A 51644-nucleotide genomic window follows, 5' to 3' on the forward strand; every position below is an offset into this window, starting at 1 on the left:
GACACTCGCCTGGGAAACCCCAGCCCAGCGACTCGCTAAGCTCCTGACCAAAGCCAGTTGATCAACCGGTGTTGCGACGACCCCTCGAATGCGCCACTGCCGGAGGGGCGTTTTTGTGCCGATCACCGAAGCCGCACCACCCTCTCCAGGCGACCTCAGCCCCGGCCGCAACCCCGCAACAACCTCCAGGCCGCGATCGCGTCCGAAGGCAGGTTCAAGCGAAGCGAGAACCTGATCGCGCAGCGAGCCGCCAGGCGAGCCGGAGCGATGCCAGCGATCGCCCGCATCGCACGACGATGGAGGGCCGCCAGGCCCGAAGGAGGAGTGCAATGCTGTAAGCATGTGCAGAAGTATTAAGACGCTTCGTCCGCCTTACTCTGATGACGTCACCGATGAGGATGTGCGGGCGGCGGCGCTCCAGTATGTGCGGAAGATCTCCGGGTTCCGGGCGCCCGCCTCGCACAACGCGGAGGCGTTCGACCGGGCCGTCGAGGAGATCGCGCGGAGCACCGCCGCCCTACTCGAGACGCTGGAGGTGCGGGGGCGCCGTTAGGCCTCGGCGGCGACCAGTTCGGCGATCTGGACGGTGTTGAGGGCCGCGCCCTTGCGGAGGTTGTCTCCGGAGCAGAAGAGGGCGAGGCCGTTCTCGACGGTCTCGTCGCGGCGGATGCGGCCCACGTAGGTGGGGTCCTGGCCGGCGGCCTGGAGCGGCGTCGGGACGTCCGAGAGGACGACGCCGGGCGCGCCCGCCAGCAGCTCGCTGGCGCGCTCGGGGCTGAGCGGGCGCTCGAAGCGGGCGTTGACCTGGAGGGAGTGCCCGGTGAAGACGGGGACGCGCACGCAGGTGCCCGACACCTTCAGGTCCGGCAGCTCCAGGATCTTGCGGCTCTCGTTGCGGAGCTTCTGCTCCTCGTCGGTCTCGGCGCGGCCGTCGTCGACGATCGAGCCCGCCATCGGGAGCACGTTGAACGCGATCGGGCTCACGTAGACCGACGGCTCGGGGAACTCCACGGCCGTCCCGGAGTGGGTGAGCCGGTCGGCGGTCTGGACGGTCTTGGCCGCCTGGTCGTGCAGCTCGGCGACGCCCGCGAGGCCGCTGCCGGAGACGGCCTGGTAGGTCGAGACGACGAGGGCGATCAGCCCGGCCTCGGCGTGCAGGGGGCGCAGCACCGGCATCGCGGCCATCGTGGTGCAGTTCGGGTTGGCGATGATGCCCTTGGGGCGCTGCGTCGCGGCGTGCGGGTTGACCTCGGCGACGACCAGCGGGACGTCCGGGTCCATGCGCCAGCCCGACGAGTTGTCGATCACGACGGCTCCGGCGGCGGCGACCTTCGGGGCCAGTTCCCTGGACGTGGTCTTGCCCGCGGAGAACAGCACGATGTCGAGGCCGGTGTAGTCGGCGGCCGTCGCGTCCTCGACGGTGATCTCGGTGCCGTTCCACGGGAGCCTGCGGCCCGCGGAGCGCGCCGAGGCGAAGAGCCGCAGCTCGTCGACCGGAAATCCCCGTTCGGCCAGGATCTCGAGCATCTTGGCCCCGACCTGTCCGGTGGCCCCGACGATGCCGACTCTCATGCCGCTCCCTTGTGTAGATCGCTTGACCGGGCGAGTCTGCCCAGGTCGGATGCAGGACGTCCAGTGAATAACCCTACGCGCAGGGTTCAAGCAACGCTTAACGGAAGGCGTCCAGCCCGGTGACGGCCTTCCCCAGGGTCAGCAGGTGAACCTCCTGGGTGCCCTCGTAGGTCAGGACGCTCTCCAGGTTGTTCATGTGCCGGATGACCGGATATTCGAGCGTGATCCCGTTGGCGCCGAGGACGGTCCGGGCCTCGCGGGCGACGTCCAGCGCGGCGCGGACGTTCGCGAGCTTGCCGAACGAGACCTGCTGCGGGGTCACGTTCCCCTCGTCCTTGAGCCGCCCGACGTGCAGGGCGACGAGGCCCGCCTGGCCGAGGGCGACCTCCATCCAGGCGAGCTTCTCCTGGGTGAGCTGGAACGACCCGATCGGCTTGCCGAACTGCTCGCGGGTCTTGGCGTAGTCGACGGCCGCCTCGTAGCAGGACCGTCCGGCGCCGACGGCGCCCCACAGGATCCCGTAGCGGGCCTCGGAGAGGCAGCCGAGCGGGCCCTTCAGGCCTTTCACGCCGGGCAGCATCGCCGACTCCGGGAGCCGCACGCCGTCCAGCACCAGCTCGGAGGTGACCGACGCCCGCAGGGACAGCTTCCGGTGGATGTCGCTCGCCGTGAACCCCGGGGTGCCCTTGGGGACGAGGAACCCGCGGATCCCGTCGTCGGTGCGCGCCCACACCACCGCGACGTCGGCGATCGACCCGTTGGTGATCCACATCTTGGTGCCGTCCAGCACCCAGCCGGAGCCGTCCCGGACGGCGCGGGTGAGCATGTCGCCGGGGTCGGAGCCGCGGTCGGGCTCGGTCAGCCCGAAGCAGCCGATCGCCTCCCCGGCGGCCATCCTCGGCAGCCACTCGTTCTTCTGGTCCTCCGACCCGTACTTGTGGATCGCCGCCATCGCCAGCGACCCCTGGACGGACACGAAGCTGCGCAGCCCTGAGTCGGCCGCCTCCAGCTCCCGGCACGCGACCCCGTAGGCGACGGCACTCGTCCCGGCACAGCCGTAGCCCTCCAGGTGCATGCCGAGCAACCCCAGTTTGCCCAGCTCGGGGGCCAGCTCGCGTGCGGGGAACGTCCCGTCCTCGAACCAGCCCGCCAGGTGCGGCGCCACCTTCTCCGCCACGAAGGCGCGCACGGTGTCGCGGACCATCCGCTCCTCGTCGGTGAGCCGGTCGTCCACGCGCAGCACGTCCATGCGGGGTCTCCTCCGTCGGGGGCCGTCCGCGACGAGGGTACGTCGGAGAGCCGACCCTGACCGGGCAGGGGTCCGATCAGGGATGAATCAGGGCGAATCCGGATGTCAGAGTTACCTTCGGGTGGGCATGATCGAGGCATGGACATGGACAAGACCACGGGCAAGCAGCTCCGCCGCACGCACGAGGGACGCATGATCGCCGGCGTGTGCTCCGGTGCCGGCCGGTTCCTCGGCGTCGACCCCAACCTCCTGCGGCTCGGCCTGGCCGTCTTCACGCTCTTCGGCGGGGCGGGCGTCGCGCTCTACGCGATCGCGTGGCTCCTCATCCCCGAGGAGGGCGCGCAGAAGTCGGTCGCCGAGGACCTGTTCAAGAAGGCGAGCGACTCGCCGACCGTCCAGGACGCGGTGCGGAAGGGCAAGGACGCGGTCAACAAGAACCGCACCCACGCTTAGGCTGTGTTTCAAAGCCCCGGCCCACTTCGCTCGCTACGTGACCGGGCCTTGGCGAACGCGGCATCGCTTCGCGATCTGCCCGGTTCCGCTCGCCTCCGGCCTCGCTCCACCGGCCAGTTCACGCGTTCGCGCGCTTGACCGGAGCCACTTCGAGACAGGCCCTAGGACGCCGGGATGCCGGATAGTTCGTCGCCGCCCCCGGAGGAGGGGGTGACGACGACGGGTTCGACGTGCTCGCGGGACCCGGCGATGACGCCTCCGCGAACCTGGTTCCAGCCCAGGGTCAGGATGGCGGCGGCCGACAGGCCGAGAACGCCGGAGAGCGCCACCACGGTCTCCGGCCCCAGCACCTGGGCCGCTGCGCCGCCGACGAGGATGCCGACGCCCTGCCCTGCGAGGATGCCGGACTGGGCGAGCCCGAACGCCTGCCCCCGCCCCGACGCCGGCACCGCGCCCACGAACGCGGTGTTGGCGGCGAGCTGGTAGGCGCCGCCGACGCCCGACAGCGCCCACAGCGCGACGACGCACCACAGCGGCGGATGCGCGCCCGCGCCGATCAGCGGCAGGCACGCCAGCATCGACATCCACCCCATGACGTGCAGCCGGCTCGCCGGGCGGACGAACCGGCTGAACAGCAGCGAGCCCACCACCATCCCCGCCGGCATCGCCGCCAGCAGCAGCCCGGCCGTCACCGCGCCGCCCCCGAACGTCGCCGCGTACGGGACGGCCAGGCCTTCGGGGATCACGTAGAACGCGCACAGCCACGCGAACAGCACCAGCGACCGCAGCACCGGATCGCCGAACACGAGCCGCACGCCGTCGCGCGTGCCGCGCCACAGCCCGAGCGACTGGAGCTCCCTGCGCCGCTGCGCGGGCCGCCGCCGCAGCCCGCCGATCAGCACGACGGCGGACGCGCCGAACGTCAGCGCGTCCAGCCCGAGCGCCTCGTAGGTCCCGACGACGGCGACGGCCGCGCCGCCCACGAGGAAGCCCAGCACCTGCGTGATCTGCTGGGTGACGTTCGCGATCGCCGACCCCGCCACATACCTGTCGCCTTCCAGCACGTCCGGCATGACGGCGGCGCGGGCGGCGGAGAACGGCGTCCCCAGGAGCACCGTGAGGAACACCAGCCCCGCGAGGCCCGCGACCGGCATCGGCACGAGCGCCATCACCGCCACCAGCCCCGCCCGCAGGACGTCGCAGACGACCATGACCGTGCGGCGCGGGAAGAGGTCGGCCAGCCCGGACAGCACGGGCCCGCCCACGATCGGCGGCAGGTAGGTCAGCGCGTACATCAGCGCCGTCAGCAGCGTCGACCTCGTGTGGTCGTACACGAGCACGGCGAGCGCGACCTGCGCGAGCTGGTCGCCGACGAACGACAGGGCCTGCGCGAGCCAGAGGGCGCGGAACTCACCCACCGCGAACACCTCGCGGTAGGTCGCCTGCTCATCCGGCGGTCGACGATGCCGGCCGGTCTGCCTTCCCGCCACGCACGCTCCAGTTCAGCCCGCCCGGTGCCGGGCGCCCTCCCCTATTAACTCACGCTGCGTGGCAGTCGCGTGACCTACAGTGCGCATTTCCCGGTTCAATATCCGAGTTCGTGCAGCCGCTCGTCGTCGATCCCGAAGTGGTGCGCGATCTCGTGTACGACTGTTATCCGGACTTCTTCCACCACGTCCTCCGCGGTGTCGCAGATACGAAGGATCTCGTGGCGGTAGATCGAAATGTGATCGGGCAGGACGGCCCCGTACCAGTCGCCCCGCTCGGTGAGGGGGATGCCCTGGTACAGGCCGAGAAGGCCGCGCTCCGGCGCATCGTCCTCCACGACGATGACGACATTGCGCATGTGGGCGGTGAGCTCGGGCGGCACACTGTCGAGAGCCTCCGCCACGAGGTCCTCGAACGCCTCTCGCGACAACTCCATCACACCGATCATTCTGCTCGACAGAAGGGGAACACGTGCCCAAGGTCCGCGCCGCGTCGACCCAGGCTCTCGCGGCCGTGCGCGCACAGGCCGCGCGCGTCCGCGCCGCCTGCTCGCCCGTCACCCGCCGCGCCCGGCCCGTCCTCGAAAGCCGCTGGACGCGGTTCTCCCTCGTCGTCATCGTCGGGCTCGCCGGAGGCTATCTCGGCCTCCTCGCCGGCGGCAGCTACGTCACCCCCGTCGGCCCCGCGGACGTCCAGCTCACCCTGCAACCGTCCCTGCACGGCGGGACGGTCCTGAAGCTGCCCCCGCTCGGCTCCCTCCGGCTCGACACCCACGGGGGACCCGTCTCCCTGGAGGCCCGCCTCACCGACCTGCGCCCCGACCAGGCCAAGAAGCTGATCGAGGACGACACCGAGCTCGACCGGCTCACCGACCAGATCGGCGGCCAGCTCCGGCACGGCCTCTCCGAGCTCCTCCTGCGCGCCGTCCTCATCGGCCTGGCCACGAGCTTCCTCGCGTCCCTCGTCCTGTTCCGCTCCTGGCGGCGCGCCCTGCTCGGGCTGGGCTCCGCGGCCGCGGGCCTCGTCGCCGTCACCCTCGTCACCTGGGGGACGTTCAACCCCCAGTCCATCGCCGAGCCCCGCTACACCGGCCTGCTCGCCAACGCCCCGCAGGTCGTCGGCGACGCCCGCAGCATCGTCGAGCGCTTCTCCGCCTACCGCGCCCAGCTCGCCCGCCTCGTCGGCAACATCTCCGAGCTGTACGCCACCACCTCCACCCTCCCCACCTACGAGCCCGACCCGTCCACCATCCGCGTCCTGCACGTCTCCGACATCCACCTCAACCCCGCCGCCTGGAACGTGATCAAGTCCGTCAGCACCCAGTTCAAGGTGGACGTCATCATCGACAGCGGCGACCTGATGGACCACGGCAGCAAGCCCGAGGACAAGTTCGCCGACGAGATCTCCGGCCTGAAGGTCCCCTACGTCTACGTCCGCGGCAACCACGACTCCAAGGAGACCCAGAAGGCGGTCGCGCGGGAGAAGAACGCCATCGTCCTGGACGGCGGCGGGACCCGCGAGGTCGCGGGCCTGCGCGTCTACGGCCTCGGCGACCCCCGCTTCACCCCCGACAAGAGCACCCGCGACGACTACGTCGGCGCCGACCAGCTCCGCGCCGAGGGCCTCCGGCACGCCGACGAACTCCGCAAGGCGGGCAAACTCCCCGACCTCGTCGTCACCCACGACCCCACCGAGGGCGAGGGCTTCTCCGGCGTCGCCCCCATGGTCCTCGCGGGCCACACCCACGCCCGCTCGACCAAGCTCCTGCCGACCGGCACCCGCCTCTTCGTCCAGGGCTCCACCGGCGGCGCCGGCCTGCGCGGCCTCGAACACGAGGAGCCCACCCCGATCGAGCTGTCCGTCCTCTACTTCAGCCGCGCCAGCCACCGCCTCCAGGGCTGGGACGACCTCCGGCTCGGCGGCCTCGGCCTCACCTCCGCGCAGATCGAACGCCACCTCGAACCCGCCCCGGACCGCGTCCTCAGGCCCCAGCCCCCGGCCGCGTCCCCGCCCGCGTCCCCGACGTCCCCGTTCCCCTCGGAGTTCCCGTCCGACTGGCCGTCCCGCACCCCGTCCCCGACCGTCACACCGTCCCGCACCCCCTCTCCGGGGTAACCGTTTGCACGCCGCCCCGCCACGTCCTCTAGACTTGGCGAGTCGAGTGGCGACCATCTCCGCCACCACGGGCCCCCTTCGTCTAGCGGCCTAGGACGCCGCCCTTTCAAGGCGGTAGCGCCGGTTCGAATCCGGTAGGGGGTACACGACCGAAAGACGGAGAGCGTTCTCGCTCGTCCGGCGGGTGCTCACTGAGATCTGCGATCTTCTCGCCGGCCGCGGCCTGACGTGCCGGTGACCGAGCCGAGCCAGAGCAGGTCGCGGGCGCGGGTCATGGCGACGAACAGCTGGCGGCGGGCGAGTTCGGCGCGTTCCTGGTCGGCGGCGGCCTCCCTGGCCGAGGCGGGCAGGTCGGCGTCATGGTGGGGCAGGAAGACGTACTTGAACTCCAGCCCTTTGGCGCGCCGGTAGGTACCGAGCTTGACGGCGTCGACCGGACGCCCGTCATAGTTCTCCAGCCGCAGGACCGGGATGCCCGCACGGGTCAGCAGCCGGTGGTGGTCGCCGATCTCCTTCAACGAGCGGCACAGGACCGCCATGTCGGCGAACGCGCCCGGGCCGTCGGCCAGCTCCTTGATCGCCTTCACCAGCCGCTGGTCGTGGTCGGCCCCGTCTGCGGCCTCCACGCGCAGCACCCTTCCATCGTGGTAGGTCAGGTCGACGCTGCGGCGGCCGTTGGGGCTCGGACCGTCCAGGTCGTCGAACGGGTCGTCGGAGACCAGTTCCATCGCGGTCCGCAGGATCTCGGCGGCGTTGCGGTAGTTGGTGCGCAGCACCGCGCCGCGGCCCTTGATCCCGATCCCCGCCTCGCCGAGCCGGAACCCGCCCGGATACACCGCCTGCTGCCCGTCCCCAATCAGCAGCAGGCCGTTCGGGCCGTCCCCGGCCAGGGCGTTCAGCAGTCTGACGCCGGTCAGGGTGAGGTCCTGGATCTCGTCGACGATCACCGCGGCGTACGGCGGATCGGCCGGGCGCTCGCCCAGCTCCGCCAGCGCCGCCAGCAGCACATCGCTGAAGTCGCAGACGCCGCGTTCGCCGCGCAGCATCTCGTACTCCTCGTAGAGCAGCCACGCCGCCTCCCGGTGCGCCGTCTGCAGCGCGGTGCGGCGGCCGTACCGTGCGACGGAGCGGTACTCGTCCAGGGTGGACAGGCCCCGGCCCTTGATGACGTAATGGATCTCCTCCTCCCAGTACCCGGGATTGGGGTCGATCTCGGTGAGCACGCTGTCGCGGCCCACGCTCACCCAGGCACGGGAGAACGCGTCCGCGGCCCGGTCGCGCTTCAGCGGTACGTGGACGCCCCGGTCGGCCAGGAACGCCTGCGCCCAGGCGTGCAGGCTGGTGAACTCCACCCGGTCGGCGAACGTCCCCGCCATCCGGCGGAACAACTGCCCTTGCACCCGCGGCAGGTTGTTGACGTAGGTGACGTACAGGATCCGACCCGCGCCGCGGGCCGCCAGGTGCGCGGCGCGGTGCAGACCCACGACGGTCTTCCCGGTTCCGGCCGGGCCGCTGATACGCGCCGGTCCGCTCCAGTCGCGACGCGCGAGAGCCACCTGGTCGGCGTGCAAGAACGTCATCCACTGCTCGATCGGCGCGTGCAGCAGCGACTTCATGGCCGCCTGCTCCACCTCCTCCACGGCGAACAAGGCCTCCCCCTCCGCGTCCGACGACGTCGAGGCACGCGGCCGCTCGTCCAGCACCGTGGTCTCGTAGGCGGGGAAGGCCTCCTCCAGATGCGCGGTGACCGCGCGCACCATGGCCGGAGTCAGCCGTTTCGGCTCGGCGACCAGCGCGTTGACCGCATCGGGGTCACCGAGCAGCCGGACGCGGCCGAGTTCGGTGTCCAGACGGTGGCCGGCGAACACCATCAGCGGACGCACCGCGACCGGGGACAGCCCCAGCGCCGCCACCTGCTCCTCGGCCGTACGGGTCATGGCCAGCAGCTTGCGGACCTCACCGTCGCGGTCCTGCGCACCGGCCGTCAGGCGACCGTCATCGACCCGGGGCACGTCCCGCCAGCGCTTGACGTCGATGACGAACACCCCGCCCGACCCCACGATGATCATGTCCACGTTCGCCGACCGTGAGCCCGGCCAGCGCCGGTCGACCAGCAACCGCCAGCCCAGGGCCGTCAGGCTCAGCAGCGTCGCCGCGACGCGGCGCTCCGCCTCGGCGCTCCGCCTCGGCCGCGGCCTCGAAGCGCCCGGCCAGCTCGTAGGCCTCCCGCGACCGCCGCGCCAGCTCCAGCGCGTCCTCGCGCGCCCGCCGCCCCCGTGCCCCCGCCGATCCGCCAGCCCCCATCGCGCGCCTCTCGACCCCGTCGGAAAGTTACGATCTTCAACAGATAGCAACAACGACCTTCGAGTCAACAGCGCATTGGCCACATTTGTCTCCACCCGCGCGGGCGGCGGCGCGACCACGGCGGGCGGCTCGGGCGGCGGCGCATGCCGAGCGGGTCATGGTCACCGGGCGGCCCGTTGACCCGCTCGATGCGGTCGGGCCGCGGCCGCACTCCGTCTTCAGAACGGCGCTGAGGCCCCCTTTCCGCAGTTCCCCCGGACCGGCCCGCGCGGCGGCTCCGCGGCCTCTCCGGCGGATTTGGCCCCCCTTTCCCCGGACACCCTCCTGATAAGATCGCCGCGCAATCAAAACTGAAAAGCCCCTGGCTCTTCAGTCGTCCGCGAAAGCGGGCGCACGAAGGGCCGGGGCAGACGTCACCGGAATCCCTTTGTGCGCCCCAACAAACAAAGGGGTTCCCGTGACAAAGAAAAGTTGGCGCCCGCGAGATCTCCTCGCAGGCGTCCGCAGGTATCTGGGGACGCTGTCAAGCGATCTCCGCGCCGCGGACAAGAGGGTGCTCGCGATGGTCATGACCGCGAACGCGGCGGGTGTCGCCAATGGCTTCGTCCTGGCGCTCACGGGCGTGACCAAGAACGTGGGACCGATGACGGCGGCCTGCGTCTCGGTGTTCTTCGGCACGCCGGTCCTGTGGCTGTTCTTCAGACCTTCGCTGCGAAGCCGCTGGTCCGTATGGATGCCGTCTCTCCTCCTGGGCATCAGCATGGGGGTGAACAACATGGCCTACCAGAACGGCTTGAGGTGGGTTCAGTTACAACTCCTGCAGCCCCTCTCGTTCCTGTTCAGCGCCATCTTCCTGGTCGGACCCAGGGTCGTGCGGGACGCCAGGAACGGGAGATACTCGACCGCCATGTGGCCGGTCCTCGCCGGGCTCGGCATCTGGACCCTGGCCGCCGACACGGCCGGCGGAGCGGGCGGCGCGGGCGGGCGGGCCTTCACTGACGCGATACCGCGGCTCCACGTCCTCGGCCGGCTCGTTCCGGATTGGGGGCTGGGCCTCGGAATCCTGTTCCTCACCGCGGCCACGTACGCCTACTACAGCAGGAAGATGGAGGTGTTCGGCACGGAGGTCAGCGGAAAGATCAACACTCTGGCCTCCATCCCCGCCTTCGTCATCCTCGCTTTGGGCGCGTGGGCGTTCGAGAGCGACTGGGCCGGCGTGACGGACGGCTACTGGCTGTATCTGCTGATCTGCGCGTGCAGCGGCATGTTCCTCTCGCTTCTCAACGGAGTCGTCATGGTGAAGGCCTACGCCAGAGGCCTTCTCGCGTCCACGACCGTGATGCTCTCCCCGCTGCGAACCCTCCTCGGGACCTTCCTGGGGATGCTCGCGGCGCACACCGCCCCCGGCCCGCTGGGGTCGGCGGCGATCGGCCTGATCCTCGTCGCCTCCTGCGGGGCGGCGGTGATCCAGAGTCGGAAGGCCGGCTCTGAGTGACCCGGCGGCGGGGAGGCTCTGCCTCCCCGCCGTTCGCGTGCTGCCAGGTGGCCGCCCGTCCGCGCGGCCGCCCGGAACGCATATTCGGTTGGCCGGGCTGCGCGGCCCGGCTACTGTTCGTCCCACCTCGCGGCTGCTGAACCTCGGGGAGTCCATCGCCTGCTGAGCGATGTCCCGTGCGTCCGTTCTGGACGACCACGTCCGTGACCCATGCCCGAAACACAGCAGCCACCAGGGAAGCTCATGACCGCGCTCCAGCAGGATTCTCGCCTCGTCCGTACCGACGACGACTGGCTCCATCTCCCCAACCGGTGGGACGTCCCCGTCGACATCTGCGCCGGCGCCGACGTGCCGATAGAGCCCGGCGCGGTCGAGGAGGTCCTCACCGTGCTCGAGACCGCCGGCACCCTGGCGCGGCTCGCCGACGCGACCGGGGGCGGGGAGGCGCGCATCGACCGCGTCGCGCTCACCCCGGACCTGCACAAGGGTGCCGGGATCCCGATCGGCACCGTGCTGCGGACCACCGGCGCGCTGATCCCGCAGGCGGTCGGCAACGACATCAACTGCGGCATGCGGCTGGAGACGACCTCGCTCACCGTCGACCAGGTCCGTCCCCGCCTGGACGCGCTGGAAGGGCGGCTGCGGCACCTGTTCTTCGAGGGCGGCCGGCGGATCGCGCTGTCGGGGGTCCAGCGGGAGGCCCTGCTGCGCGACGGGCTGCCCGGCCTGCTCGGCGTTCCGGGCGATCGCGCGGGCGGAGTCTGGTCGCAGCACCGGCCCGAGGACGGGCGGCCGGGCCGGATCCACGGCGAGCGGTACCCGACCACGACCGCCGAACCGTTCCGCGACTGGATCGACAGCGCGGGCGGCACCAGCTACGACAGCATCATCGGCAGCGTCGGTGGAGGCAATCACTTCGCCGAGCTCCAGTACGTCGCGTCGGTCCACGACCGGCACGCCGCCTACGCCTGGGGGTTCGAGCTCGGGCAGGTCGTCCTGATGGTGCACAGCGGCTCGCTCTCGCTGGGGCACCAGGCCAACGCCGACGGCCTGGAGCAGGCGAGGAGGGCCTGGCCCGCACGCGTCCCGAAGCCGGACAACAAGATCCTTCCGATCCTCCTCGGCGAGCGGAACGAGGCCGTCCTCCGGCGCTACCTCGACGCGTTCGGCAACGCCGCGAACTTCGCGGTCGGCAACCGGTTCTTCCTCTCGCTCATGCTGCGCCAGGGGCTCGCCGCCGAGTGCGGCGCCCTCTCCGCCGATCTGGTCTACGACGCCCCGCACAACCTGCTGTGGCGCGACGACGACGGGTCGGTGGTGCACCGCAAGGGCGCGACGCCCGCGGGCGGGTACGCCGACATGGCAGGCGGACCGTACGCGATGTGGGGCGAGCCGGTGATCGTGCCCGGGTCGATGGGGGCGGCCAGCTACGTGCTGCGCGGGCACGGCAACCCGCGGACGCTGGCGAGCGCGTGCCACGGCGCCGGACGCCGCGTTCCGCGCGGGGCGGCGTCCCGGGCCGGCGACGCCGGACTCGACGCGTTCCTCACCGAGTTCCGTGTGGTCACGCCCCTCGACCACCGCGATCCCGCGGTGGCGCGCCGCGCGGACGTCATGGCCGCCTGGCGGCGCGACCTCAAGCAGGAGGCGCCGTGGGTGTACAAGGACATCGGCCCCGTGGTGTCCAGCCTGGGACGGGCCCGCGTCGCGGACCCGGTGGTCGAGCTGCGGCCGCTGCTGACCGTCAAGGGGTGACCCGCCAGGCCCGGCCGTCCGGACGTCGCGGACGGCCGGGCCGTCGTTCCCTCGTTCTACTGTTCCAGGCCGAACGCCGCGGAGACTCGGCGTGCGAGGTCCTCCTCGGTGACCGTGGGGTCCACTCTGAGCCCGTTCAAGTCCAGGCCCCGGGTCTGCTCGGTGAGCCGGTCGGTGAACATGGCGTCGCGCTGGAGCAGGTTCCGTAGCGCGTGCGGCGGGTCGGCCGTCTTGGCGACGAACCCCCACGCGGGCCCGCCGCGGTCGTCGAACACCGCCTGGCGGAACCCGGGCGTGGGCAGCAGCCAGACGGCGTGGCCGATCTCGGTGAGCAGGGGCCGGACGAGGTCGGGCAGCAGCCGGAACCCCTCGGCCAGCACCGGGCGGTCGGCGGGGAGGGCGAGGAGGTCCTCGACGATCAGGTCGAATCCCTCACCCCGGTACCAGTGGAAGGTGTCGAGCATCTCGCGCGGGCTCCTGTCCACCCACCGCTCGTCCATGTTCATGGCCGCGAAGTCGCGCAGGTAGGGAGCCCGTTCGGCGGGCATGCGGCGGGCGTGGTCGGGCATGACCGCGTCGGTGTCGTACAGGCGCATCCCGTACCGGCCGGCGATGCGCCGGGCGATGGTCGACTTCCCGGCCCCGCTGCCGCCGCCGATCCAGTAGACGTGCCGCAACCTCTCCCGCGCGACACCGGGGTGAGCCCCTTCGTCCAGGGCTGAGTGCATTCGTCGGCTCCTCGCGCGCGCCTGTCGGCTTGGGCTCTCACCGCAACCGCCACCGCGGCCGGTCGTCGGTCCGGTAGTGCTCAGCGTACTGACGGGCCGTCCGGTTCCAGGCGTCCTCGCAGCCCGCACGCGCCGCCCGTTCTCGCGCTGGACGCGGTGGCGTTTTCCGGAAAGACTCATGCTGAGTACACGGAAGATCACTCACCGCAGCATCGGCCGACGGCGCGGCGCGGGTGACGGCGAAGGGCGGGAACGGGACGTGGTGCCGCGACCTGGGCTGGAGCTGAACCGGAGATACCGGCTCGTGGAGGTGCTCGGGCGGGGCGGTATGGGGCAGGTCTGGTCAGCCCTCGATCTGGAACTGGAACGCCGGGTGGCGATCAAACTCGTCCCCGTGGACGTGCCCTCGGACGCGGCACCGGAGCTGCTCGCGCGGCTGCGGCGGGAGGCCAGGACCGCGGGGAGGCTCCAGCATCCGGGGATCACCGCGGTCTACGACCTCGGCAGGCACGACGGGGCCCCGTACGTGGTGATGGAACTGCTCGACGGGCGGAGCTTCCGGGACCTCCTGGACGGCAGCCCCGGGGGCCTTCCCGTCGACCGGGTCGTGGACCTCGCGATCGAGGTGGCCGACGCGCTGGCCTACGCGCACGCCCAGGGTCTGGTGCACCGGGACATCAAGCCGGCCAACCTCATGGCGCTGGCCGGGGGCGGCGTGAAGATCTGCGATTTCGGCATCGCGCGCTTGCCCGAAACGACGTCGATCACCGGCCGGGGCGTTCCCGGGACCGCGGCGTACATGGCGCCCGAGCAGTCCCCCGGCACGATCGACGCTCGTGCCGACATGTACGCGCTGGGCCGCACCCTCTACGTGCTGCTGACGGGCGGACACGCCTCCAGCACGTCGCCGGACGGCATCTCCCGGGAACTCGGTGCGGCCCGATCCGACATCCCACCGCGACTGGAGCAGCTGCTCGTGCGACTGCTCGCGCTCGATCCGGCCGAGAGGCCCGACGCGGCCATGCTCCGCGACCGGCTCACCGCGCTTCGCGACGGCCGGGAGGGCCCCTCCGGCGCTTGGCACCTTAGGGCGCGTGCGCGGGAGACCCACTCGGACGGACGCCCCGGCGACGCGCCCTCTCCCCCGAGCACGCGCCCCCGCACGGCGACGAGAAGGCGGCCACCCGACCCGGACCTTTTCACGTGGCCCGAGGTACGCGAGCCGCGCGCGTGGGTCGCGCGGGCGGCGGTGGCGTCCGCTCCCGCATGGTTCCTGATCACCGCCGGTCTGACCTGGTACCAGTCGCCGGCGGATCGGATCGTGTTCCCGCTGTTCTGCCTTGTCGTCGGCACGTACGCGCTGGGGGCGATGGCGATCTCCAGCTGGGACTACCCGGATCGGTGGTCTTCGGCCCAGCGGGAGGATGAACTGCCGGACAGGCCGGGACTCTTCGGCGGGCTTCTCCTCGGGCTCGTGCTGCTCGTGGCCGTGGTGTTCTACGGCGTTCGCGTGGGGATCGGTGCCGGTGACGATCGGTGGCTGATGCTGGCCTGGACCCTGGCCTGCCTGGTCTCGTTCGCGACCGCCTTCGTCACCCGGTGGATCCACTCCTACGAGGCCGGGATGAAGTCCTCGTCACTGAGCGACTGGGCACGGTGTCGGGCGATCGCCGAGACCGCGGCGAAGACGATCTGGTTCGGCGAGCCCTACGAGGACCCCCGCCTGCCGGACCTCGGAGATCTGCCCTCCGAGCTTCCGGCCGCTCGCTTCTTTCGCTTGGAGAAGGGCCCCTTCTCCTTCGCCGTCGTGTGCGGGCCCAGAGTGCTGCTGGTCGCTACGACGACATGGCCGCCCGGGGTGTACCAGAGGATCAGTTACAAGGAACTGCTACGGGACGGGCGGTCCTTCGCCTCGGGCGCGCAGGAGGCCGAGCGAATCCGCAGAGCCGAGAGCGAATGGCTCTATCAGGTCAACAAGAGGTACCGGCACCGGCGGCCGGACTATTCGGACGTCGATGCCGTTCTCGTCGTCGGGCCGCCCTCCGGAGGCACGGGTGAAGTGGTACTGGGCGACCACTCGACCCTGTCGCTCTCTCTTGTCACATGCACGACACCGGCCGGTTTCGCCGAGGTCGTGCGCTCGCGCTTCCGGGAGCCCGACCGCATCGATCTGCCGACGGTCGCGCGGGTCCTCGACCACTACGACCGGACACAGGACCCGGCCCCGGACGAGACCTGACCGTGCTCCGGGCCGCCCATCGGCCCCCGAGGCAGGTTAGCGACACCGTGTTGGTATCTTGACGACATGATGTCGATAAGTGCCGGAGTGTGGGGCTGATGTTCCTCGCGCTTCGTGAGCTGCGGTTCGCCAAGGTCCGGTTCGGGCTGATGGGCGCCGTCGTGGGCCTGATCGCGGTTCTCATGGTCATGCTGTCCGGGCTGTCGGTGGGGCTGGTCAGGGACGGCGTGTCCGGGCTGCAGAACCTGCCGGTCACCTCCTTCGCGTTCGAGCGCGGCGTCCAGCACGACTCCGCCTTCTCCCGGAGCGTGGTGGACGTGTCCGCCGTGGAGACCTGGCGGGGGCGGCCGGGTGTGGCGGAGGCGGCGCCCTACGGGAACACGCTCGTCAACACCAAGAGCGACCGGGGCGTGGACATCGACCTCGCGCTGTTCGGGGTGGCGCCGGACTCGTTCCTGTCGCCCGGCGTGGGCGAGGGCTCGCGCCTGGGGAGCGCGGACGGTGTCGTCGTCAGCAGCACGGCCCTGGACGCCGGGCTGCGCATCGGCGACACGATCACCGTCGCCCGGCTCGGGACGAGGCTGCGCGTCGTCGGCGCCACGCCCCGGCAGAACACCTTCGGGCATGTCGACGTGGCCTACGTGCCCCTGCGGACCTGGCAGCTGATCAAGGCCGGAGCGGCCCCGGGCGACCCGGTGCCCGCGCACGCCACGCAGGAGATCACCGCCGTGGCGGTGCGCGCGAAGCCCGGCGCCTCGGTCGACCTCGCCGCGGGCGACGCCGCCGCCCGGACCGAGAGCCTCGCTCTGGAGGACTCCTACGGCGCCTCCCCCGGCTACTCGGCCGAGACGTCCACGCTCCAGCTCATCCAGGTGTTCCTGTACGCGATCTCCGCCCTCGTCGTCGGAGCGTTCTTCGCCGTCTGGGCGATCCAGCGCAAGCACGAGGTGGCCGTGCTGCGCGCCATGGGCGCGTCGAGAGGGTGGCTGCTCCGCGACGCGCTCACCCAGGCGTTCCTCCTGCTCGTCGCCGCCGTCGCGATCGGCGCCGGGATCGGCGTCGGCCTCGGCTCGCTCATCACCGGCGGCGGCATGCCGTTCGCCCTCAGCGCCCCGAGCGTCACGGCCGCCGCCGCGGGGCTCGTCCTTCTCGGGCTCGCCGGCGCCGGCGCCGCCGTCGCCCGGATCGCGTCCATCGACCCGGCCACCGCCCTTGGAGGCAACCGATGACCGGCCAGACCACGCCGACCGCCGGGCCGCCCGAGGCCGGCGCGACCGACCGCCCGGGCCTGGTCATGGAGGGCGTCTGCCTCCGCCACGGCGACGGCTCCGAGACCGTCCAGGCCCTCGACGACGTCGATCTCGCGGTGCGCCCCGGGGAGCTGGCCGCCATCGTCGGCCCGTCCGGCGCCGGGAAGTCGAGCCTGCTCGCGGTCGCGGGCGGGCTCGCCCGCCCGGACCGGGGCACGGTCACGCTCGCGGGGCTCGACATCACGGCCGCCGGCGCGCGGGCCAGGGCGAGGCTGCGGCGGGAGCATGTCGGGTTCGTCTTCCAGTCGGGCAACCTGGTCCCGGCGCTCACCGCCGCCGACCAGCTCCGGCTTCCGCTGCGGTTCCGCCCGCGCCGCGCCCGCTCGGGCCGCGACCCCCTCGGGCTGCTGGAGGACGTGGGAATGGCGGACAAGGCCGACCGGCGCCCCCACCAGCTGTCCGGCGGGGAGCGGCAGCGGGTCGGCATCGCCCGGGCCCTGGTGACGGGGCCGAGCGTGCTGCTCGTGGACGAGCCCACGGCCGCCCTGGACCGGGCGCGCAGCCACGAGATCGTCCGGCTGCTCGCCCGCGAGGCGGAGCAGCGCGGCGTGGCGGCCATCATGGTGACCCACGACCACGACGTTCTCGAACACTGTGACACCGTGTACGAGATGATCGACGGACGCCTGGCCGCGCTCGCCTGACGCCCCGGCCGGGCCGTCCGGCGAGTACGGCGGGACCGGTGGGAGGGGGCCGCGTGCCGAAGATCCAGGCGCCGACCGTGGCGGAGCACCGCGCCGCGCAGCGGGCGGCGCTGCTCGACGCCGCCCGCGCCCTGCTGTCCGAGGACGCCGAGCGGGCCCCCGGCCTGGCGGACGTCGCCCGCCGGGCCGGGCTGGCCCGCTCCAGCGTGTACGCCTACTTCAAGTCCCGCGACGATCTGCTCGACGCCCTCATCGTCGACACCTTCCCCCGCTGGTCCGCCTTCGTCGAGGCGCAGATGGGCAAGGCCAGGACGCCCGGCGACCGGGTCCTGGCCTACGTCTACGCCAACCTCCGCCTCGTCGCCCGCGGAGACCACGCGCTGGCCCGCGCCCTCGCGGCCACCGGACGCACCGACACGCTGGCCAACTCCGGCCGGCTGCTCCACGACGAACTCCAGACGCCGCTGCGTGCGGCCCTGACGGACCACGGCGCCCCCGACCCCGACCGGACGGCCGAACTCGTCCAGTCGATCGTCTACGCCCTGACGCGGATGATCGAGGACGGCCTCGCCGAACGCGCGGCCCGCCGCCTCGCCCACGAACTCCTCGCCCCGTATCTAGAGGCCCCGACGCCATAGGCAGGTCCCGGAGAGGTCCTAGTCAGGGGGCGGAGTCGTCAGGCGGTCCATGAGCAGGTGCATGCAGGAGCGGAACCAGGCCAGGGCCGTCGGGTCGGTGGCGCTCACCATCCCGTGGCCGCGGGCGAACACACCGGAACTGATGAAGCCGTACACGCACCAGACCATGGGCGACAGGACGAAGTAGGGGTCGACTTCGGGTGGTACCGCATCGCGGATTCTGCGGGTGCACATCCGCAGGAGCGGGCGCTGGTAGCGGTCCTCCAGATCGCGGACGTCGAGGGCGTCGGCTTCCCACCGGTGCATCCACACCGCGTGGATGAGCGGGTGCGAGACGTGGTAGTCCAGGTAGGCGTCCAGGATCCGGTGCAGGGCCGCGCGCGGGGAATCGGTCGTATCGACGGCCTCCCGGAGCGTCGCGTACTCGTCTTCGTAGGCGCTCTGCATGATGGCGACGTAGAGTTCGCGCTTCCCGCCGACCAGGCCGGTGACCTGCGCGGCCGGCACGCCTGCGGCGTCCGCGATCATCCGCAGGTTCGTCTCGTCGTATCCCAGCGCGGCGAAGAGCCTGGTGGCCGCTTCGTGGACCCGGTCGCGCGCCGCAGCGTCGTCCATACCTTCACGGTAGGGTCGCCGGCCCGGCGTCCTCCCACCCGAAGGTAAAGATCTCCGGAGGAGGATCCGGCCTGGCGATGGACGTGCCCGCGACACCGCGGACCCCGAGTTCCGGCGGCGGCGGGCACCCTCGTCGAGCGCGTCGTCGCCCTCGCGCTGCCGGCCGCAGCCGCGCGGCAGGCCCCGCTGTGGGACCGCGCTCTCCTGCCGGCGTGACCGCGGGACGGCGGGCGGCACGTCCCCCCTGGGTAGAGATCTCCCCATGAGCAAGGTCAAGCGGCTGCCCCGGAGCGTGTACGAGCCGGAGCTCGCCCGCCTCCAGGCGGAACTCGTCAATCTCCAGGAGTGGGTGCGCAGCGAGGGCGCCCGCGTCGTCGTGGTGTTCGAGGGACGGGACGCGGCCGGCAAGGGCAGCACGATCAAGCGGGTCACCGAGTACCTCAACCCCCGCGTCGCCCGCATCGTCGCGCTCCCCGTCCCGACCGACCGCGAGCGGACCCAGTGGTACTTCCAGCGCTACGTCGAGCACCTGCCCGCAGCCGGGGAGATCGTCCTGTTCGACCGCTCCTGGTACAACCGGGCGGGCGTCGAGCGCGTCATGGGCTTCTGCTCCAAGCAGGAGTACACGCGCTTCCTCCACCAGTGCCCCATCTTCGAACGGCTGCTGGTCGAGGACGGGCTCCTCCTGCGCAAGTACTGGTTCTCCGTGAGCGACGCCGAGCAGGAGCGCCGTTTCCGCAGCCGCCTCGCCGACCCGATGCGGCGGTGGAAGCTGTCGCCGATGGACATGGAGTCCATCACCCGCTGGGAGGACTACTCCCGCGCCAAGGACGAGATGTTCGTGCACACCGACATCCCCGAGGCGCCCTGGTACGTCGTGGAGAGCGAGGACAAGCGGCGCGCCCGGATCAACATGATCGCTCACCTGCTGTCGAGCATCCCCTACCGCACCGTCGAGCCGCCGGACCTGGCGCTTCCCGAGCGGCCGCCCCCCAAGGGCTACGAGCGCCCACCGCGCGACATGCAGACCTACGTCCCCGACCACTCCGCGTCCCTGCTCTGAGACCGGCGCCGCGACCGCGCCGAGCCGCCGCCGGTGCGGTTAGCATCGCCGCATGCCGCTGACCGTCGACGGCCGCTTCGCCCCGTACGGGCCCTCGCACTGGGCGGCGCTCGGCCTGTTCGCGATCGGCTGCGCCGGGCTCGTGCTCCTCGGACGCGCCCAGCGGGCGGGCGCGGAGCCGGGTGCGGAGTTCGGCGGCCAGGCGCGCGGCTTCGGCAGGGCGTACGCGCTGGCGATCGTGTACGTGATGATCGGCACGCAGGCGCACACCCTGCTCCCCGGGCAGTGGCGGCTCGGGGGTTCGCTGCCCCTGCAACTGTGCGACGTGGCCTGGGTGGCCTCGGTGGGAGCGCTGTGGACGCTCGGCCGCCGATGGTTCGCGCTGACGTACTACTGGGGCCTCACCCTGTCGGTCCAGGGCCTGCTCACCCCCGCGCTCAACGGCGCGGACTATCCCGGTATCGACTATCTGGGCTTCTTCGGGATGCACCTGATGATCGTGTGGTCCGCGGTGTACCTGACCTGGGGGCTCGGGATGCGGCCGGACCGGGGCGGCTACGGGTTCGCGGTCGCCGTCACCGTGGCGTGGGCCGTCGCCACGTTCGTCTTCAACCTGAGCGCGGGGACGAACTACGGGTACCTCAACGCCAAGCCCGGCACCGGCTCGGTCCTGGACCTGATGGGGCCCTGGCCCTGGTACGTGCTGGTCGAGGCGCTGGTCATCCTGCTCGGCTGGGCCCTGATCACCTGGCCCTGGACCCGCGCGAGCCGCAGGGACCGCACGAGCCCGCCGCCCGGGACGACCCGTCAGCGGCTGTAGTCCAGGAACAGCGTGCCGTTCTTGCCCCGCTCGACCTCGGTCAGCCTCCACGGCTGGACGCCGTCGCCGTCGAACACCCGCCTGCCGTTTCCGACCACCGACGGGGCCACGACCAGCCGCAACTCGTCGACGAGCCGGGCCCGCAGCAGCGAGCGGGCCAGTTCGATGCTGCCGTGGAGGCCGATGTCGCCGCCGGGCTCCCCCTTCATGGCGGTGACGTAGTCGTGGACGTCCGTGGTGACCCGCGTGGAGTTCGCCCATTCCTCGCTGAACGCGCTGGAGGTGACGACGTGCTTGTGGGTGCCGTTGATGAAGTCGGCGAACGGCTGGAAGTCCGACTTGGGCCAGTGCCCGACCCAGTAGTCGTACGTTCCGCGTCCCAGCAGGACGTCGTCCTGTGCGGCGATGACCCGGTTCAGGTAGTCGACCAACTGCGGACCGTCGTCCGCGAGCCAGTCACCGTCCTCGTAGGCGATCCCGTCCAGCGACATCAGGTGGTAGAGCACGACCTTGCGCATGTGGTTCCTCCAATGATCGATCGTGGGTTCGGCGCCGCTACTTCTTGGCGGGGTCGGCTCCGGCTCGCTTGACGATCTCGTCGCCGGGGCTCACCGCGTTCCAGAGGGAGCCTTCGACGCGGATCTTCTTGGTCTTGCCGTCGGTGAAGGTGACCTTGAGGTAGTGGTAGAGATTCGACCCGTCCGGCATGTTGCGGGACTTGCCGGCGACGACTCCTTCCCACTCTTCGTCCTCGTGCACCCGTCGTGACCTGAACATGGGATCGCCCGCCTCCGGTGATGGCCTATTCACTTCCTGTGATCAGGTTAGGACGCCGCGCATCCACCGGGCCTCGGTCGCGCGGGGGGTCTTGCGGATGCGACTTCAGAGTGAGGGGCGGGGGTGGACGAGACCGAGGTCGTAGGCCATCACCACGGCGTGCACGCGGTCGCGGGCGCCGAGTTTGCGCAGCACGGACGAGACGTGGGTCTTCACGGTCGCCTCGGCGAGGGACAGGTACCCGGCGATCTCGGAGTTGGAGGCGGCGCGGGCGACCAGCGTGAGCACCTCCACCTCGCGGTCCGTCAGCCGGGCCAGACTCGCGGGCCGGACGGGTTCGGCGGGCTGGACGGCCACGAACCGGTCGAGGAGCCGGCGCGTCACGGTCGGGGCCAGCAGCGCCTCGCCGCGGGAGACCACCCTGACCGCGTCGGCCAGTTCGGGCGGGCGCACGTCCTTGAGGAGGAAGCCGCTCGCCCCGGCCCGCAGCGCGGCGTAGAGCGGCTCGTCCAGGTCGAACGTGGTCAGGATGACGACCTTGGGCGGGTCGGCGGCGGCGGTGATCCGCCGGGTGGCGGCGATGCCGTCGGTACCGGGCATCCGCACGTCCATCAGGACGACGTCGGGGCGCAGGCGGGCGGCCTCCCGGACGGCCTCGTCGCCGTCGCCCGCCTCGCCGACGACCTCCAGATCGTCGCGGGCATCGATGATCATGCAGAATCCCGCCCGGACCAGATCCTGGTCGTCGGCGACGAGCACCTTGATCGTCATGGAGGCTCCCTCGGAGGCGGCCCGCCCATCATCGCAGCGCGCACGACCGGCGACGTCCCGCGACCGGGAGCCCCGCCGGGGTCACCGGGCCGTCGTCGCCCAGAACCCGCAGTCGTGCTCCGCGGCGGCGTCGACGGTCCGGATCGCGCCCGGCGCGAGGCTCAGCGGCGCGGTCCCGGGCCGCCAGCGCGGCGCGCCCCGGTGGTTCGGGTCGCCGGTGCGGGCGAAGGCGCTCCAGTAGCCGACCATGGTCCGGGCCAGTCCCTTGCGCTCGCGGTTCACCAGCAGGTCCCTGCCGCCCAGGTCGAAGAGGTAGGGCAGGTCGGTGGCGTGGGCGGCGCCCTGCGGGACGTCGGGGACGTGCAGGCCGTTGACGTTGGGCGCGTCCTCGTCGGCGAACTCGTAGGAGTAAACGGTCGTGCGCGCGGCGAGGTCGCGGGCTCCGGCCAGGGTCGAGCAGGCCCAGGACGCGTCGGTCAGGACCGTCGCCCAGGCCAGCCCGGCGGACGGGAACCGCGACAGCGGGTACCGGGCGGCGACCCTGCCCGCGTGGCGCCCGAACGCCTCCTCCAGCAGCCGCGGGTAGGTCCTGGCCGTGATCAGCTCCGGGTCGTACTGGATCGCGCCGGCGACGAAGGAGCGGGCCTCGTCGCGGGTGCCGCCGATGAGCACCGGAACACGGGCGAACGCGCCCGCGCGCAGCGCCACCGCGGGGTCCCGCGGCAGCAGCCGGGTCCCGTAGGCGAGGTGGTCGGCGAAGGACGGCGAGTGCGGGAGGAGTTCGGCGGTGGTCTTGCCGCGCAGGCAGGCCAGGGCGCCCGCAACGGTGCAGTCCAGTTCCTCGGCGGCGGCCAGGCCGTCGTCCTGCCCCTGGGCGACAGGGACGTAGGGCCGGTCGGCGGGCGCCCCGGGGAACAGGCCGCCGGCGGGCCAGCGCAGCCCGCACGACCCCGAGGAGATGACCGCCTTGTCGAAGAGTCCCCTGGCCGCGGGCGAGGTGAGCAGCGCGCAGGTCGACATCGCTCCCGCCGACTGGCCGAAGACGGTGACGTTCCGCGGGTCCCCACCGAACGCCGAGGCGTTGCGCCGCGCCCACCTCAGCGCCGCGATCTGGTCGGCGAACCCGAAGTCGCCCGACCCGGCCAGCCCGGGCAGTCCGAGGTAGCCGAACATCCCGAGCCGGTAGTTCACCGTGACGACCACGGCCTTGCCCTCGGTCGCCAGCCGGACGGCGTCGTAGTCCTTCCCGCTCCCCTGGGTGAAGCCGCCGCCGTGCAACCACACCATCACCGGCAGGGAACCGTGGTGCTCGCGCGGGGCCGTGACGTTGACGTAGAGGCAGTCCTCACTGGACGGGTTCTTGGGCCCCGGCGAGCCCTGCGCGCAGTCCTTCCCCGGCTTTCCCGCGTCCTTCACACCGCTCCAAGGACGCGGCTCGCGCGGCAACGTCCAGCGCAGGGCACCGGTCGGCGGCTGGGCGTAGGGGATGCCGAGAAACTGCCGAGCCTCCCCCTTCGCGATGCCCCGCACGCTTCCGGCGCCCACGCGCACGGTCAGCGGCGCGGGCTCGTGCGGCGAACGGCACGCCATCAGCGCCCCCGTGGCCGAGACCGCCGCGAGCGCGGTGGACACGCTCCTGAGTACAGGGGGCACGCTTCGGAAACCCGCCATCATCATGACCGCCCGTCTGATCACGTCCGCCTTCCGGCGGCACCGGTTCGAGAACAAGGACGGGATCACCCGCCGATTCGACGCTAGGGACCGCGGCGTCCCGAAGCCTCAGCCTGACGTTCGGTCTTCGACCCGCGACTACAGACGGAGCAGCAGGCCCGTCCCCGCCCACGGACGTAGGTGCCGCCCCGGCGAGCGGGGCGTGCGTCAGATCCAGCCTTGCTGCCAGGCTCGGTGGGCGGCGGCGTGGCGGGTGGGGGCCTGGAGTTTCGCCATGGCGGTGGAGAGGTAGTTGCGGACGGTGCCGGGGGCCAGGTGGACCTCGGCGGCGATCTCGTTGACCGAGGCCCCGGTGCGGGCGGCGCGCAGGACCTCCAGTTCGCGGTCGGTGAGGGGGCAGTCGTCCTCGGTCAGGGCGGCCGCGGCGATGTCGGGGTCGACGTAGCGGCGGCCGGCGGCGACATCGCGGATGATCTCGGCGAGCCGGGACGCCGAGGTCGTCTTCGGGACGAAGCCGCGGACCCCGGCGGCCAGGGCGCGGCGCAGGACGGCGGGACGGGCGTGCCGGGTGACCAGGACGATCTGGGTCGGCAGTTCGGCCCTGATCTCCTCGGCGGCGCGCAGGCCGTCGGCGGGCGGCATCTCCAGGTCCAGGACCGCGATGTCCGGAGCGTGCTCGCGGGCCAGGCGGACGGCGTCGGTGGAGGTGGCCGCCTCGGCGACCACCGCGAGGTCGTCTTCGAGCGCGAGGAGGGAGGCGAGGGCGCTGCGGAGGAGGTCCTCGTCGTCGGCGATCAGGAGCCGGATCATCGGGCCTCGCCGGTCGCGGCGGGCAGCGACGCCACGAGCTCGAAGCGTTCACCGTCGCGGGTCCAGGTGAGGTCGCCGCCCGCGCTCCGCAGCCGGCCGGCGAGGGACTGCAGGCCGGTGCCGGGGGCGGCGCCGGGCTCGGACGCGCCGTCGTTGCCCACCCGGAGGCGGGCGACGCCGCCGGTCACGCGGTAGTCGACGGACGCGCTGCGCGCCCGGCTGTGGCGGAGCAGGTTGGTGGTCGCCTCCCTCATCACCAGGCCGAGAAGGTGCCGGGCGGTGTCGCCGACGGCGGCGGGCTCCGCGGTCGTGCCGGCGTCGATGCCCGCGGCGGCGAGGATCCGGGTGGCATTGGCGATCTCGTCGTCCAGGCTGGTGCGGCGGTATCCGAGGACCACCGCGCGGGTGTCGCGGAGGGCGTCCGCGGCCAGTTCCCTGACGTCCCGCATCTCGGCGGCGGCGCGCCGCGGGTCGGTCTCGGCGATCCGGGCGGCCAGCTCGCTCTTCAGGGCGATGACCTGGAGGTGGTGGCCCTGGATGTCGTGCAGGTCGGCGGCGAACCGGAGGCGCTCGTCCTTGACGGCGAGTTCGGCGGACAGGCGGCGCGCCTCGTCCAGCCGTCCCGCGATGTCCCAGGCCCACAGGGGGCCGAGAATCGCCCAGATGACGAACGCGGTGATCCCGGGCGGGAACAGCGCCGCGTACGGCAGGTCGCCGTCCCCGCTCAGGAGGCTGACGAGCGCGCCGGGCAGCGCCGCGGCGGGGACCGCGGCGGCGATCAGCCGGCGCCGGTTCCGGCGGTCCAGGTAGGTCGCGGCGACCGCCGTCATGATCGCGGGTGCGATCGGCCACAGCCCGTAGTCGCGCACGGCGAGGGGGCAGGCGGCGAGCACGAGCGCGGCCAGCGCTCCGGCGGCCGGCCAGCCCGCGGGCGGGCGGGGCCGCGCGCCGGCCGACAGCCGCGCGTTCAGCAGCGCCACGACCGCCGCCACCTGCACCGGCAGCGCGGCGGCGCTGAGGACGCGCGGCTGGATCGGCACGTCGCCGTCCAGGATCCACTGGCCGGTGAAGAGGATCAGGACGCCCACGTTGGTGCCCGGCACCGTCCACCAGGTGTAGCGGCGGAACCCCGCCAGCCCCGTCTCGTCGGCCCCTGTGCGCACGCCGCCATTGTTCCAGCGGACGGGCCTCCCGGGCGGGTGTCATCTGTCCTGTATCCGCATGACAGATGTCATTCGCGCACGTGCTGGTCCGTCACTACCGGGGACCTTCGCGCCGCCCGAGGGTGAAAGGCGTCGCCAACCGGAGGAGGAACCCGTGCAAGGACAGGAGACCACGCATCGTGGCCGGGGGCACGCGCTGGCGCGGCGCTGGCCGACGGCGGTGGCCATCGCCGCCGCGGCGCTCATCTTCGGCGGCGGTCTCGGAGACGTGGACGAGGCGGTGTCCGGGTTCGGCGAGCTGATACTCCTGCTGGCCCTGGAGTACCTGATCCTCGACCGGATCGGCCGGCGCGGCGCGTCCTGGCCCGTCATCGGGGCCATGGTCGCGGCGATGGTCGTGATCGGCGCGCTGGACGCGGTCCCGCTGTCCGCCGTCATCGTGGCCGCCGCGCTGGTCCTGCTGGTCTGGGGTGCCGTCGCCGGGACGCCGAACGGGCGGGCCGTCTTCGGCGTCCAGGCGGCGGGGATGCTCGGGTTCGGCGCGATCGCGTTCGCGGGCCTGGCGGTGGACCCCGATCTCGGCCGCTACCTGGTGGCGGCCGGCTGGTTCCTCCACGGGGTGTGGGACGCCGTCCACCTGAAGCTCGACAAGGTGGTGTCCCGCTCCTACGCCGAAGCCTGCGGCGTGGTCGACCTGGCGGTCGCCGCCATGCTCGTCTTCCTGCTCTGACCGCTGCCTCGACCATGGCGGCGCCCCGCTCACTCGTCGTCGGACTCCGCGGGGGCCAGGTCGGTGGAGTTGCCGGTCAGGGAGCCGTTCGAGGAGCCCGGGGACATCCCGCTGGACGCGCCGCTCACCTCGTTGATGATGTCGCTGCCGGGGCTGCCGTCGCCCTTGGCGACGTTGAGGGAGCGGTCGATCTCCAGCCAGCTGTCGTTTCCGGCGTCGTCGCCGCTGTTGTAGGTGTTCAGGGCGTTCACGCCGATGTTCGGAGGGTTCGCCGCGGAGGCCGAGGCGGCGTGCGCGCCGGTGGCGGTGAAGGCGGCGACGGCCAGGAGAAAGGTGATGAGAAGGCGGTGCATGACGTCCTTTTCAGGCGGTGACGGTGCTGGGCTCGGGGGACGCGAAGCGCTGGGCGAGCCAGGAGCACACCACTAGTTGGAGTTGGTGGTAGAGCATCAGGGGGAGGACGACCGTGCTGACGCGGGCGTCCTCGAACAGAACCGCCGCCATGGGCAGGCCGCTCGCCAGGCTCTTCTGGGAGCCGCAGAACAGGATCGCGACGTGGTCGGGCCGGGAGAAGCCGCCGAGGCGCGAGACGAGTCCCGTGGCCGCGAGCGCGAGGGCGAGCAACGCCGCGACGACGACTGTCAGAGTGCCGAACTCCGCCGGCGCGAGGTCGTTCCAGACGCCGCTGACGACGCCCTTGCTGAAGGCCGTGTAGACCACGAGCAGGATCACCGCGCGGTCGTAGCGCGACAGCGCCCGCCGGCGGGCCCGGACCTGGTCGCCGATCCAGCGCTGGGCGGCCTGGCCGAGCAGGAAGGGCAGCAGGAGCCGGACCGCGATGTCGCGGACGGAGCCGAGCGAGAACCCGCCGTCCCCCGCCGAGATGAGCGCGGCGGCCAGCAGCGGGGTGAGGACGACGCCGAGCAGGTTGGACAGCGAGGCGCTGCAGATCGCGCCCGCCTCGTTGCCCCGTCCGATGGAGGTGAGCGTGATCGACGTCTGCACGGTGGACGGCAGGACGCAGAGGAACACCACCCCCGCGTACAGGGGCTCGCTGAGCGGTGCCGGGGTCAGCGGCGCGCAGGCGAGCCCCAGTACGGGGAAGACGAGGAACGTGACGGACGAGATCGCCGCGTGCAGGCGCCAGTGCCGGAGCCCGTCCAGCGCCTCCACGGTGCGCAGCCGCGCACCGTAGAGGAAGAACAGCAAGGTGATCGCGACCGTGCCCGCGCGGTCCAGGCCCGCGGCGAGGGAGCCGCCGGCCGGGAACACCGCGGCGATTCCCACGGAACAGAGAATCGCCGCGATGTAGGGGTCGATGTGCAGCCGCGCCAGCGTCGCGGAGATGGTGCGCATTGGCCCTCTGCCTCTCGTGACGTGCCGCCATCGGCCGCCCGGACGCGGGTCAGGCGAGGAGGCCCGCCAGTTCCGGCCTGGGGTGGTTGCGGCTGATGTTGCGTTCCAGCAGGGCCAGCGACTCCCGGACCCCGACGCTCCCCGCGGTGTGCTCGGGCAGGCGGCCGTCGTCGCGCTTGAGCCGGACGATCGCCTCCTCCATGGCGCTCTGGGCGGCGAACAGGCACGGGGTGCTGTAGATCGCGACCTTCACGCCGAGCTCGGTCAGCTCCGGCAGCGAGATGCGCGGCGACTTCCCGCCCGCGATCTGGTTGAACAGCAGCGGCTTGTCGCCGATCACCGTCCGGACCCGGCGGATCTGCTCGACGCTCCGGACGCCGTCGACCAGGACGACGTCGGCGTCGGTCCGCGCCAGCGCCTCGGCGCGGGCCAGGACCTCGTCCTCCTCGCCGGCGTCGGTGCGGGCGACCACGACGAGGTCGCGCCGGGTCCGCAGCACCATGTCGAGCTTGTCGAGGTACTCCGGCAGCGGCAGGATCCGCTTGCCGTCCACGTGCCCGCAGCGCCGCGGCCGCTGCTGGTCCTCAAGGATCACGCCGGACGCGCCGATCAGCTCCAGCTGCTCGATCACGTGGCAGGCGACCTCGGGGTCGACATAGCCGTCGTCGATGTCCACGAGCAGGTGCCGCCCGGGAAAGGCGAGCCGCAGCCGCTGCACGAAGGCGACGATGTCGGGCCAGGCGATGAAGCCGATATCGGGAAGGCCGTAGTGCGACGCGGCGAAGCCGAAGCCGGACACGAAGAGTCCGTTGTAGTGCTGCGCGGCGACGGAGGCGGAGAACATGTCGAAGACCCCGATCAGCGGGGTCGTCCCTTCCGACATGATCTCTCGTCGTAGCTCTTCTCCGTAGTTCACCTTGCTCCCCTTTCGTCATCATGGGCGCGGGCGACTTGTCCGACTAAGACGGAACACCACAGTTTGTGGTGAGCACACGGCAGTCGGTATTCCGTGTCGTGAATAGTTACCCATGCGAAAAGCAAAACGCGGGTAAAGGAAACGGAGGGAGGAGGCAAAAAGGCAAAGCAATCGGCCCGATTTGTTGGGCGATGCGGGGAATTGTTCTTTTACTCGTCGCGACCGTTCACGGAAGTGCGCTTGACCGTGCCGAGCCGCCCGGGTCCGCCCGCCCCCGCCGGCGAGCGGACGCGCACGGCGAACGCCGGGTGAACGCGCTGGAACCGCCGGGTTTCTACGCCCCTCGAAATACACATTGAATATCTAGTGCTTTTCACCTGCTAGAAGGGGGTCGTTTTCCTCAACTACTCTCCCGTAGCTGTGGTCCCCGCGAGAAGACCGGAACGCCGCCGCATGCGCAGGAGCATGCGGGTCCGGCTCATGCCGGTCGCCGTCATCTTTCTCGCGGACTTTCCTCGCAAGCCTGACAAGAAATGCCATGGCGAGCGCGGCCCGCCCGCGGCGGGGCCGACGATGGGCAGCTCCCAGAACCACCCGGCTCATCGGTGTCGTGCCCGACCATTCGCAAGTCCAGGCCGCGAGAAGACGACGGCCGCACCGGAGGGCCCGGGACGGGCCTTCGCACCCCGAGCGAACCCGCCGTTCCGGGTCGCGCCCCCGCTCTGGTCACGAGCGCGACGGCCCCGGCGGCATGAATCCCCCCGATTGGAGAACCGTCATGCGCAGACTGATGCAGGCGACCCTGGTCGCGTGCGCCCTCGCGCTCGCGATGTGCGGTGTGACGTCCGCGAACGCCGCCGAGCCCGCCGGCGAGGGCGGCGTGCCGATCATCGGCGGCCACAACGCCACCGAGACGTACTCCTGGATGGTGTCCCTGAGCAACGGCTGCGGCGGCAGCCTGGTCGCGTCCCAGTGGATCGTCACGGCGAACCACTGCGGTGCGGCGTCGCAGGCCCGGATCGGCTCGACCTCCAAGAACTCCGGAGGCGAGGTCCGCCAGATCGACCGGCGCACCACCCGGTCCGGTACCGACCTCACGCTGATGCACCTGTCCACCCCCGCCCAGTCGGCTCCGGTGAGGATGGCGCAGTCCAACCCCGCCGCGGGCACCCCCGTGCGGCTGCTCGGCTTCGGCTGCATGAGCTGGCCGAGCTGCAGGACCGCCACCGTCCTCCAGGAGATCGACCTGACGATCCTGCCCAGCGGCCGGTGCGCGGCCGGCGGCGGCACCGCGAACGACGTGTGCGTCTCGGGCGACCGGACGCACTCGGCCTGCCACGGCGACTCCGGCGGCCCGGCCGTCGTCGGCACCCGCGGCGACTGGACGCTCGTCGGCGAGACCCACGGCCCCGGCGACAACATGGGCGAGTGCGCCACCACCACGCTCTACACCGGCATCGCGCCGTACCTGTCGTGGATCAACCAGCAGATCGGCCGCTGACCCCCGCACCCCCACCCCCGTAGGAGTTCCCCATGTCCCTCCGCAAGATGATGGTCGCGCTGGCCGTCACGCTCGGGCTGTCCTTCCTGGTGCCCGCGCTGGTCGTCGAGCCGGCGTCGGCCGCGGCCCCGGTCGCGGTCCGCACGATCTACTACGACGCCGGTTCCGCGCAGGAGTTCAGGTCGGCCGTCGACCAGGGCGCCGCCGCCTGGAACGCGGCCGTGCCGGCGATCCAGCTCAAGGCCGCGACGGGCTCGCAGGCCACCATCAAGGTCTACGCCGACAACGGCTGGCCCCGCACCTACATGAACGGCTTCGGCCGCGCCACCATCTACATGGGACGCGAGGCGGTCAACGACGGCTTCTACCCGCCGAGGATCGCCGCGCACGAGCTCGGGCACGCCCTCGGCCTGCCCGACAACCGCAACGGACGCTGTGACTACCTGATGTCCGGCCACAGCTCGCCGACGTCCTGCCAGAGCACCACCCCGCACTCGACCGAGGCGGCCCAGGTCACCCGCAACGCGGGCGGGTTCGCACCCGCCGCGCTGAGCCGGCGGACCCGGTACGTGGACTGCTTCGTCTTCTGACCGTCCGGCTCTACCGACCGCATCGCACCGCGGGCACACCGGCGACACGTGCCCGCGGTGCAGCGCGTCCGGCCCCTCCCCGGGCTTCGCGGGCCACGCGGGCCCCCCTGGTGGCGCGCGGCCACAGCGGGTAGGGAGGAAGCAAAGGGGGGTTCAGCCCTGGCCGAATCTCGGGACGGCCTCCGGCCGTCAGGGCGGCGAGTCGATGCGAGGTGGGTGGCGATGTGCAGGTGGATGGCCTACTCCGGGGATCCCGCCCTGGCGGAGGCCCTGCTCTTCCGGCCGGCCCACTCCCTGATCAACCAGAGCCTGCACGCCCGGCTGGGAGAGGAGACCACGAACGGGGACGGCTTCGGCATCGGCTGGTTCGGGGCGCAGCCGTACCCGGGCGTGTACAAGAGCGTCCTTCCCGCCTGGAACGACCCGAACCTGCGCGAGATCAGCCGGGAGATCCGCACCCGGCTGCTGTTCGCGCACGTCAGGGCCTCGACCGGCGCCGCGGTGCAGCGCAGCAACTGCCACCCGTTCCGGCACGGGCGGTGGCTGTGGATGCACAACGGGGCCATCATGAACTTCCCCCTGCTGAAGCGGGACGTCATGCTCGCGGTCGACCCGTCGCTCTACCCCGACGTCGAGGGCACCACCGACTCCGAGGCCCTGTTCTACCTGGCGCTCACCTTCGGCCTGATGGAGGATCCGCCGGGCGCGGTGGCCCGCGTCATCGGCCTCGTCGAAGACCTCGCGCGGCGCCGCGGGGTGCCCGATCCGCTGCAGATGACGGTGGCCACGAGCGAGGGCGAATCCATCTGGGTGTTCCGCTACTCCAGCCTGGGACGCACAAGGTCGCTCTTCTACTCCACCGACATCGCCCAGCTTCGCAGGCTCTATCCCGCCCTGGACGTCCTCCAGCAACTCGGGACGGACGCGCGGTTCGTCGTGTCCGAGCCGATCCACCACCTAGAGGGTGCCTGGACGGAGGTACCGGAGAGCTCGTATGCGCTCGTACGGCCCGGCACGCATGAGCTGCATCCGCTCGTCCCGGTCCGGACGCGCCAGCAGACCACCGCGTGACCGTTCCGGCGGCGGCTCCCCGGGGCGGCGCGGCCTCAGGCCGGCCTGGGCGGGGCGATCAGGCGCCAGGCGCCGGGGTGCAGGGTCCAGGACCGGCTGGTGTAGGGCCCGGACACCTCGCCGTCGCTGTTGCTCCGGAACTCCTGGCCGCTGATCGTGACCTTGCGGGCCTTGGTGTGCAGGACGTCGTCCCGGTAGCGGTGGCTGCCGTCGCGCAGGCGCAGGGCGTAGGCGATGCGGGCGATGGGGCCGGTGGCGGCGGAGACGACCAGTTCCAGCTTTCCGTCCCCCGGATGCGCGTCCGCGGCCAGCTGGGCGGAGCCGCCGGCGATGCCGGGGGCGTTGCTGAGCGCGACCATCAGGAACTTGCCCTCGGCGACGAGCTCGCCGTCCGCCTCGACCCGCTGCCGCCACCCGGAGTGCCGCAGGCCCGCGATGACCGCGCCCAGCGGGAACGCCGCGACCTTGAGCGTGCTCTTGAACCGCGTCGCGCTCTCGGCGGCCGAGGCCCCGATGCCCACGTGCACGGCGTTGAGCGTGACGCGGCCGTCCTCGTCGACGATCATGTCCAGCTCGCGGTGCCCGCCGTCCAGCAGGAGGCGGACGGCCGCGTCGGGGTCGAGCGGGATGCCGAGGTTGCGGGCGAGGTCGTTCCCGGTGCCCATCGGCAGCAGCCCGACCGTCCGGTCGAGCTCGCCGCGCCGGTGCAGGGTGCTGACGAGGCGGTTGATGGAACCGTCCCCGCCGGCGGCCACGACGACCGCCTCGCGGTCCTTGTCCAGCGCCGCGTCGAGGTCGTCGGGCGCGACGCAGGGGCAGACGGTCACCTCCCGCCCGGCGTCCCGGAGCAGCTCGGCGACCCTGTCCAAGGTCTGGGCGTCGTGCGTACCGGCCTTGGCGTTGGTGAAGAGAATCATGGTCCTCAGATCGGCCGTGCGGAGCCTCCGGGGGCGTTGCTCGGCGACGGAGGCCTGGGGGGATCCCACACCGCCTCTGCCTTCCCTCCCCCGCCCGGATGATGCAGGTGGCGGGGTGTAGGAAGGGTCACGGCGTCAGGGCGCCGGGGAGTAGCTCTGCAGCTCGCCCTGGCGCGCCTGGACCGGGGCGTTCAGGGACCCGCTGCCGGCGTGCTGGAAGCGCAGGGTGAGCGGGACGAACTGCCCCGACTGCAGCGGCTGCTTGAGCCCGCGCAAGATGATCTTCGGTGCGGGGCCGACCTGGACGTCCTGGCCCGCCGGGAGCTGGAGGGACCCGCCGACGATCTCGACGGACGCGGCCTGGGGCGTGGAGACCGACGTCAGCGTGTCGGTCCCGGTGCGGGGGGCCGCGCTCCCGGACGCGTTGCGGCTCTCGGTGTCGCTGGGCGAGTTGACCATGGTGAGGTAGACGGGCGCCGACCCGCCCTGCCCTATCGTCTGCCCTCCCTCACCGCCGAGGACGAAGAGGTTGCGGATGCCGACCTGCCCGACCTGCCCGGCGACCCCGGCCGCGGGCGACACGTCCGTGCTCGTCGGATTGTCGCTGCAACCGGCCAGGAGCGCGCTCGCCAGCAGCACCGGCGCGGCCGGGGCGAGCACGGCACGCGCGGTCTGAGCGAAGTTCATCGTCTCCCCGATCTGAGGTCACCCCGACCTGCCGAAGATCCCTCGGAGCGGAACGGACCAAACCCTCGCGTGCGTAAAGCCCGGGCACATCCGCAGGTCCGCACGCCCGCACGTCCGCACGCCCGCACGCCCGCACGCCCGCACGTCCGCGCGAGGGCGCGGCGGCCCCTCACCGGGTGACGCGGATCTTGGATTGGCCGTGCGGGAGCTCTTCCCAGTCGTCCATGAAGCGGGCGGTGAAGCCGTGGCCCTCGGCCAGGGAGGTCAGGGTCTCGGTGCGGTAGTAGAAGTCCTCGCGCAGGACGTGGTGCTCGGTTCCCTCGGTGCGGTCGAAGGTGAAGTCGAAGAAACCGCCGGGTGCCAGGACGCGCCCCACGTTCGCGAGGCATTCGTCGATGACCTCCAGCGGCGAGTGGCTGAAAACGCTGTGCGCGTGGACGACCGTGAAGTGCGCCCCCGGGAGGAAGCGCAGTTTCAGGTCGTCGACCAGCGTCAGGTGCGGCAGTTTCTCGCGGAGGTCGTTGCGGACCAGGGTGTGCTGCGCGGCGAGCAGAATGTCGGGCGAGATGTCGATGCCGTAGTAGTTGCCGGCGTCGAGATAGTCGATGAACCGCCAGCCGGCGCGCAGGTTGCCGCAGCCGATCTCCAGGAGGCGGTCGTCCGGTTTGAGGCCGTGCCTGAGCAGGTAGTCGAACTGCATCTGTCCGAGTGCGAGCCAGCGTTCGCGGGTCGGGCTGCCGACGGCGGCCTCCGGGCTCCTCGCCGCGTCCGCCCTCATGACGGCCCGGTAGTAGGCGACGTGATCGCGGCTGGACGCCCGGAATTTCAGATCTCGTGCCACTCGCGACAGATATGAACCGATCTTGTCCGGGTTCTGGGCGGCATATCTCAGCCGATACGCCAGGCTCGCACGATTCCGGCTGGTGGGCGGCAGCGCTTTCGTCATCGGGCTCGTCCCCCAAAGAGCACCTGCGGTGATTGACCCGTGACCTACCCGCCCGCCGCGTCCCGTAAAAGCGGGGTGCGGCGGGCGGAGCGCGCACGATCAGTCCCGGACGCGGGGAAGGCCGAAGCCATCGAAAAGAGATGGGTCCATAAAGCTCGAAATATGTGCGATTCCGGAACGAGTGGGGGTGAGGACCATGAGGGAATGCGCGCGCAGAACACCGTCCTCGCCGCGCAGGTACGCGCCGAAGGCGGGCTGCCCGTTCGCCCGGACGGGCACGAGCAGGTTGGGGTCGCGGCCGAGCGGCAGCCTGGCGGCGAGGAGCCGGCCGATGGCCTCCCGGCCGGCGAACCAGTGCGGGACGGGCGGCATCTCCCAGGCCGCCTCCTCCGTGAGCAACCGGGTGAGCGCGGGGATGTCGACCGTCTCGAAGGCCCTGGCGAACCGGTCGAGCAGCTCCCGGCGCCCCGGCTCGTCCGGCTCGACGATCTCGTCGCTGGCGGGGACCAGCCGCTCCAGGCGCGACCGGGCGCGCAGCAGCGTGCTGTTGACCCCCGCCCCGGTCATCCCGAGTATTCCGGCGACCTCCGCGGCGGGCCGGCCCAGCACGTCCCGCAGGACCAGCACGGCCCGCTGCCTGGCCGGCAGGTACTGCAACGCGGCGATCAGCGCCAGCCGCAGACCGGCCCGCGCGGCCACGACCGCGGCCGGATCCTCCGGCACGCCGCCGACGAGCCGGTCGGGCAGCGGCTCCAGCCAGGGCACCTCCGGGGCCCGCGACCCGGGCGGCGGCACGTCGTCGGACGCGGACGCGAGACCGGACGGCAGCACCCGCCGGCTGCTGTGCTCCAGGGCGTTCAGGCAGGCGTTCGTCGCGATCCGGTACAGCCAGGTGCGCAGCGACGCCCGGCCGTCGAAGCCCGCGTACGACCGCCAGGCGCGCAGGTACACCTCTTGGACCAGGTCCTCGGCGTCGTGGACGGAACCGAGCATCCGGTAGCAGTAGGCCAGCAGCTCTCGCCGGAACGGGTCCGTCATCCGCCCGAACTCCTCGGGTCCGGCATTTCTCTCGTCGGTCTTCACAGGACACACCTCCCCATGTACTGACCGGTGACCGGGGCCGGATTCGTCGGCCTCCGCCCGCTGAATACCGCCCGCGCGGCCGGTTTGTACAGGCGAGGGCGAACGTCGCCTGACCACCCGGAGGGAACGCGCATGGCGCAGAAGACAAGAGGCGGTCTGCTCGGCCTGACCGCGACGGCGTCGCTGATGGTGGCGCTGGACGCGACAGTGGTGACGACCGCGCTGGCCAGGATCCGGCTGGACCTGGCCGCCGGCATGGAGCAGCTCGAATGGACCGTTAACGCCTACGGCCTCAGTTTCGCCGTCCTGCTGATGACCGGCGCCGCGCTGGGCGACCGCTTCGGGCGCAGGCGGATGTTCGTCAGCGGGCTCGGCCTGTTCACGGCGGCGTCGGCGGCCTGCGCGGCGGCCCCCGGGATCGGCTGGCTGATCGCCGCGCGCGCCGTCCAGGGGTGCGGGTCCGCGCTGGTGATGCCGCTGGCGATGGCGCTGCTGAGCGCCGGGTTCCCGCCCGCGCGGCGCGCCCGGGCCCTCGGCGTCTTCGCCGGGGTCACCGGGCTGGCGGTGGTGGCCGGGCCGGTGGTCGGCGGGGTCGTCACCGAGGGGCTGGCCTGGCAGTGGATCTTCTGGCTGAACGTGCCGATCGGGCTGGCGGTCATCCCGCTGGTACTCCGGTACGTCCCGGAGAGCCGCGGCGGCGGGGGTTCCTTCGACCTCGGCGGCGTCCTGCTGGTGACGGGCGGCGCGCTCGGGCTGGTCTGGGGCCTGATCCGCGCCAACGGCTCCGGTTGGGGCGCCCTCGAGGTGGACGGCGCGCTGGCGGCCGGGGCCCTGCTGCTGGCCGCCTTCGTCGCGTGGGAACTGCGCGTCCGGGAACCGATGGTGCCCATGCGGCTGCTGCGCTCGCGCGGCTTCTCCGCGGGCAACGCCGCCGGGCTCCTGATGTACGCGGCGCTCTACGGCTCCCTTTTCTTCATGGCCCAGTTCCTCCAGACGGTCCTCGGCGCCGGTCCGATGACCGCCGGGCTCCAGCTCGTCCCGTGGACGGCGACCGTGACGGTGGTCGCGCCCGCCGCGGGGGCGCTGGTGAACCGCGTCGGGGCCCGCCCCCTCACCGCCGCCGGGCTGACCCTCCAGGGCATCGGAATGGGGTGGATCGGCCTCGTCGCCGGGCCGTCGACCGCGTACCCGGACCTGGTCGCGCCCATGGTCATCGCGGGCGCCGGGATCAGCATGGCGATGCCCGCCGCGCAGACCGCGGTCATCAACTCCGTCGCGGCGCGGGAGATCGGCAAGGCGTCCGGCGTCTTCAACGCCCTGCGGCAGCTCGCCGCGGTGCTCGGCGTGGCGGTCGCCGCCGCGGTGTTCACCGCGGAGGGAGGCTACGGGACCGCGCGGACCTTCTCCGACGGCTTCGGCCCCGCCCTCACGCTCATGGGCGCGCTGTCGCTGGCCGGCGCGGTCGCCGGCCTGTTCATGCCCGGACCGGACCGGGCGGCCCGGACGTCGCCCGCGCAGCCCGTTCCGCGGCCTGCACCCGAGCCGACCCGCTAGACGCGGAGGCGCCGCGCCGCCGGGCGGATCCGCGGCTCACCGGAGTCCGGCGGCGTAGTCGGCGAAGCGCTCGTCGACCTGCTCCGGGGTGAGGCCGAAGTCCGCGAGCGAGTACCGGTGGGCGGGTTTCGCCGCGCCGGTGGAGCTCTCGCCGTGGAGCCTCGCCATGGCGGCGCGGGCGTCGCCCGTGAACGGCAGCCCGAACCGCGCGTAGACGGACTCGACCGTGCCGATCGGGTCGCGGACGAAGTCGTCGTAGTGGACGTCCGCGAACCGCGCCGGGTCGTGCCGCTCCCGTTCGGCGCGGAACAGGTCGAGGCCCCGGCCCCACAGGTCGAGCTGGTCGCGGCCGATCACCGCGCCGGTGAACACGTCCGACCATCCCGCGGTGGCGTGCGCGGCGAGGCTGCACATGGACGCCATCGCCGTGCGCGGCGTGCGGTGCGTCTGGACGATCAGGGCGTCGGGGTAGACCTCCAGCAGCGCGTCCAGCGCGAACAGGTGGCTGGGGTTCTTCAGCACCCAGCGCCGGCCGGGGTCGTTCAGGCCGATGAGCTGGAGGTTGCGGCGGTGCCTGCGGTAGGCGTCCGTCCAGTCCCGCCCGGCGAGCCAGGACGAGTAGGACGGCAGGTGCGCCAGGCACTCGAACGAGATCGACAGCATGCTCTGCCGGAGCAGCTGCCAGCACTCCTCGACCGAGTCGGCCGAGATGTAGTGGACGCCCATGAACTCGGGGTTGTCCACGTGGTGCCGCCGGTATCCGGCGTCGATCGCCTGGAAGACCGGGTCGTCGGCCCAGGTCTCGCGCGGCGGGCGCGGCTGCGGCACCTCCGCCAGCCACAGGTCGAGCCCCTGGTGCGCGGGGTCGGCGGTGAGCAGCCGGTGCAGCGCCGTGGTCCCGGTGCGGGGCAGCCCGGTCACGAAGATCGGCCGCTCGACGGGGGCGTCCGCGTGCTCGGGGTGGCGCCGCCAGGCCGTCTCGGAGAACTGCCGGGCGGCCAGGGCGCCGCGCAGCATCGCGCGCTGCGCCCTGTTGCCGAGGGGGGTGAGCCCGGCCTCGGCGGCCAGCGACTCCAGCAGCACCTTCAGACCGTCGAGGTACTCGTCGCCGCCGAAGTCGTCCGATCCGGTGATCTTGCTGGCCGAGGCGTGCAGGTCCTCGACGGTCCCCACGCTGTCGCGACCGTTCGTCATCGGTCCGCCCTTCCTAGTGGTGCCACTCGCCGGAGTTGACGTCCAGGCACTGCCCGGTGACGGCGCGGGCCAGCGGCGACAGCATGAACACGGCGGCGTCGGCGACCTCGTCGGGTTCGGGCAGCTTGCGCAGGTCCGTCGTCGCGGCGTTCTCGTCGTAGACCTGCTGCGCGGTCACGCCGCGCTTCTCCGCGAGGTGGTGGAAGTACCACTTGAGGTTGGGCGCCCAGATGTAGCCGGGCGCGATCGTGTTGACGCGGATCCCGCGCGGCCCGAGCTCGGTGGACAGGTTCTGCGCCATCGCCAGCAGCGCCGCCTTCGCCATCTTGTAGGCGCCGAACGTCCGCCGGGAGTGCCGCAGCACCGCCGAGTTGATCATGACGACGGAGCCGCGGGACTCCTCCAGCGCCGGGACGAACAGCCTGGTCAGATGGAGCGCGGCGAGGACGTTGGTCTCGAAGCCCGCCCGCACCGCGTCCAGGTCGACCTTCGTCAGATCGGTCAGCGGCGGGGTGGCGAAGGCGTTGTTGACCAGGCCGTCCACCCGGCCGAACGCCTCCCGCGCCGCCTCGGCGAGCCGCTCACAGGCCGCCGCGTCCCGGATGTCGGTGGGGACGGTCGCGGTCCGCCGCCCGAGCTCCTCGACCTCCTTGGCGACCTCGGCGAGCCGTTCCTCGTTGCGCGCGGCGAGCACGACGTCGGCCCCGGCCCTCGCGCACTGGAGCGCGAGACCCCGGCCGAGTCCCGGACCCACGCCGGAGATGACGACGACCTTGCCGTCCAGCAGTCCCGCGCCCATCAGCCCAGCATCCTCTTCGCGACGGCGGTCTGGCGGGCGGCGATCCGCTCCGCCCATTCCCGCCTCGCGACCCGCTGGGTCTCGTGGAAGGGCAGGACGCGCGGCAGATCCTCGAACGGGACGACCTCGACCTTCGGCCCGTCCTCCGGCGTGAGGTCGCGGGTGAGCCGCTGCCAGCGGAACTGCAGGTAGCCGCGGCGGTGCCCGGTCCGCTCGATCCAGTTGGCGAGCCCCGGATCGCGCTCGCTGACGACGTACCGGATCATGCCGTCCTCGTCCACGCGGGCCTGGTCGGCGGTGAGGCTCGTCTGGTGGTTGATGTAGTCGAGCGAGACGTACCACATGCTGCCGAGCTGGAAGCCCTGGTAGGGCGCCACCGTGCGGTCGGCGGCCGGGGCCGTGACGACCATCGCCTCGTCGTCGTCCAGGTCGAAGTGGCCGACGGACGAGAACTGCGTCGCCAGCCCGCCGGGCGTGGGCCGCGGCTCGGTCAGCGTGTTGACCGGCAACTGCAGGTAGTGCCATTCGGGGAAGGCCAGGAAGGTGCGGATCCTGGACACCAGCATCTTGCCCGCTATCTCGTACCGCCTGGCCATCCGGTCGGATGGGACCGGCAGCGGGGACGTCCCGAGCGTGTCCGCCCGGTGGATGCGGATCTCTCCCGGTCTCTCGTTCTCCCAGTCGCTGAAGACCTCGCGCACGATGAGCATCGCGGAGCCGGGGGCGAGCGCGACGTACCCGGGCCCCGCGTCCCGCTTCGGCGGGCCGAACCGCAGCCGGAACGTCCCGTCCGCGGCGATGTCCAGCTCCCGGTCGTCGAACGCGGTGAGGCTGTCGGGCGACTTCGCGGGCGAGTAGTCGCCGTTCATGACCTGGAAACTGAGGTCGGCGGTCGTGCCCCGGCGCCCGGTCACGACGTATTCGGCGTCGTCCCGGATGTAGGCGTGGAAGTACAGCGTGTCGGGGTTGTCGAGCCCGAGCTTGGTGTACGGCCCGGTGGACGACGCGAAGAACGGATAGTCCCGCTGGTAGGCGCCCACCATGTGCAGCGACGCCTTGATGCTGCCGGCCAGGTAGTCGAGGCCCTCGGCGAGATCCTGGTCGGTCTTGACGTGCGGCGCGGCGCGGATGATCCGCTCCGCCTCCACGACCGCGTCGGCGAACGAGCGCGTCGCGGCGCCCACGCGGTCGGTGCTGCCTTCGGCTGGGTCGGTGGCCACCGGGCTCTCCTCGGATCGCGGGCGCGAGGCCGTGCTCTGGCGGGACGGAGACTAGAACGCGTTCTAAGTGCGGGGCAATGCCGCGGTCCCGCTCAATGGGAGGTGGTGAACTTCAGGCTCGGCGCGTCGTCCAGCGACACCATGTACTCGTAGGTCCGCCGGTGCCCGGTCCTCTCGACCCGCCACGCGCCGCCGTCCCGGCGGTAGACGTCGTGGTAGAAGGCGGCGCCCCGGATGAGCAGCCGGGCCCCCGGGAGGATGATCGTGTCGTCCAGCGACCAGATCCCCGTCGCCCGGTCCCCGTCGATCTCGATCTCCGGGCATCCGGCGGTGTGGGCGCTGATCTTGTCCGGGCCGAGGTTGGACCGCATGTACTCGACGATCGCGTCCCGCCCCTCCAGCCTGAGCGTCTCGCCGAGCACGGGCGTGTCGTACTCCGCCACCGCGTCCTCGGTGAACACCCCGGCGAACTCGTCCCACAGCTTCAGGTCGACGCACCGCAGGTACCGGTGCTTGAGCCGCCGAATCTCTTCCAGCGCAACCAGATCCATGCGCCCCAGCCTCCTAGCTCCACCCGCAAAACACAAGAACACGTTCTACCTCCTGGGCGGGTCAACGGGGCCGGGGCGTGCCGCTCCGGCCGGGCCAAAAGATCCGGCAAAAGGTTGGCATCGGTTGATCGGTACCCGCCGGGCCGGTGCCAACGGGCCGCGCGAGATCCACCAAGTCCTCCACGCCGCGATCCCAGTGCCCGGTAAGGGAAGCGGACGCCCGCAGGCATCGGAACGGCCCCGAGCCCCGGATGCAGTCCCGCCGGCCGGGCGCCCGCCGTCGCCGTCCCGGCCCGCCGGCGGCAATTACGCTGGTAGAGGTGATGGCACCGGTCATACTCGTGGTAGATCACGACGCGGGTTCGCGGCAGGTCCTGCTCGCCGACCTCACGCGACGGCTGGGCGAGGCGTTCACCGTGAAGGGCGCGAGTTCGCCCGAAGAGGCATGCGACGCGTTGAAGGAGATGACGCGGGCAGAGGAGCCCGTCGCGCTGCTCATGGTGGACGACGCCTGCGCCGACGTCCTGCCGCGGGCCCACGAGCTGTATCCCAACGCCAAGCGCGTGCTGATGGTGGACCGCGACTACACCTCGACCAGCCCGGCCGTCCAGGCGATCGCGCTCGGGTACGCCGACTACCACCTCGTCCGGCCGTGGACGAACGACGAGACGATGCACCGCGCGGTGAGCGAGTTCCTGTCCTCGTGGACGGAGGAGCAGGAGCCGACGTTCGAACTGTTCCGCGTCGTCGCCGACCTGGACGACCCCCGGATGCTGCGGCTGCGCGACGTGATGGCGCGCTTCAACCTGCCGTTCGTGGTCCACCCGCCCGGCGAGGAGACCGGGCGGCGGCTGCTGCGGGAGGCCGGCGTCGACGCGTCACGGCTGCCCGTGGTGATCCGCTACGACGGCCGGGCGTACGTGGACCCGCAGATCCCCGACCTCGCGTGCGCGATCGGCGTCAGCGTCGAGAACGACCTGGAGGTCTGCGACGTCGCCATCGTCGGCGCCGGGTCGGCCGGGCTCACGGCGGCCGTGTACGCGGCGTCCGAGGGGCTCGACACCGTGCTGCTGGAACGGGCGTTCTCGGGCGGGCAGGCCGGGACGAGCCCGATGATCAGGAACTATCCGGGGTTCCCCCACGGCATCGCCGGCGGCTACCTGATGGAGCGGACCTGCGAGCAGGCGTGGCTGATGGGCGCGCACATCGTCTTCGCCCAGCAGGCGGTCGGCCTCGAACGCCGGGGCGACCGGCGGGTGGTCCGGATGGTGGACGGCACCGAGGTCAGCGCACGCGCGGTGCTGATCTCCACCGGCGTCGACTGGCGGCGGCTCGGCGTCCCCGGCCTGGAGGCCCTCGTCGGCTCCGGCGTGTTCTACGGCATGGCCGTGGGCGAGAGCCGCGCGATGCGGGGCCAGGACGTCTTCATCGTGGGCGCCGGGAACTCGGCGGGCCAGGGCGCGCTGCACCTGGCCAAGCACGCCCGCACGGTCACGCTGGTCGTCCGGGGCGACAGCCTGGCGAAGTCGGCGTCGACCTACCTGGTGCGCGCCATCGAGTCGACGCCGAACATCACCGTCCGCCGGCGGACCGAGGTGGTCGGCTGCGGCGGCGGCGAACGCCTGCGGTCCCTGACGCTCGCCGACCGGGCGGCGGGCACCACCGAGCGGGTACCTGCCGGCGCGCTCTTCATCATGATCGGAGGGGAGCCGCACACGGAGTGGCTCCCGGACGGCATCGCCGGTGACGAGCACGGCTACCTGCTCACGGGCCGCGAGATCTACGACCGGGCCCCGTCCCGCTGGCCCCTCGACCGGGACCCGATGCCGCTGGAGACGAGCATGCCCGGCGTCTTCGCCGCGGGGGACGTGCGGAAGGACTCGATCAAACGGGTCGCGTCGGCGGTCGGCGAGGGCGCCACGGCCGTCCGCTCGGTCCACGAGTACCTGGCGCTCTGAGCGAGCGGCCGCGCGAAGGTAGGCATAACTCCACCGCGATGGGAGGGGCACGCCCACGGACGGCCCATGTCCCGCCCCGGCAAAGTGTTCCGCAGACGCAGATTCGTGCTCGCCCCTGAGAAAGGCACTCTCGTGGACACAGTTCTCGCCCGGCGCTTCACCGGTTGGACCGGCCTCGCCTCCGCCGCGGCCCTCATCGTCGGGGTCCCGCTGTACTTCGTCTACTCGGGCCCGCCGCCGGACTCCAACGTCCTTTCCCGCCTCCTCCTGCAAATCCTGGCCCTCGGATTCCTGCTCCTCTTCGTGACGGGTTTCCGCGAGCTGGTCAAGAGCGTCGACTCGCGGTACGAATGGGCGGGCAACTTCGCCTTCGCCGCCGGGCTCGCCTACGTTCTCGTCACCCTCGTCTCCAGCGGGCTCGAAGCAGGGGCCGTCATCGCCGCCGACCAGCCGATCGACCCGACCATCTCCGTCAGCGGGACCTACATCCTGTACGGGTCCATCGGGCGCATGCTGCTGGCGTTCTTCCTGGTCGCGCTGGGTTACGCGGTGCGGAGCACCGGCGCGCTGCCGCGCTGGACCGGCATGTCCGCCTACGTGCTCGCCGCGATCAACGTCGCCTTCATTCCCTCGCTCTTCTTCGGCAACGAGCCGGCCTTCTTCTACGCCGCCAACGGCTGGGGCACCACCGCCTCCCTGGGCGCCATCCTCAGCTACTGGCTGCTCACGATGGGCATCGTCACGCTCCGGGGTGAGCGGAGCGCCGCCCGCCGCCTGGCGAACGGAACGCTGAGGGTCCACGGCTGACTCCCGGGAATTGGGCCCGACGGCCGCCGAAGGCAAATCGCCTCGGCGGCCGTCGGCCTTTTGGCGACTCGGCGCGAGCGGCGACCGCAAGGGAGTCCGCCAGGTTCATCCAGCGGCATTCCGCGGTCACCTCGCGTTCACCGGGGAGCCGTTTCCTCTCGCTAGTCATGGTACGTGCGCGCCATTCTCGTGCTTTTAACTCTCGCACTCGCGCTGGTGGGATGTGCGACCGCCAAGGCCTCGATCCACCGCCAGGACGTCATCGTGGTCGGGGTCAAGGCGGACCAGCCCGGGCTCGGGCTGCGGAAAGGCGGAGTGTTCCAGGGGTTCGAGGTCGATGTGGGCGGCTACATCGCCCGCCGTCTTGGGGCGTCCCACGTGACGTTCCGCGAGGTCAGATCGGACGACCGGGAACAGTTGCTGAGCCGGCACGCCGTCGACCTGGTGCTGGCGTCGTACTCGATCACCCCGGACCGGGCCAGGCTCGTCGACTTCGGCGGGCCCTACTACGTCGCCCACCAGGACGTCATGGTGCGGCGGAGCGAGACCCGCGTCCGGAGCGTGCGCGACCTGGCGGGGCGGAGGATGTGCCAGGCCAGCGGGTCGGTCTCGACCGAGCGGGTGGTGGTCGGCCTGAGCATCCCCGCGAAGCTCGTCCCGGGCTCCTCCTACAGCGACTGCGTGGCGAAGCTGCGGTCGGGGGCCGTGGACGCCATCTCCACCGGAGACCTGGTCCTCGCCGGGTTCGCCGCCCCGGACCTGAGAATCGTCAACGCGCCCTTCACCGACGAACGGTACGGGGTCGGGATGCGCAAGGACGACGCGGACGGGTGCGAGGCGGTGAACCGGGCCATCACGACCATGTACCAGGACGGGACCGCGCGCCGCCTGCTGGACAAGTGGTTCGGGAAGAGCGGGCTCACGCTCGTCCAAGAGGTCCCCGAGTTCGAGGGCTGCTCGTAATGTCGGAGGCCCTGGCTATGGTCGAGACGTGGCTGAGGACAGGGACGCTTGGGACGAGCTCTTGGCAGCGGGCTTCCTCCACGCCCTGCGGGAGGCCCACCGCGAGGCGACGCTGGCCGTCTTCGGCGGGCTGAGCCGGGCGGCGGGGTTCACGGAGCGGACGTACGGGGTCGGCGCCTTCGACGCGCTGGCGTCGCAGATCGACCGGGTCTTCGAGGCCGGGCCGCAGGTCGTCCGCGACGACCTGAACGGCTCCCCCGGCTGGCGGTACGGGCCGTACCGCGTCCTTCTCAAACGGCACGAGTTCGGGAACGTCCGGGGCATCCGGTGGGACCGCGACAGCCCCACCAAGCAGGCCGTGGCGCGGCAGACCTACGTCGAGGACCCGCAGCTCGTGCTCCCGCTGGGCATCGAGGCGCGCGACACGCCCGGGGTCGTGACGCTGGTGCTCGCGCACAGCGCCACCGAGGCGCCGCTGGAGATGGAGCTCTTCCTGGGCCGCCCCCGGTGGAACGCCGACGGCGGCACCGCCTGGCACTGGGTCAAACCCCTGGACGACACCATCGGGCCCGATCCACGTCGTAAGCTCGTCGAGCGGACGATGCCGCTGTGGGACGACCGGGAAGAGGACGTCCCGATGCGGCTCCGCGGGGAGACGAAGACGGCCTAGCAGAAGGTGGCGCGGGGTGCTGTTCGACTGCGAGCGGCTGACGCTCGCCCGGCGGCTCAGGGGCCTGCGCAAGAACCAGCTCGCGCAGGCCGTGGGGACGACGCCGAAGGCGATCGGGCAGTACGAGGCGGGCGTGCAGAGGCCCGAGGAGCCGACGCTGCGCCGGCTGGCGATCGCGCTGGGCGTGCCCGTCGAGTTCTTCCAGAGCGGCCGCAGCCCGGTCTCCATGGACGGGGCCCACTTCCGGTCGCTCCGGTCCACGACGCAGATCGAGCGCGACCAGGCGCTCGCCTACGGGCGGATCGCCACCGACGTCGTCGCCGTCCTCGAAAGGCTCGTCGACCTGCCCGAGGTCGACCTTCCCGAGTACCCGGTCTCGCCTGAGGAGATCGCCGGCCCGGGGCCCGCCGAGGCGGCCCGGCTGACCAGGAAGTCGATGGTCGAGCGGGCCGGGCCGGTGCCGCACGTCGTCCGGCTGCTGGAGTCCCACGGCGTGATCGTCCTCGTGCTGCCGCGGGCCGCCGAGCGGGTCGACGCGTTCAGCGTCGGCGTCCACCCGAGGCCGATGGTGTTCTTCAACCCGGCCAAGGGCGACTACTGGCGCAACCGGTTCGACGCGGCCCACGAGCTGGGACACCTGGTGATGCACGCCGACGCCGAGCCCGGCGAGAAGATCGTCGAGGACCAGGCGCACCGGTTCGCGGCGGAGTTCCTCATGCCCGAGGCCGACATCGCCGGCGAGCTGCCCGCGGGCCCCGACTGGGACCGGCTGGCGGAGCTGAAGGCGTCCTGGGGCGTCAGCATGGCGGCGCTGCTCTACCGGGCCCGCACGCTCGGGATCATGACCGAGCCGGTGTACCGCAACGCGATGAGCGCGCTGAGCTCGCGCGGCTGGCGGCGCCAGGAGCCGGGCCCGGCCCGCCCGCTGGAGCAGCCGACGATGCTGACCCGCGCGCTGGAGGTCGTGGCGGGCGCCGGCTCGGACCGTGACCGGATCGCCGGAGACGCCCGGGTCACGCGCGCCGATCTGGACCTGCTCGTCCCGCGCCGCTGACCCCTCCTGGAACGCTCCCGCCCGCGCGTTCAACACAATGGCCGGATTTGTAAAGCGGCGGCGCCAGATACGTATCTCTGTCGAGAGGTCACCTGCGCGTTCACCATTGCCTGTGAGACCCTCCGAGCGTATTGCCGGACCCACGTACGGAACGCTGGAGAACTGGTGCTTGACAATCGGCTGGCGAGTCCCACCGCGTTGCGCATGCAGCTCGGGGCGCGGTTACGGCGGATGCGCGAGGAGAACGGTCTCAGCCGTGCGGAGGCCGGCGAGGTGATCCGCGGCTCGGCGTCCAAGATGAGCAGGCTGGAGCTCGGACGGCACGGCTTCAAGATCCGCGACGTCCTCGACCTGCTCACCCTCTACGGCGTCGAGGACGAGGACGAGCGGAATGGCTTCGTCCAGCTCGTCCGGGAGGCGAAGAAGCCCGGCTGGTGGCAGGGCCACGGCGATATCGTGCCGGGCTGGTTCGAGCAGTATCTCGGCCTGGAACAGTCGGCGGCGACGATTCGCGCTTACGAGGTGCAGTACGTCCCCGGCCTTCTCCAAACGCGCGAGTACGCGCGGGCCGTCATCGGCCTGGAACACCATGACGCGGCCTATGACGGCCTCGAACGGCGCCTGTCCCTCCGGATGCGGCGGCAGGAGATCCTGCACCGCGCGACCGGCGCGACCACGCTCTGGGCGGTGATCGACGAGGCGGCGCTGCGGCGGCCGATCGGGGGGCCGCGGACGATGCGCGGCCAGATCGAGCACCTGATCGCGGTGTCGGAGCTGGCCAACGTGAAGGTGCAGGTGCTGCCGTTCGCGGCGGGCGGGCACCTGGCGCTGGGCGGGCCGATCACGATCGTCCGGTTCGCCGAGCACGACCTCGACGACGTGGTCTACCTGGAGCAGCTGACCGGCGCCCGCTACCCCGAGGGCCAGGAGGCCGTCCGCTACCAGAAGATCATGGATCTGCTGGGCATCCGCGCGGCCCGCCCCGCCCGCACCACGGCCTTCCTCCGGGACCTGCTCGGCGAGCTCTGATCCCCCGTGCGGGCGAGCGGCTCCCCCTCCGGCGGGAGGAGCGCCCGCCTCCGCGATCACTAACGTCCCCCGTGACATGGACGGACGAGTGCGCGGGCGGCGGGAATGAACGGTTCGGCGACGGTCGTCGCCTTCCTCATCGGAACGGCGATCAACACCTGGGTCATGGCGTACGGGGCGAGGAGCCTGCTCGACACCCGGTTCCCCCTGTTCCGGACGCTCGTGGCGGGCGCGGTCGGGCAGGCGGTCGCGAGCCCGATCATCAGCGCACTGATCGGCGACCTGCGCCCGGAGCGGGATCCCGCTCCGCTGACGTGGTTCGTCTGCCTCGGCTTCGCGTGCGCGCTCCTCGTCTCGATGACGATCCTGGTGCTGTGGGAGGCGTTCGTCCCGACCGGGACCGTGTCCTCGCCGCTCTACTGGTTCGGCGCCGTGCGGTCGCGGATCTCGCGCACCCGCCGCTACCGGCGCATCTCGTTCATCTTCCTGCGCCACGGCCTCGGCCCCTACCTGCGCGGCCGCGCCCGCCCGAACGCGCACACCGCGCGCTCGTTCACCCACGCCCTCGAACAGGGCGGCGTCGTGTTCGTCAAGCTCGGCCAGGTGCTGTCGACGCGGCGGGACGTCCTGCCGCCGGAGTTCGTCCGGGAACTGGGGCGGCTCCAGGACTGCGCCGCCCCCGTCCCGTGGCCGCACATCGAACGCGTCCTCCGCGAGGAGCTCGGGGAGACGGGCGACGTCTTCGCCGAGTTCGACCGGACCCCGCTCGCCGCCGCGTCCATCGCGCAGGTGCACCGGGCCACGCTCCGGTCCGGCGAGCGGGTCGTCGTCAAGATCCAGCGGCCGGGCGTCCGCGCGGTGGTCGAGCGCGACCTCGACATCGTCGGCCGCCTCGCCCGGACGCTCCACGACCGCGCCGGATGGGCCAGGTCGTTCGGCGTCGTCGACCTCGCGGCCGGCTTCGCGGCCGCGCTGCGCGAGGAGCTCGACTTCCGCGTCGAGGCCCGCAACATGGCATCGGTCGCGGCCACCGCCAAGGGCGGCGACGTCGTCATCCCCCGCCCCCACGGCGACCTCTGCACGAGCCGCGTCCTCGTCATGCAGCGCCTGGACGGCGTCGCGCTCAGCAAGGCCGGCCCGCGCGTCGACGCGGAGGGCCTGGACCGGACGGGCCTCGCGCGCACCCTCCTCGACACGGTGCTGCGCCAGATCGTCCAGGACGGCGTCTTCCACGCCGACCCGCACCCCGGCAACGTCCTCCTGCTCGACGACGGCCGTCTCGGCCTGATCGACTTCGGCTCCGTCGGACGGCTCGACACCGAGCTGCGCGGCTGCCTGCAGCGCATGCTCCTCGCCATGAACCGGGGCGACGCGACCGCGGTGACCGACGCGTTCCTGGAGGTCGTGGCCCGTCCGGACGAGCTGGACGAGCAGGCCCTCGCCCGCGCGCTCGGCGCCTTCATGGCCCGCCACCTCGGCCCGGGGACCAGCCCGGACCTGGCCATGTTCACCGACCTGTTCCGCCTGGTCGCCCGGTTCGACCTCGCCGTCCCGGCGGAGATCGCGGCGGTGTTCCGGGCGCTCGCGACGCTGGAGGGCGGCCTGAGCGAGCTCGCGCCCGGCTTCGGCATGGTCAACGAGGCGCACGCGTTCGGCGAGTCCTACCTGCGCGAACGGCTCCAGCCCGGCTCCCTGCGGGAGGCCGCGAACGACGAACTGCTGGGCCTGCTCCCGATGCTGCGCCGCCTCCCCCGCCGCCTCGACCGCATCACCGCCGCGGCGGAGGCGGGCCGGCTGAGCGTGAACGTCCGCCTGTTCGCCGACGAGTCGGACCGCCGCACGGTCACCGGCCTCCTCCAGCAGGTCCTGCTCACCATCCTCGCGTCGACCGCCGGGGTGATGGCGGTGATGCTGCTGGGCCTGAAGGACGGCCCCGCGATGACCCGGGACGTGACGCTCTTCCAGTTCTTCGGCTACTGCGGCCTGGTCATCTGCTCGGTCCTCTCCCTGCGCGTCCTGGCCGTGGTCTTCCGCCGCTGACCGGCCCACCCGCCCCACCTGATCGAACATGTGTTTGACTCGGGCCGGTACAGTGGGGGAATGTTCCAAGGGTCGTTGCTGGACGGCACGGACGAGAGAGGTCCGCGGCCTCTGAGCGCGGTGCGGCGAACGCCGCTGGAGCACGGCGCGTGGGTGGACGTCCTGCCCGGCTGGATCCCCAACGCGGACGCGCTGTTCGAGCGGCTGCTCACGTCCGTCCCGTGGCGGGCCGAGCGGCGGCGCATGTACGACAAGGTCGTCGACGTCCCGCGCCTCCTGGCGTTCTACGACGAGAAGGCCGAACTGCCCGATCCCGTCCTGGACGAGGCGAAGGCGGCGCTCGACGAGCACTACGCCGAGGAACTCGGCGAGCCGTTCCGGACGGCCGGCCTCTGCCTCTACCGGGACGGGCGCGACAGCGTGGCGTGGCACGGCGACACCATCGGGCGCGGCTCCACGCACGACACGATGGTGGCGATCCTGTCGGTCGGCACCCCGAGGAGCCTGCTGCTCCGCCCGCGCGGCGGCGGTCCCGCGATCCGGCGCGACCTGGGCCACGGCGACCTCATCGTCATGGGTGGGAGCTGCCAGCGGACGTGGGAGCACGCCATTCCGAAGAGCGCCCGCGTGACGGGCCCCCGGATCAGCGTCCAGTTCAGGCCGCGCGGGGTCCGCTGAGCAAAGCGGGCACACCTCGCCTCATGGCACCATGAACGGTGATTCGTGAGGAGGCCCGTTGCAGCGTCTGGTCGTGTCACACTCCTCCCCCCGGGCGTATCGGACGGTACTGGACGCGTTGCAAGCGCCGGTGCCGTACGCCGACGCCGGGCGGCACATCCTGATCGAGCCGGGTTCGTATCCGAACACGGGGTTCCGCAGTTCGGGCGACTTCGTCCTGACGGCCGTCGGCGGGCCGGGCACGGTCACCCTGGACGGCGCCACGGACGCGACGATCGAGGTCACCGGAATGGTGACGCTCCAGGGGCTCATCGTCCGCAACTGGAGCGACGAGGGCCTCGCGCTGGACGCCGCGGAAGGCAGCGTCCTGGCGGAGCACTGCGAGTTCGTGAGCCGCTCAGACGTGGCCGTGCGCGCGGCCTCCGGCGCGCAGCTGGCGCTGAAGCAGTGCCAGGTCCAGGACGGCGCGATCGTGTACGCCGCCGCGTCCGGGATCGTGGAGGGCACCTCCGTCACCGGAGCCGAAGGCAACGCGATCGCCATCCGCAGCGGCAGCACGGTCACCCTCCGGGCGTGCCGGATCAGCGACGCGGGCGGCCACGGCATCTGGGTGACCGAGGGGTCGCGCCCGCTGATCGAGCAGTGCACGATCAGCGGCCCGACGAGCGCCGGGATCCGGGTGGACGACCGCGCGGACGCGGCGATCCGCAACTGCGCGTTCCACAGCTCGGGCCAGTCGTCCCTGATCGCTCTGGACAGGGGCAAGGCGGTCGCGGAGGACTGCCTGATCGAGGACGCGGGCGCCGACGCGCTGTGGGTGGCGACCAACGGCTCGCTCACCGCGCGCCGGATCAGGATGGAGGCCCCGCAGCGGACCGGCGTGGTCGTCGAGAAGGGCGTCGCCCTCCTGGAGGACTGCGAGATCAACGGGGCGGGCACCAACGGCCTGTCCCTCATCGCGCACGCGGACGTCACGTTCGTCCGGGGCCGGATCAGCGACACGGGGAAGATCGGCGCGGGGCTCGCCTCCGGCGCGCGCGTCGTGCTGGACGGGACGACGATCAGCGGCAGCGGGCTCGCCGGGGTGAGCGTGGAGGGCGGCGGCCGGCTCGCCCTCCGCAACTGCACGGTGGTGGACAACCACGGCGCGGGCGTCATCGCGGGCGAGGGCGCGCACATCGACGTGAGCGGCCTGATCAGCGAGCGCAACCAGCGACCGGACAAGCTCGACGGCGGCCCGCAAGCCGGGACGACCGCGCAGGTCACCGTGCCGACGCAGGCGGAAGAGGCCCCGGCCGCGGCGAAGCCCAGGACGATGCCGCCGCCCGGGGAGGGCACCGGCGGGCCGTCGGCGGACGTGCTGCTGGCCGAGTTGGACGCGATGATCGGTCTGGCGGGGGTCAAGCGTGAGATCCGCATTCTGACGAACTGGCAGAAGGTGGCCGAGCAGCGGCGGTTGGCGGGGCTCCCGCCGGGTCCGTTGATCGGCCGGCACATGGTCTTCGCGGGCCCGCCCGGAACCGGTAAGACGACGGTGGCGCGGCTGTACGGCGGCATCCTCGCAGCGCTGGGTGTGGTGGCCAAGGGCCAGGTGGTCGAGGTCAGCCGGGCCGATCTGGTGTCGGAGAACATCGGCGGGACGGCGCTGCG

General features: G+C 72.0%; 49 protein-coding genes and 1 tRNA gene. 26 read left to right on the forward strand and 24 right to left on the reverse strand.

All coding sequences use genetic code 11. From position 1 onward, the window contains the following. The first annotated feature begins 340 nt into the window (after nt 1–340). A complete protein-coding gene (locus AB0C84_RS37215; RefSeq protein WP_179844599.1) occupies nt 341–553 on the forward strand; it encodes a DUF2277 domain-containing protein in 213 nt (70 codons plus the stop codon). Here AB0C84_RS37215 and AB0C84_RS37220 read toward each other — a convergent pair. Both AB0C84_RS37220 and AB0C84_RS37225 read right to left on the reverse strand, forming a co-directional pair. Continuing rightward, a complete protein-coding gene (locus AB0C84_RS37220) occupies nt 550–1572 on the reverse strand; it encodes an aspartate-semialdehyde dehydrogenase (protein WP_361075376.1) in 1023 nt (340 codons plus the stop codon). The two genes, AB0C84_RS37215 and AB0C84_RS37220, sit on opposite strands and share 4 nt — an antisense overlap. A 97-nt stretch (nt 1573–1669) precedes the next feature. Continuing rightward, the gene (locus AB0C84_RS37225; RefSeq protein ID WP_361075378.1) at nt 1670–2821 is read right to left on the reverse strand and encodes an acyl-CoA dehydrogenase family protein; all 1152 of its coding nucleotides are present in this window, start codon (nt 2819–2821) and stop codon (nt 1670–1672) included. Nucleotides 2822–2959: 138 nt separating this feature from the next. On the opposite strand from AB0C84_RS37225, the gene AB0C84_RS37230 reads away from it, so the two are divergent. Then, nucleotides 2960–3274, forward strand: a complete 315-nt coding sequence (locus tag AB0C84_RS37230) for a PspC domain-containing protein (RefSeq protein WP_179844602.1) — start codon at nt 2960–2962, stop codon at nt 3272–3274. Between the two features lie 161 nt (nt 3275–3435). Here the strand turns inward: AB0C84_RS37230 and AB0C84_RS37235 are convergent, their stop codons facing one another. Further along, the gene (locus AB0C84_RS37235; RefSeq protein ID WP_179844603.1) at nt 3436–4764 is read right to left on the reverse strand and encodes an MFS transporter; all 1329 of its coding nucleotides are present in this window, start codon (nt 4762–4764) and stop codon (nt 3436–3438) included. Nucleotides 4765–4859: 95 nt separating this feature from the next. Beyond that, a complete protein-coding gene (locus AB0C84_RS37240) occupies nt 4860–5201 on the reverse strand; it encodes a metallopeptidase family protein (RefSeq protein ID WP_179832057.1) in 342 nt (113 codons plus the stop codon). A 32-nt stretch (nt 5202–5233) separates the two neighbouring features. On the opposite strand from AB0C84_RS37240, the gene AB0C84_RS37245 reads away from it, so the two are divergent. Together AB0C84_RS37245 and AB0C84_RS37250 are read left to right on the forward strand one after the other, a co-directional pair. Next, nucleotides 5234–6877, forward strand: a complete 1644-nt coding sequence (locus AB0C84_RS37245; RefSeq protein WP_361075381.1) for a metallophosphoesterase — start codon at nt 5234–5236, stop codon at nt 6875–6877. Nucleotides 6878–6948: 71 nt separating this feature from the next. Beyond that, a tRNA-Glu gene (locus AB0C84_RS37250) sits at nt 6949–7021 on the forward strand. A gap of 44 nt (nt 7022–7065) precedes the next feature. On the opposite strand, the gene AB0C84_RS37255 is transcribed toward AB0C84_RS37250, so the two are convergent. Continuing rightward, nucleotides 7066–9300 carry a UvrD-helicase domain-containing protein gene (locus AB0C84_RS37255; protein ID WP_361075383.1) on the reverse strand — a complete coding sequence of 745 codons (2235 nt, stop codon included), beginning with the start codon at nt 9298–9300 and terminating at the stop codon, nt 7066–7068. Nucleotides 9301–9743: 443 nt separating this feature from the next. Between AB0C84_RS37255 and AB0C84_RS37260 the strand changes: the two genes are divergently transcribed. Next, nucleotides 9744–10676 (forward strand): hypothetical protein, encoded by a 933-nt coding sequence (locus AB0C84_RS37260; RefSeq protein ID WP_361075385.1) that lies wholly within the window; start codon nt 9744–9746, stop codon nt 10674–10676. Nucleotides 10677–10919: 243 nt separating this feature from the next. Beyond that, a complete protein-coding gene (locus AB0C84_RS37265) occupies nt 10920–12431 on the forward strand; it encodes an RtcB family protein (protein WP_361075387.1) in 1512 nt (503 codons plus the stop codon). Nucleotides 12432–12487: 56 nt separating this feature from the next. On the opposite strand, the gene AB0C84_RS37270 is transcribed toward AB0C84_RS37265, so the two are convergent. Beyond that, the gene (locus AB0C84_RS37270; RefSeq protein ID WP_361075389.1) at nt 12488–13159 is read right to left on the reverse strand and encodes a shikimate kinase; all 672 of its coding nucleotides are present in this window, start codon (nt 13157–13159) and stop codon (nt 12488–12490) included. Nucleotides 13160–13418: 259 nt separating this feature from the next. Between AB0C84_RS37270 and AB0C84_RS37275 the strand changes: the two genes are divergently transcribed. From AB0C84_RS37275 to AB0C84_RS37290, 4 genes are all read left to right on the forward strand, one after another. Next, the gene (locus AB0C84_RS37275) at nt 13419–15398 is read left to right on the forward strand and encodes a serine/threonine-protein kinase (RefSeq protein WP_361075391.1); all 1980 of its coding nucleotides are present in this window, start codon (nt 13419–13421) and stop codon (nt 15396–15398) included. 98 nt (nt 15399–15496) lie between these two features. Then, the gene (locus tag AB0C84_RS37280) at nt 15497–16627 is read left to right on the forward strand and encodes an FtsX-like permease family protein (RefSeq protein WP_361075393.1); all 1131 of its coding nucleotides are present in this window, start codon (nt 15497–15499) and stop codon (nt 16625–16627) included. Further along, nucleotides 16624–17352 (forward strand): ABC transporter ATP-binding protein, encoded by a 729-nt coding sequence (locus tag AB0C84_RS37285; protein ID WP_361075395.1) that lies wholly within the window; start codon nt 16624–16626, stop codon nt 17350–17352. The genes AB0C84_RS37280 and AB0C84_RS37285 overlap by 4 nt, the downstream gene beginning before the upstream one ends. Before the next feature lie 53 nt (nt 17353–17405). Next, nucleotides 17406–17990: a helix-turn-helix domain-containing protein gene (locus tag AB0C84_RS37290; protein WP_361075397.1), complete on the forward strand. Its 585-nt coding sequence runs from the start codon at nt 17406–17408 to the stop codon at nt 17988–17990. 18 nt (nt 17991–18008) lie between these two features. Here the strand turns inward: AB0C84_RS37290 and AB0C84_RS37295 are convergent, their stop codons facing one another. Continuing rightward, nucleotides 18009–18605, reverse strand: coding sequence for a TetR/AcrR family transcriptional regulator (locus tag AB0C84_RS37295; protein ID WP_361075399.1), 597 nt, complete (start codon nt 18603–18605; stop codon nt 18009–18011). A gap of 262 nt (nt 18606–18867) precedes the next feature. Between AB0C84_RS37295 and ppk2 the strand changes: the two genes are divergently transcribed. Continuing rightward, nucleotides 18868–19668, forward strand: coding sequence for a polyphosphate kinase 2 (gene ppk2 / locus AB0C84_RS37300; protein ID WP_179844614.1), 801 nt, complete (start codon nt 18868–18870; stop codon nt 19666–19668). Nucleotides 19669–19720: 52 nt separating this feature from the next. Then, nucleotides 19721–20488: a TIGR02206 family membrane protein gene (locus AB0C84_RS37305; protein ID WP_361075401.1), complete on the forward strand. Its 768-nt coding sequence runs from the start codon at nt 19721–19723 to the stop codon at nt 20486–20488. Here the strand turns inward: AB0C84_RS37305 and AB0C84_RS37310 are convergent. The 6 genes from AB0C84_RS37310 to AB0C84_RS37335 form a co-directional block, all read right to left on the reverse strand. Continuing rightward, a complete protein-coding gene (locus tag AB0C84_RS37310; protein ID WP_361075403.1) occupies nt 20476–21006 on the reverse strand; it encodes a dihydrofolate reductase family protein in 531 nt (176 codons plus the stop codon). The two genes, AB0C84_RS37305 and AB0C84_RS37310, sit on opposite strands and share 13 nt — an antisense overlap. Nucleotides 21007–21043: 37 nt before the next feature. After that, entirely contained in the window at nt 21044–21247 is a 204-nt protein-coding gene (locus tag AB0C84_RS37315; RefSeq protein ID WP_361075405.1) for a hypothetical protein, read from the reverse strand. Nucleotides 21248–21370: 123 nt separating this feature from the next. Beyond that, nucleotides 21371–22036, reverse strand: coding sequence for a response regulator transcription factor (locus tag AB0C84_RS37320; protein ID WP_179844618.1), 666 nt, complete (start codon nt 22034–22036; stop codon nt 21371–21373). An 81-nt stretch (nt 22037–22117) separates the two neighbouring features. Continuing rightward, nucleotides 22118–23668 carry a carboxylesterase family protein gene (locus AB0C84_RS37325; protein ID WP_361075407.1) on the reverse strand — a complete coding sequence of 517 codons (1551 nt, stop codon included), beginning with the start codon at nt 23666–23668 and terminating at the stop codon, nt 22118–22120. Nucleotides 23669–23914: 246 nt separating this feature from the next. Beyond that, nucleotides 23915–24517: a response regulator transcription factor gene (locus AB0C84_RS37330; protein ID WP_179844619.1), complete on the reverse strand. Its 603-nt coding sequence runs from the start codon at nt 24515–24517 to the stop codon at nt 23915–23917. Continuing rightward, the gene (locus AB0C84_RS37335; protein WP_361075409.1) at nt 24514–25680 is read right to left on the reverse strand and encodes a histidine kinase; all 1167 of its coding nucleotides are present in this window, start codon (nt 25678–25680) and stop codon (nt 24514–24516) included. The genes AB0C84_RS37330 and AB0C84_RS37335 overlap by 4 nt, the downstream gene beginning before the upstream one ends. 154 nt (nt 25681–25834) lie before the next feature. Here AB0C84_RS37335 and AB0C84_RS37340 point away from each other — a divergent pair, with 154 nt between their 5' ends. After that, entirely contained in the window at nt 25835–26410 is a 576-nt protein-coding gene (locus AB0C84_RS37340; protein ID WP_361075411.1) for a hypothetical protein, read from the forward strand. Nucleotides 26411–26439: 29 nt separating this feature from the next. Here the strand turns inward: AB0C84_RS37340 and AB0C84_RS37345 are convergent, their stop codons facing one another. Genes AB0C84_RS37345 through AB0C84_RS37355 form a run of 3 tightly spaced genes read right to left on the reverse strand, consistent with a single transcriptional unit; the run spans nt 26440 to nt 28649 of the window. After that, the gene (locus AB0C84_RS37345) at nt 26440–26763 is read right to left on the reverse strand and encodes a hypothetical protein (protein WP_361075413.1); all 324 of its coding nucleotides are present in this window, start codon (nt 26761–26763) and stop codon (nt 26440–26442) included. Between the two features lie 10 nt (nt 26764–26773). Next, a complete protein-coding gene (locus AB0C84_RS37350) occupies nt 26774–27766 on the reverse strand; it encodes a bile acid:sodium symporter family protein (protein WP_361075415.1) in 993 nt (330 codons plus the stop codon). A gap of 49 nt (nt 27767–27815) precedes the next feature. Then, on the reverse strand, nt 27816–28649 hold the full coding sequence (locus AB0C84_RS37355; protein ID WP_258945052.1) for an isocitrate lyase/PEP mutase family protein: 834 nt from the start codon (nt 28647–28649) through the stop codon (nt 27816–27818). A gap of 811 nt (nt 28650–29460) precedes the next feature. Here AB0C84_RS37355 and AB0C84_RS37360 point away from each other — a divergent pair. The 3 genes from AB0C84_RS37360 to AB0C84_RS37370 all read left to right on the forward strand — a co-directional run bounded on the left by AB0C84_RS37360 (nt 29461) and on the right by AB0C84_RS37370 (nt 31844). After that, on the forward strand, nt 29461–30183 hold the full coding sequence (locus tag AB0C84_RS37360) for a trypsin-like serine protease (protein ID WP_179844624.1): 723 nt from the start codon (nt 29461–29463) through the stop codon (nt 30181–30183). A gap of 32 nt (nt 30184–30215) precedes the next feature. Then, complete coding sequence (locus tag AB0C84_RS37365; RefSeq protein WP_361075417.1) at nt 30216–30773, forward strand: snapalysin family zinc-dependent metalloprotease; 558 nt, start codon at nt 30216–30218, stop codon at nt 30771–30773. A gap of 222 nt (nt 30774–30995) precedes the next feature. Then, complete coding sequence (locus AB0C84_RS37370) at nt 30996–31844, forward strand: class II glutamine amidotransferase (RefSeq protein WP_361075419.1); 849 nt, start codon at nt 30996–30998, stop codon at nt 31842–31844. Nucleotides 31845–31879: 35 nt separating this feature from the next. On the opposite strand, the gene AB0C84_RS37375 is transcribed toward AB0C84_RS37370, so the two are convergent. The 4 genes from AB0C84_RS37375 to AB0C84_RS37390 all read right to left on the reverse strand — a co-directional run bounded on the left by AB0C84_RS37375 (nt 31880) and on the right by AB0C84_RS37390 (nt 35477). Continuing rightward, nucleotides 31880–32761, reverse strand: coding sequence for a diacylglycerol kinase family protein (locus AB0C84_RS37375; protein WP_361075421.1), 882 nt, complete (start codon nt 32759–32761; stop codon nt 31880–31882). Between the two features lie 135 nt (nt 32762–32896). Beyond that, nucleotides 32897–33448 (reverse strand): copper chaperone PCu(A)C, encoded by a 552-nt coding sequence (locus AB0C84_RS37380; RefSeq protein WP_361075423.1) that lies wholly within the window; start codon nt 33446–33448, stop codon nt 32897–32899. Nucleotides 33449–33617: 169 nt separating this feature from the next. Next, nucleotides 33618–34394, reverse strand: coding sequence for a class I SAM-dependent methyltransferase (locus AB0C84_RS37385; RefSeq protein ID WP_361075425.1), 777 nt, complete (start codon nt 34392–34394; stop codon nt 33618–33620). Between the two features lie 99 nt (nt 34395–34493). Further along, entirely contained in the window at nt 34494–35477 is a 984-nt protein-coding gene (locus tag AB0C84_RS37390; RefSeq protein ID WP_361075427.1) for a sigma-70 family RNA polymerase sigma factor, read from the reverse strand. Between the two features lie 132 nt (nt 35478–35609). Here AB0C84_RS37390 and AB0C84_RS37395 point away from each other — a divergent pair, with 132 nt between their 5' ends. Beyond that, nucleotides 35610–37031, forward strand: coding sequence for an MFS transporter (locus tag AB0C84_RS37395; protein WP_361075429.1), 1422 nt, complete (start codon nt 35610–35612; stop codon nt 37029–37031). Nucleotides 37032–37067: 36 nt separating this feature from the next. On the opposite strand, the gene AB0C84_RS37400 is transcribed toward AB0C84_RS37395, so the two are convergent. The 4 genes from AB0C84_RS37400 to AB0C84_RS37415 all read right to left on the reverse strand — a co-directional run bounded on the left by AB0C84_RS37400 (nt 37068) and on the right by AB0C84_RS37415 (nt 40795). Next, nucleotides 37068–38225, reverse strand: a complete 1158-nt coding sequence (locus AB0C84_RS37400) for a sulfotransferase (RefSeq protein ID WP_361075431.1) — start codon at nt 38223–38225, stop codon at nt 37068–37070. Between the two features lie 13 nt (nt 38226–38238). After that, a complete protein-coding gene (locus AB0C84_RS37405) occupies nt 38239–39024 on the reverse strand; it encodes an SDR family oxidoreductase (RefSeq protein WP_339156339.1) in 786 nt (261 codons plus the stop codon). After that, complete coding sequence (locus AB0C84_RS37410; protein ID WP_361075433.1) at nt 39024–40244, reverse strand: hypothetical protein; 1221 nt, start codon at nt 40242–40244, stop codon at nt 39024–39026. The genes AB0C84_RS37405 and AB0C84_RS37410 overlap by 1 nt, the downstream gene beginning before the upstream one ends. A gap of 92 nt (nt 40245–40336) precedes the next feature. Further along, nucleotides 40337–40795 (reverse strand): nuclear transport factor 2 family protein, encoded by a 459-nt coding sequence (locus AB0C84_RS37415; RefSeq protein WP_361075435.1) that lies wholly within the window; start codon nt 40793–40795, stop codon nt 40337–40339. 323 nt (nt 40796–41118) lie between these two features. Here AB0C84_RS37415 and AB0C84_RS37420 point away from each other — a divergent pair, with 323 nt between their 5' ends. From AB0C84_RS37420 to AB0C84_RS37460, 9 genes are all read left to right on the forward strand, one after another. Further along, a complete protein-coding gene (locus tag AB0C84_RS37420; protein ID WP_361075437.1) occupies nt 41119–42753 on the forward strand; it encodes an FAD-dependent oxidoreductase in 1635 nt (544 codons plus the stop codon). Nucleotides 42754–42885: 132 nt separating this feature from the next. After that, on the forward strand, nt 42886–43560 hold the full coding sequence (locus AB0C84_RS37425) for a hypothetical protein (protein WP_361075438.1): 675 nt from the start codon (nt 42886–42888) through the stop codon (nt 43558–43560). Between the two features lie 216 nt (nt 43561–43776). Continuing rightward, the gene (locus tag AB0C84_RS37430) at nt 43777–44523 is read left to right on the forward strand and encodes a glutamate ABC transporter substrate-binding protein (RefSeq protein WP_258945067.1); all 747 of its coding nucleotides are present in this window, start codon (nt 43777–43779) and stop codon (nt 44521–44523) included. A gap of 28 nt (nt 44524–44551) precedes the next feature. Next, nucleotides 44552–45193 carry a hypothetical protein gene (locus AB0C84_RS37435; protein WP_339156334.1) on the forward strand — a complete coding sequence of 214 codons (642 nt, stop codon included), beginning with the start codon at nt 44552–44554 and terminating at the stop codon, nt 45191–45193. Nucleotides 45194–45209: 16 nt separating this feature from the next. Next, complete coding sequence (locus tag AB0C84_RS37440; protein WP_339156333.1) at nt 45210–46247, forward strand: XRE family transcriptional regulator; 1038 nt, start codon at nt 45210–45212, stop codon at nt 46245–46247. A gap of 165 nt (nt 46248–46412) precedes the next feature. Beyond that, nucleotides 46413–47276, forward strand: a complete 864-nt coding sequence (locus AB0C84_RS37445) for a helix-turn-helix transcriptional regulator (protein WP_312879290.1) — start codon at nt 46413–46415, stop codon at nt 47274–47276. 105 nt (nt 47277–47381) lie between these two features. Beyond that, on the forward strand, nt 47382–49316 hold the full coding sequence (locus AB0C84_RS37450; RefSeq protein ID WP_361075441.1) for an AarF/UbiB family protein: 1935 nt from the start codon (nt 47382–47384) through the stop codon (nt 49314–49316). Nucleotides 49317–49376: 60 nt separating this feature from the next. Continuing rightward, entirely contained in the window at nt 49377–49994 is a 618-nt protein-coding gene (locus AB0C84_RS37455) for an alpha-ketoglutarate-dependent dioxygenase AlkB (RefSeq protein WP_361075443.1), read from the forward strand. A gap of 73 nt (nt 49995–50067) precedes the next feature. Continuing rightward, nucleotides 50068–51644 (forward strand): right-handed parallel beta-helix repeat-containing protein (locus AB0C84_RS37460; RefSeq protein WP_361075445.1); only part of this gene is annotated, 1577 nt, incomplete at its 3' end.

Origin of the sequence: Actinomadura sp. NPDC048955 (assembly GCF_040649435.1) — a bacterium.
GTDB lineage: Bacteria > Actinomycetota > Actinomycetes > Streptosporangiales > Streptosporangiaceae > Spirillospora > Spirillospora luteofluorescens.

Bases quoted from the DNA above. Each gene is read 5' to 3' on its own strand.
- AB0C84_RS37305 (WP_361075401.1), top strand. From the start codon at position 19,721: ATGCCGCTGACCGTCGACGGCCGCTTCGCCCCGTACGGGCCCTCGCAC.
- AB0C84_RS37395 (WP_361075429.1), top strand. From the start codon at position 35,610: ATGGCGCAGAAGACAAGAGGCGGTCTGCTCGGCCTGACCGCGACGGCG.
- AB0C84_RS37455 (WP_361075443.1), top strand. From the start codon at position 49,377: ATGTTCCAAGGGTCGTTGCTGGACGGCACGGACGAGAGAGGTCCGCGG.
- ppk2 (WP_179844614.1), top strand. From the start codon at position 18,868: ATGAGCAAGGTCAAGCGGCTGCCCCGGAGCGTGTACGAGCCGGAGCTC.
- AB0C84_RS37265 (WP_361075387.1), top strand. From the start codon at position 10,920: ATGACCGCGCTCCAGCAGGATTCTCGCCTCGTCCGTACCGACGACGAC.
- AB0C84_RS37380 (WP_361075423.1), bottom strand. From the start codon at position 33,448: ATGAACTTCGCTCAGACCGCGCGTGCCGTGCTCGCCCCGGCCGCGCCG.
- AB0C84_RS37330 (WP_179844619.1), bottom strand. From the start codon at position 24,517: ATGATCCGGCTCCTGATCGCCGACGACGAGGACCTCCTCCGCAGCGCC.
- AB0C84_RS37270 (WP_361075389.1), bottom strand. From the start codon at position 13,159: ATGCACTCAGCCCTGGACGAAGGGGCTCACCCCGGTGTCGCGCGGGAG.
- AB0C84_RS37215 (WP_179844599.1), top strand. From the start codon at position 341: ATGTGCAGAAGTATTAAGACGCTTCGTCCGCCTTACTCTGATGACGTC.
- AB0C84_RS37345 (WP_361075413.1), bottom strand. From the start codon at position 26,763: ATGCACCGCCTTCTCATCACCTTTCTCCTGGCCGTCGCCGCCTTCACC.
- AB0C84_RS37365 (WP_361075417.1), top strand. From the start codon at position 30,216: ATGTCCCTCCGCAAGATGATGGTCGCGCTGGCCGTCACGCTCGGGCTG.
- AB0C84_RS37310 (WP_361075403.1), bottom strand. From the start codon at position 21,006: ATGCGCAAGGTCGTGCTCTACCACCTGATGTCGCTGGACGGGATCGCC.
- AB0C84_RS37370 (WP_361075419.1), top strand. From the start codon at position 30,996: ATGTGCAGGTGGATGGCCTACTCCGGGGATCCCGCCCTGGCGGAGGCC.
- AB0C84_RS37400 (WP_361075431.1), bottom strand. From the start codon at position 38,225: ATGACGAACGGTCGCGACAGCGTGGGGACCGTCGAGGACCTGCACGCC.
- AB0C84_RS37420 (WP_361075437.1), top strand. From the start codon at position 41,119: ATGGCACCGGTCATACTCGTGGTAGATCACGACGCGGGTTCGCGGCAG.
- AB0C84_RS37385 (WP_361075425.1), bottom strand. From the start codon at position 34,394: ATGACGAAAGCGCTGCCGCCCACCAGCCGGAATCGTGCGAGCCTGGCG.
- AB0C84_RS37405 (WP_339156339.1), bottom strand. From the start codon at position 39,024: ATGGGCGCGGGACTGCTGGACGGCAAGGTCGTCGTCATCTCCGGCGTG.
- AB0C84_RS37295 (WP_361075399.1), bottom strand. From the start codon at position 18,605: ATGGACGACGCTGCGGCGCGCGACCGGGTCCACGAAGCGGCCACCAGG.
- AB0C84_RS37415 (WP_361075435.1), bottom strand. From the start codon at position 40,795: ATGGATCTGGTTGCGCTGGAAGAGATTCGGCGGCTCAAGCACCGGTAC.
- AB0C84_RS37320 (WP_179844618.1), bottom strand. From the start codon at position 22,036: ATGACGATCAAGGTGCTCGTCGCCGACGACCAGGATCTGGTCCGGGCG.
- AB0C84_RS37220 (WP_361075376.1), bottom strand. From the start codon at position 1,572: ATGAGAGTCGGCATCGTCGGGGCCACCGGACAGGTCGGGGCCAAGATG.
- AB0C84_RS37350 (WP_361075415.1), bottom strand. From the start codon at position 27,766: ATGCGCACCATCTCCGCGACGCTGGCGCGGCTGCACATCGACCCCTAC.
- AB0C84_RS37285 (WP_361075395.1), top strand. From the start codon at position 16,624: ATGACCGGCCAGACCACGCCGACCGCCGGGCCGCCCGAGGCCGGCGCG.
- AB0C84_RS37225 (WP_361075378.1), bottom strand. From the start codon at position 2,821: ATGGACGTGCTGCGCGTGGACGACCGGCTCACCGACGAGGAGCGGATG.
- AB0C84_RS37230 (WP_179844602.1), top strand. From the start codon at position 2,960: ATGGACATGGACAAGACCACGGGCAAGCAGCTCCGCCGCACGCACGAG.
- AB0C84_RS37355 (WP_258945052.1), bottom strand. From the start codon at position 28,649: ATGTCGGAAGGGACGACCCCGCTGATCGGGGTCTTCGACATGTTCTCC.
- AB0C84_RS37280 (WP_361075393.1), top strand. From the start codon at position 15,497: ATGTTCCTCGCGCTTCGTGAGCTGCGGTTCGCCAAGGTCCGGTTCGGG.
- AB0C84_RS37260 (WP_361075385.1), top strand. From the start codon at position 9,744: ATGGTCATGACCGCGAACGCGGCGGGTGTCGCCAATGGCTTCGTCCTG.
- AB0C84_RS37450 (WP_361075441.1), top strand. From the start codon at position 47,382: ATGAACGGTTCGGCGACGGTCGTCGCCTTCCTCATCGGAACGGCGATC.
- AB0C84_RS37360 (WP_179844624.1), top strand. From the start codon at position 29,461: ATGCGCAGACTGATGCAGGCGACCCTGGTCGCGTGCGCCCTCGCGCTC.
- AB0C84_RS37375 (WP_361075421.1), bottom strand. From the start codon at position 32,761: ATGATTCTCTTCACCAACGCCAAGGCCGGTACGCACGACGCCCAGACC.